Below are 52,956 nucleotides of genomic sequence, written 5' to 3'. Positions count from 1 at the left end.
ATCGGAAAGCCGTATGAGGGAAAACCTCACGTACGGTTTGATGAGGAGGGGCTGAAATATTTCAGCCCTTTACTCTAGAAAAACACGTTATTCTTAAACGTATGAAAGCGCTTCCGATGCGGTCGATACCATCAAAATAATCATGATTGCACACCTATCAAAATTATCGATATAAGTAAAATAATAAGGATTTACGGATTATGGAAGCCGATGCTACACTTCAACCGTGAGAACCAAGCAGCACGAGAAAGAGAAGGAGTGGAAGTGTCCATGAGTATGAAAACGGCAATAGGGGAACCAGGCGCATATGCGAGGGCGAGTACAGGGCACATGATTTTACGCAATTTAAAAAGAGACCGCTTTCTTTATTTACTTATTGTTCCTTTTATCGCTTGGTACCTTGTCTTTCAGTATTATCCGATGTTGGGGTTGCAAATGGCTTTCAAAAAATACAGTATATACAAGGGACTATCTGGAAGTCCTTGGGTAGGTTTTGATAATTTTGTAACTTTCTTCAAAGGTCCCTACTTCTTAAGAACGTTGAAAAACACGATCTTGATTAGCATGTACAGCTTGATATTCGCTTTTCCGGCGCCCATTATCTTGGCTTTGCTGCTGAATGAAGTGAAGAGCATGCTGTTCAAACGTACCGTACAGACGCTCACCTATTTACCGCATTTTATTTCCATAGTCATCGTAGCGGGGTTCGTTACTAATTTTTTATCTCCGACAAATGGGATTATCAACCTGCTGCTAGCGAAGCTAGGATTGGAAAAGCTGTACTTTCTGGTGGTCCCGGAATATTTTCGGACCATCTTCATCTCCATGAATATATGGCGGGAAGTCGGGTTCGGATCCATCATTTTCATTGCAGCACTCTCTGCTATTCATCCTGAACTTCATGAAGCCGCTGTCATTGACGGGGCCAATAAATGGAAGCGGGTGCTGCACGTAACCTTGCCAGGAATTATGCCTACAATAATGATTATGCTGATTCTCAAAATCGGCAATCTGTTGGATGTCGGCTATGAGGCTATCATTTTATTGTATCAACCCTCGACGTATGAGGTATCCGATGTAATCAGTACGTATGTGTATCGGACGGGATTGCAAGATGGCCGTTATGATATTGGCACAGCGGTAGGCTTGTTCAATTCGGTTGTCGGTCTTGTGTTGGTTATCTGTGCGAACAAATTAAGCAAAAAATACACCGAAAGCGGTTTATGGTAGGAGATGACCTATGAAATTCCTGACAACTGGAGAAAAGATTTTTACATGGTGCAATTATACCTTTCTAGCCTTATTGGCTGCTGCTACCTTGTATCCATTTCTGTATGTCATCTCAGCCTCCTTAAGCTCATCAGAAGCCGTTCTATCTGGAGATGTCGTGCTATTTCCCAAAGAATGGACGCTGCAGGCTTTCCGGCAAGTTTTGACAGAGTCGGGTATTTGGCGGGCATATGGGAATACGGTGTTCTATACAATTGACGCAACTTGTCTGCAGATGGTCTTTACCATTATGGGTGCATATCCGTTATCCAAGAAAAGATTCATGGGCAGGACGCCGATTAGTTTCTTTATCGCCTTTACCATGTTATTCAATGCAGGTATGATTCCCTTCTACTTGACCATCAAAGAGCTTGGTATATTGAACACTAGATGGGCATTATTAATTCCCTTTGCGGTTACGACATTTCTGGTCATCTTGCTGCGAACGCACTTCCAGTCCGTACCAGAAGAGATGGAAGAAGCTGCTAAGGTGGACGGCGCGTCAGACTTTCAAATCTTGACCCGCATCTATTTGCCGGTATCCAAGCCTGCGCTAGCCACCATTTCACTATTCTATGCAGTGGGCACCTGGAATTCTTACTTCTGGGCCATGGTGCTGATTCAAGATGAGAGCAAGATTCCGTTGCAAGTTCTTTTACGCAGGCTAGTCGTCTCTATGAATCCTACGGAAGGCATGATGGCTACGACCGATTCAACCGTGCTGTTCTCTCAGGAGACCGTTATTTACGCAACGATTGTTATCGCGATTATTCCAGTTATTGTGGTATACCCTTTTATTCAAAAATATTTCACCGCCGGCGCTATGGTGGGCTCCGTCAAGGGGTAACGCAGATACAGAAAGGGAGGTGGTGCCTCCTCGAAAGGCACTAATCGTAGAGAAGATGAATTTATCATTTTGTACATACCTAGGGAGGTTGCATGTCAATGAAACGCAAAGCATGGAAGACTGCCGCAGCTGCAGCTGCACTATCCGTCAGTGTGATCACGGGTTGCTCATCAGACAAGGAACAGACACAAGCTTCTCCTTCTGCGCAGGCATCACCGCAATCCGCTTCGGCTGCACCAGCAAGTCCGCAATCCTCGTTAGCCAGCTCTAAACCGATTACCTTAAGCATTCATATGCACTACGGGAATGGCGGTGGCGGGGATAAGGTATTTAATGACGAGTGGCCAGTCTTCAAGAAGGCGGCAGAGCTCACCAATGTGTCCTTAAAAGGTACCGCTTCCAAAACTCTGACTAACAGCGCAGAAGCCTACAATTTGATGCTGGCGTCAGGTACTTTATCCGATATTATTCATTTCGGCAAGAAAGAAGATGCCAACAAGCTTGGCGGCGAGGGAGGCCTCGTTGCACTTAACGATTTAATTGATAAAAATGCGCCTAACATTAAGAAGTTTTTGGATGGCCGACCTGACGTACGCAAATTTTTGACCTCCGCTGATGGCAAAATTTATTATGTCTCCTTTGTCCCAGACGGAGCGGCCTCCACAGGCTGGTTCATTCGCCAGGATTGGCTCGATAAACTGGGGCTCAAGAAGCCGACTACGGCGGATGAGTACTACAGTGTATTAAAGGCTTTCCGGGATAATGATCCGAATGGAAACGGCAAGAAGGATGAGATTCCTTATTTTAACCGTCAATCCTTCGGTGTGTACTCGCTGCTTAACCTATGGGATGCCGGTACGGGCTACAAAGTAGACCCCAAAACAGATACCGTTGTCTACGATCCGATTAATCCTACCTACAAAACGGGGATGACGAACTTAGCCAAGTGGTATGGGGAAGGGCTGATCGACAAAGAAATTTTCACCCGCAAAGGCGACACTAGGCTGGTTATGCTATCGGATAATCTCGGCGGCTCCACGCATGACTGGTTTGCAAGTACGTATGGCTACAATGTGAAAGCCAAAGATAAAGTGCCCAATGTGAATTTGACGCCAATTCCGCCTGTGGCCAGTATTTCCGGGGATGTCTCTTGGTTTGATTACCGTGCAACGGTGAGTCCATCTGGCTGGGGAATTGCTAGCTCCAACAAGAATCAAGTCGAAACAATCAAATACATGGATTTCTGGTTTAGCGACGAAGGACGTCGACTTGCGAACTATGGTTTGGAAGGTCAAACGTATGACATGGTGAGCGGTAAAGCGGTGTTCAAGAAGTCGCTGCTAGATACTGGCAACGTGCTGCTTAACCTGCAGAAGATGGGCGCACAGCAAGAAATCGGCTTCTATCAGAATTTTGATTATGAAAAGCAGTTTACACCAGAAGGTGTGTTGGCTTCCGTCGATGAGTATAACGCGAAATATATTAAGAAAGTCAGCGTGCCGAACTTGAACTTTACAGTGAAAGAGCAAGAGCGCCTGAAAGAGTTAGAAGGTCAGATTGAAACGTACCGTGTCGAGACTGGACAGAAGTGGCTGTTAGGGGCGGAGTCCGTTGAAGCCAAATACGACGATTTCGTCAAACAACTGAAAACATTGGGAATTGACGAAGTGTTGAAGATTAAGAATGAGGCTTATGTTCGCTATAAAAAAGGTTGATTAACATCGTGTTTCCGGGCTGGTCGTTTTTCGCCAGCTCGGCTGCATGGTGAAAGCCACTAATTAAGAGCATTGGGGGGGAAATAAGGATGAGACGGATGATTGCATTATGTCTTGTATGGGCGATGCTTCTTGGGTTGCTTTCACCAGGGGGTGGGGCCTTGGCATATGCTGCAGGCGAAGGCGATACCAATCAGAGTACCACTGCAAGTGTTAATGAAAGCGCGTACAAGGAAGTGGCGGTGAAGCCATCAGCTGATGCGTATACGCTGAACTCAAGGGCGGACACCAACTACGGGAGTTGGGATGTACTTGTTCTGAAGAGGGATAACAACAGCAATACAAACCGCAAAATCTATACGAGATTCTCGATGGCAGACCTGGGTATTCGCGATCCTCAGAAGGTTGTCAGCGTCACGCTCCAGGTGTATCGAACAGATACTACCGGAACAACCGGAGGTGTAGGTGTCTACCCGGTCAATGATAATTCCTGGCAGGAGCTGGGCATTACTTGGAATAATGCGCCTGCCAATGTATTAGATCCACTGGCCATCGTCACGATAGGACCGGCAGCCAAATTCTATGAATTCGATGTGACCGACTATGTGAAGTCCCATTGGCAGGATGAAGCCTTATCCTTTGCCCTCTTAGGACAGGTGCACGGCCAGCAGATCACTTTTGCCTCCAAGGAGCAGAATGCGGCAGGCGTGGGAAGAGAACCTCGACTCGTTCTAAGGACGACTCAAACGCCTCTGACCTCTATCGAAGTCGTTAATCCGCCAAGCAAGGCTGTCTATTACCCAGGTGATAAGCTGGATCTGACGGGTCTAATCGTCAATGGTCATTATGAGGATGGCTCGGTGACGCCATTAACCGCTTACTCAGTGAGTGGCTTTGATAGCAGCACACCAGGGGCAGCGCAGCCGATTACGGTAACTGTTGAGGATCAAACTACCGTTTTCTATGTGGACGTTCGTCCGCCTTCTGGCGTGAATCCCCCTATCTGGCCGGCCGGCAGCAGTCTGACGGCAACCGGTACGTCCAAGACGAAGACTATGCTGGCTTGGCCTCAAGCGTTGGATAATGAAGATATTACTGGCTATCGATTGTTTGACGGTGAGAACATTATTCGTACTCTAAGCAGTGATACGATGTCCCTTCAACTCACAGGATTAACACCTTCGACAATGTATCACTTCCGCATCGAAGCTGGGGATAGCGAAGGGAACTGGACACCAGGTCCAGAGTTAGCGGTATTAATGGAACTGCGTCCGTCGGCACTGCCGCAGGTAACGTCGATTGCGAGCGGCGCATTTGATCTGGCTGCTTGGACTGTTGCAGTGAATTCCGACGGCAAAAGCGTGTGGGAGACGCCAAGCGGCAATCTCGCATTAACGACCTATGCGAGCGCAGGGTCTGATCCACTTCGCAATGTGATTGTTCATCAGACGCCGTTTCTAGGCGATTTTGTCTGGACCGGTAAGGTGATGGTTGCACCGCGAAGCGATTGGGATGATCTAGCTGTCGTGTTCAACTATATCGATGAGAAGAACTACTGCTTTGTCTCCCTGAACAAAAGCAATGACGACGCGACGAATGGGATCTTCCGTGTGGTGAACAATTCGCTAGTTCAACTCAGGGATTTTGAGCTTGGCCTATTGAAGCCTGGCACAGCGCAGGATTTGCGGATTGACCGGCTAGGCTCGATCATCCGTGTGTATCTGGATGGCGACTATATCGGGGAGGCAGAAGAGACGCAGTATGTCAACGGCCAAGTAGGTTTTGCCAGTGCGAATGATCGAGTCACGCTTTCCGAAATGAACGTATACGGAACAGAAATGATCGATCTGTTGTCGCCTGTTGCACCAGGTCAATTTACAGCGGGGGCACAATCTTCGAAAGCTATTCGATTAGCTTGGACGGCTTCCATGGACGATTCCGGCATTAAGCTATATAGCGTCTATCGCGATGGCGAGCTGTTAGGCACAACCAATCTCACTGCCTATGTAGATGAGGGACTGACACGGCTGTCCGCACACAGCTATTACGTGACAGCAACGGACATGTCCAATAAAGTGTCAGCACCAAGCGCGACTGTAATTGCGACGACCCTAGCGCAGGATCTGCATCCGTTCCCGTTCAGTCACAGCCTGATCGATAGCGCGCTTCGCGAGCCCTTGCTGCAATATCAGCTAAGTCTCGAGTGGACGTCGCACAGTCTGCGAAGCGGTACTGCGCTTATGTATTTGATGACAGCCGCTTTGTATAACCCTGCGTATAAGGGCAGCGACGGTACGATGATTAAAGAACGGATTCTGGCACATATTCGCAATATGCTGGTACCAGGAAGCAAGCGGGAGCCTGGCGCATCTGGTTCACTGGATACCTCGTCAACTTCACTGGCAATTCAAGCTCTGGATCTCGCTTCGACGATTCCTGCAGTCTGGGATCTATTGACACCGGAGGAGAAAGACAAGATCACGCTCATTATGCAAGCGCATCTCGTAGCGGCACATTGGGGCCATGACGATGACAACAATTTCTCGACGGGGATCGATCAGTTGGGCAATTTCAACAAGGGTTGGAATCCCAATTATGTGGAAGGCGCTATTGCGAGTGCGCTAGCGACAGTCCGCTATTTAGGCGGAGCCGCTAAGGCAAATGAATTCCTGCTTAGTTTTGACTATGACAGCTTTATGAGCAAGCTTCAGGCAGCTGGGCTTTCCAGCATAGCTTGGACCTTCCGTCAAACAGGCAAGGCCGCGCTCGAGGCTGCTGTGAAGAATGAATTTACGTTCAGAGGCCATACGCTGGATCAGCCGTTCGAATGGATGAAAGACCGCGCGCTAATTATGTATAACAAAACAGTGAAAGCACAGTTATACAGCAACGATACGCTGCGGGCTTTTGTAAACAATCCGGAAGGATTGCCTAATGTTGGCATAATAGGAATGGCGCAGGAATTCGACTCGGTGGATGCGAATGGCATACGAAGCGACCTCGATTATGTGACAAGGGGGTGGAATAACAGCATTCTTAGTTTGCTGGAGGCCTATTATTACGGTGTTGCGACATCGGGTTCTCCGGAGGATCTTGCATCGATCCAATCCCGATATGCAATTGGCTCTACAGATCTAATTTATAAAGCGGTAAATGGGTATTCCGGATATGCGAAAGGCAAGTCCCTTGGCATTCGGGATGCATTCACTGCCGATGCTAATGTTGGTTACTATTGGCTGAAGGAACTTTGGGAGAATGTAATTAGTCAGCCGTCACTGATTCCTGCGCGGAATGTGATTCCAGTACCTGATGACCTAGCCGTTGCTAAACCTGGTACAGTCGTACTTTCAGATGACAATGGGCAGGATACGGGTCTGTTGGATGGTAATTATAAAGTTACCATGCATATGTGGTATGGCGATAATGGCACACGTTACAAGCTCTATGAGAATGATGTGTTAATTGATACACAGATTCTTATGGACCAATCGCCTAATGCGCAATCTACAGCAACTTTCATTACCAATAAACCAAATGGGACATACAAGTACTACGCTGAGCTTACGAATACATTCGGAACGAGCAGAAGCAGAGATCTAACGGTTACTGTTCAACATGCAGCGCCTGCAAAACCAGTTCTTGCTAGCGATAATTGGGATGGTGACGGAAACTTCAACGTTAACATGAACATGTGGTGGGGAACCAATGGTACGACCTATAATCTGTATGAAAATGGCACACTCATTCATTCACAAGGATTGACTGTGAATACACCAAGTGCCCAATTCGCTTCGTTCATTATAACGAACAAAGAAATAGGGACGTATGCGTATCGTGGTGAGCTTGTGAATTATGCGGGTGCCACCTCAAGTAATACGATGATTGTCAAAGTAACGAAGCACTGAAGGTAGCGAAGCGGCGGGAAGCGAGATCGACTGACTGCCGGCAGCAGAACGTTGGCAGTCACTTTGATAGAACACGCTAGTTCGAGAAGGACGGCGTACGAGGAGATGACATGATGAAGAAGAATATGTCCATGTTCGCTATGTGTCTGGTTGTTCTGTTTACGCTCGCTTGTTTACTTCCAGGGTGGGAAACACCTGCATACGCGTCTACTAATTTGGCTCTAGGCAAAACCGCTGTCGCGAGTTCGGTGAAGAATAGTGCCTTAGCTGCCAACAAAGCTACGGATGGTGATAGCACCACTACCCGCTGGGGCTCCAACTATACAAGCAGCGAGTGGATGTATGTAGATCTAGGGTCAGCGCAAAGTGTAGGCAGCGTAACGATCAAGTGGGGTGTCGCCTATGCAACGGCATACAAGATTCAGACGTCCAGCAACGCTTCCACCTGGACAGATGTGTTTTCAACGACGAGCGGTGATGGTGGCGTTGACGCTATTACTCTTGCAGCTGCAGCAACTGCCAGATATGTGCGTGTACAGGGGATTACCCCTGCGACGACGTATGGCTATTCCATCTATGAATTAGAGGTTTATGCATCTTCGGGAACGACAGATCCGGGTCCAGACCCAGGCGAGGAGCCGGAGCGCGATGCCTCTTTTGGACCGAACGGTACGCACTGGCCATCGCTGATTCCAACGCCATTTATGTACGACACCACTGTTGCTAACATTATTGACGTAAGCAGCTCCTGGACAGCGATAAGCACAGCGATCGCGGCAGTGACGCCTGAACAAGCAGCAGCAGGCGTGCTGATTCGAATTGCTCCCGGCACATTGACGGGTAACGGGGCAGGTTCAGGAAATACGCCAGTGTTGCAGAATCTAGGCTCTTCATCGTGGACGAAGCGTATTACAGTAGCTCCTCGTGATGGTTACGGTACGGTGGTTATTAGCGGAGGCGCTTTGATCAAAAATGTACGTAGTGTAGCCTTCGCTGGACTCATCGCTGATCAAATTAAGCTCGAAGGCTGCGACCGCTCAGCCTTGGCTTGGAGCAAAGTGACTCGTTGGCTGGCAGGTTACGGAATCGCAAATCAGACAACATCTATGGTAGAATTCACCGAGGTTGTCATGCCGGATTCGCAAGTCGTCGACGGTGATGCTTCTGACTTTTATTCCGTATCGTCGGGCCCGATTGACGGTTGGCGTTTTGACGGCATCTATCTTGCGCCGCATTTCTTCAATCCAGCTACCACACCGAAACCGCATACGGATACGATGCAATTCGCTGGTTCGGGCGCATATTCGAATATGACAATCCGCGATTCTGCCATCTTCTCCAGCAACAATTGTTCGATTCAAACAGGCAGTTTAAACGGATTAATCCTAGAGCATAGCTATCTTGCAGCGGGGAGCGTAGCTCGAAGCCGTTATCCATTCCTTGCCGGAGGATCTACGGAAGCTGGAACAGCGGCGTTTAATGGCAATGGCACGAACTTTGTTGCGCTAGATTCGGTCATCATCGGTGGGATGGGCTCGGCATCTTGGACATCGGTAACCAACACGAAAACCAGCTACGTTTACCAGGCTTCTCAGCAGCCGTCCAGTGGAGCATGGACAGTTGATACGACACTGTCCGCAACCAATCCGACCATGCCCCCAATGCCAACGGATACGTATTTGAACTCGATTTGGGGGAATTAAGTGAGACATGAAAGAAGACCTAGCTATTAGGTCTTCTTTTTCTATACGATGTAACGAACTCCTATGCTCCCTGCAAATAGATGGATTTTATACAGGTAAATCTCCCCATTTTCTGAGAAAACATAAGATAGATGGAAAAAGTACAGTTAATTGTAACTATATTTTCCTATTTGAACCATATGGATGGGATTAACGACATATTTTCCATCTAAATCGATTTTTTGAGGGAAATCTTAGGAAATAGATGTACATTTTCCATGTAATACAACATCCGACACAATCGATAATCGATTGTCAGCCCCTTACTCTCATAGAGAGCCTCAAGCCGCTCCATTCACCTACAGCTTCTTCATAACCTCAAAAATGCGCAAATCGTTGATCGTTTGAATCACCATCGCGGAATCGGCCATTTGAAATTTCTTGAGAATGGAGTTGATCTGCTTCTTGATCGTTTCATACTCGACGCACCGTTCCTCGGCAATTTGCTTCCGTTTCTTTCCTTCGCACAGCAGCCTTAAGACCTGTAATTCGCTTGGCGTAAGCTCCGATATGATTTGAATAATATTCAGCAGAGAGCTCTCCGCTCGCTTCACGCGTGCAAATTCTTCGCGTATCTTCTCGGCGATCATGGGGCGGATTGGCGATGCATTCATATAGGCGGAGCGCACGGCTTCCATAATTTCAACGTCAGCAGCATTTTTGAGCAAATAGTCCGTGATGCCTGTCTGGAAAGCTGCGAAGATGAAGTTCTCATCCTTGTGCACCGTGAGTACGATAACTTTCATATGAGGGTATTTCTCGTTAATGGCTTTGGCCGCTTGAATACCTGCAAATTGAGATTCCATTTCGATGTCCATGAGAATCACGTCCGGCTGGTGAAGGTCTGCTTGAATAACGGCATCATGTCCCGATGAAGCTCGCGCCACACAGGCGAAATCATCATGTTTGGCGAAAGTCCTTTCCAGCCTTCTGAGGTGGGCTTCCATGTCATCGGCGATGAGAATACGGATAGGTTGTTGTGTCATTATGAGGGATCCCCTTTCGTAAGGCTGTCCGACTATTTAAATCATGGGCAGGAACACCGTAAATGTCGTTCCAACATCTTTCTTGCTTTCTACGACAATTTTGCCATCGTGGCCTAGGATGATTTTGTGGCAGTAGGATAAGCCGATTCCCCAGTTATTTACAGAAGCTTTCGTGGTGAAAAAAGGATCGAAAATAGCCTCCAGATGCTCCTCGGGAACGCCAGGACCGTTATCGGCAATACGAATGAGCGCCCAGCCATTCTGTTGGCTCCGCTCAACAACAATTCGGCCGTCATCGCGGAATTGCAGGGATTCACTGGCATTAAGGAGCAGGTTATAGATGGCTTCGGTCAAATGACCGGAATCAATATAGCTTGTAGCGGGCAGAGCGTCTGGCGAATAGTCGATTGAGCAGCTAATAGCTTGTTCGTTTAACCGAGCAATAGCCTGTTCTACCGGAAGATCAATGGACATCGGCTGGAGATTTAGATTCATATTTTTTAATTTATCGGCGGCATCGTTAATACTGGTGAGGGCTGACTGCGACGATTGCAAGATGAGATCAAGACTGTATACCGACTCGCTATCCGCTTCATGGCGCTCTTTGAGATAGGCCGCTTCGGACTGAATGCCGATCAAATGATTTTTGAGCGCATGTGTGAAAGCGCGCGTGCCTAGCGTGGCCGTGTCGATGCTTTTATTGATTTGGATGTCGCGATTCTTGCGGTAATTCTCAATGGCATTAAATTTGTATACCAAATAAATCATCAAGATGAGTGTTAAATAAATGGCAAATGGAAACACAGGAAGTAAGATGGACTGATAGCCAAGAGGTGGCTGTAGATAGTTGAAATAGCCTTTCAAATACGTTTCCTTGACCAATACTTTCGGGGCCCATGAGAAAATAAAGATATGGATGACGACGAGCGGAATAAAGAGCAGAATATGATACAGGGTCAAATTTTTGATAAACCTAATTTTCGGATAATTCAAATAATAGTTGATGAGCACGCCAAAAGCAACAAAAAGTATGAGGTAGCGGAGGCTCGTTAAGATAATTTCGATCGCGTTCAAGAATAGCAGACTGTCGATCCAATGACTGAGTGCAATATGAAAGGCAGGATCATAATAAGCCGTCTCGATAATAAAAAAGAGCGAAATGCCACCATATACAAACCGCTGTTTTGAGGGGCTAAGACTACGGGTAAAGGCAATAGCAAAGCCAAGAAGCGAGCAGTAAAATAGCCCTACGCCGACGTTCAACATGCGAATGAGCCAATTAGGATTAAACTTGGTGAGAACCAAGTAATTCCATGTGCCAGGGCTGAAATCAAAGAAGCTGTGTATCACATTAAAATAGTAATTGAATTTACTCAGATACAAAGTAAAGGCTACAAAGGAAAGCACCCAGCCGATAATAATGCCGTACATGAAGCGGGTGGACGCATGGTTTAACTTTTTATACGTGAACAAAATGGTGAAAATTAATAGGACGAGCGTAACGAACAGCATCGGATCACTTCCTTCTCTTCCGCCAAAAAAGGGGGGAATAAAACATTCATCTGTCAGAGGCCATGGCATCTAAGTATAATTCAAATTAAGAAAACGCAAACAAATCATATCAAAAAAAGGGTGAGTGTCCAATGAAAAAAAGTTTGAAGCTGGGTGTGACCGGCACATTGTTAATGGGATTGCTGGCAGGATGCGGTTCCGCTGGGACAACGACGGGAGATAAAAGTACCACTTCCCCAGAGGCCAAAGCGACACAAGTCAATTTGAAAGCAACTGTACTGCCGGATGATTTGGAAACGTTTAAAGCGGCTTATGCCGAATTTAGCAAAGAGAACCCGAATATTGGGGTGCAATTCGAAACCATTCCTCAAGCACAGTATTACGAGAAGCTTCGCATGCAGCTGTCCTCGGGTGAGAATATGGATTTGTTCGGCGGTACGATGGACGTATTCTTGGATACTGGTATTCTAGAGCCCCTAGATGATTATGTCAAAAAGGCGAACGTGGATGTATCCGGATTTGGCCCGTTATACGATGCGTTAAAAGTCAACGACAAAGTATACGGACTTCCGTATCGGAAATCCAACTGGATGTTGTTCTATAACAAAACCTTGTTCGACCAAGCCGGTGTTGCTTATCCGAAAGCGGATATGACCTGGAACGATTTCCGTGACTTGGCGAAGAAGATAACGAAAGGCGAAGGCACGAATAAAGTGTATGGCGCATTCGTACATCCATGGGCACAAACGTGGTATATGCAAGGTGTTCAAACGGGCGCTTCCATCATTGATAAAGACTTGTCTGTGTTTAAGAAGGGACTTCAATTCCGCATGGACATGGAAAAGGATGGCTCTATCATGGGTTGGGCTGAACAAATTACAACGTCCGCTCATTACAACGCAGCTTTCCAAAAAGGGAATATCGCGATGAACCTTATCGGGGATTGGCATGTGGCACAGCTTAGACAAGCAGAAACAGAGAAGAAAATCAGCTTTGATTGGGACGTTGTGCCGGTTCCGCATCCAGATGGCGTTGCTGCTAACACAAGCTTGGCAACTCCGGTATCATTGATGGTTAATAAAAATTCCAAGCACAAAGAAGAAGCATTCAAAGTGGTGCAATTCATGACCGGCGTGAAAGGCGCGAAGCAATTCGCAGCCAAAGGGTTCCTCACAGGGTATATCAACGATGATATTCGTAAGACTTACATCGGCGACGGCAGCTTGAAGCCTAAAAACATCCATTATTTCGTGGAACAAAAAGAATATCCGGAATATCCGCTGCTGCCTGGTGTGAAAAACATTCTAGTGAACAGTGTCTACAAGCAAGAAGGCGAAATGGCATTAACAGGGGCTCAAACGGTTGATCAAGCGATTCAAAAAATCGGTCAGCGTGTTGCTTCGGAGTGGGCAGATAAATATGCCAAGGATTACAAAGCAGGCAAGAAATAAGTCATAGAACAGAAACGGTCGGGCTTCACCGCATGAAGGTGGGGCTCGATTGCTTCGATAGGAGTGGGGTATATGAAGGTGACAAGCAAAGCATTACGACGTAATCGGTTGACAGGGTATACATTTTTGCTTCCCAATATACTTGGATTTTTGATTTTCATTTGCTTGCCAGTGTGTGCCTCCTTCCTCATGAGCTTCACAGAATGGAATGGATTTGGGGAAATTAAATGGGCAGGACTATCGAATTATATTAATTTATGGAGCGATGAAACGTTCCGTATTTCCCTGCTTAACAGTCTAATTATGACAGCTGTTTCCGTACCAGTGACATTGTTCCTTGCGATTTTGGCAGCAGTCGCCCTCAATAAAGGGTTGAGAGGCGTTAAAATATTCCGAACGGCGATTTTCCTGCCGCACATTACAGCAACGATTGCTGTAGCGGTCGTATGGCAGCTGCTTTATAACCCGACCATGGGGCCCATTAACGGGATCCTTAGAAGTATTGGAATTGATAATCCACCGATGTGGCTAGCTTCGACGCAGTGGGCTCTGGTTTCCGTCATTATCGTTAGTATCTGGCATTCCATCGGTTACTACATGGTACTTTATCTAGCAGGTTTACAGGGAATTCCTAAAGATCTGTATGAAGCAGCTGAAATTGATGGTGCAGGGAAGATTGCGCAATTTCGCAAAATTACGGTGCCGATGCTCTCGCCTGTTATTTTCTTCACAGTGATTATGGGGATTATTAATTCCTTCAAAGTATTCGATCTTGTGTTCGTCTTGACCAAAGGAGGACCAGGTCGTTCAACGCATATGTTGGTTTACGACATCTATTACACAGCTTTCCAACGCTTTGAATACGGTTACGCATCAGCGATGGCCTATGTACTATTCACGATTATTCTCATTATTACTCTCATTCAATTTAGAGGACAAAAGCGTTGGGTGAACTATTCCTAACAAGCTATTTGGGATAGAGACAGGAGGAACCAGCATGAGTATGCAGTTAGAATCAAGCCAAATAACCATGAAACTGTCCAGGCGCCCGCAGCTTAGCTCATTAGTTAGAAAAACGGTGTTATATCTCGTCGTTACCGTGGTTGCCTTGTCTATGGTTGTTCCCTTTCTTTGGATGCTTTCCGCATCTGTGAAATCCGAGGCAGAAATATTCAGCTTCCCCATTCAGTGGATACCGAGCCACTTTTACTGGTCGAATTATAGCAAGGTATGGACAGAACTTCCTTTCTTCACCTATTACTTGAATACGATTAAAATCGCCGTGCTGACCACGCTGCTGCAAATTATTACATGTTCCACGGCGGCATATGCGTTTGCTAAAGTGAAATTCCCAGAACGCGATAAATTGTTCTTCTTATATGTGGCGACGATGATGGTACCTTATCAGGTCATGATGATTCCACAGTTTATGCTGATGAAAAAAATCGGACTTATTGATTCGCATTGGGCATTGATTCTATTAGGAGCTTTTAGCCCATTCGGTGTGTTCCTGTTCAGACAGTTCTTTATGGCCATTCCGGAGGAACTCTCAGAAGCAGCAAGAATTGACGGACTGAGCGAGTTCGGTATCTATTCGCGGGTCATTCTACCATTAATTCGGCCGGCTATTGCCAGTTTAACGATTTTCACCTTCATGCATGCGTGGAACGATTTCCTCGGGCCTTTAATCTACTTGAATTCGGATAGCTTGTTCACACTCCAGCTCGGCATGCAGCATTTCCAATCCGAGCATGCGACGGAGTATGGGCCGTTGATGGCAGCAGCCGTGTGCGCCATTATTCCAACGATTCTGATTTACTTTATGGCGCAGGACCATTTCGTCGAAGGGATTTCCGCAGGCGCGGTTAAAGGGTGAGTCCCAGATGAAGCCCAATATCATTTATATTTTTGCGGATCAATGGCGTAAGCAGGCTGTCGGGTTTACCGGAGAAGATTCAGTTCTCACACCGAATATCGACAAGTTTGCAGAGGAGAGTCTGGTATTTAACCATGCGCTCTCTTGCACGCCTCTATGCTCGCCGCACCGGGCAGCGCTTATGACAGGTAAATATCCGCAATCAACCGGTGTCTATACGAACTGTAAAATCGGTGCAAATATTATGCTGAGTCCGGAAGAGGTAGGTATCGGAGATGCGTTGAAGGCATCGGGGTATCACACGGGGTATATCGGCAAATGGCATTTGGACTTGCCGGAGCAGAATACGTGTCCAGAGCCTGAATCTGGCGCCCGAGAATGGGATGCGTATACACCGCCAGGACCGAAACGGCACGGCTTTGATTTCTGGTATTCCTACGGTGCGTATGATCATCACCTGGAGCCGCATTATTGGAAAGACACGCCGGAGATGATTCAGGTTGACCAATGGTCATTGGAACATGAGACGGATGTGGCACTGGACTTTATTCGGACACGAGGGAAAGAACAGAAAGATCCATTTGCGTTATTTGTCTCATGGAATCCGCCGCACAGCCCCTTCGAGCTGGTACCCGAACGCTACAAGGAACTCTATCGTGGTCGGGAGTTGAGCTTGCGACCTAATGTGAGGTCGGAGCAGCTGGCTGCGCATACAGGGGAGCCCTTTGAGAGCGGGGATGAAGCGCTGCTTCGATATACCCGTGATTATTTCGCTGCTGTGTCTGGCATGGATGAGCAGTTCGGCCGGATTTGGCGTGAAGTACAAGAACTCGGTCTTGCAGAAAATACACTGATCGTACTCACATCGGATCATGGTGAGCTAATGGGTTCCCATGGCCTCATGGCGAAGCATTCTTGGCATGAGGAATCCATTGCGATTCCTTGCTTGATGAACTGGCAAGGTACGATGGAAGCGGGCAGCACGGATCTGCTTTTTAATAGTGTTGATATTATGCCTACACTGCTTGGCCTTATCGGAGTCCCCGTTCCTACGACAGTAGAAGGACTTGATCTTTCTGGCGATCTTCTAGGAACAAGCCATACGGACGTTACTTCTGCTTTTATTTGTGCCTTCCCAGGAAGGAAGGATGCGATGGAGCTTTTCGCTGCTGCTGGTTTTGACAATCGGATGTTTGGTTGGCGGGGAATTCGCACACGTCAGTACACCTATGTCGTGCATAAAGGGTATGCACCTGGCACTGAAGTGCAGCGTTTATGTTATGAACATGAGAAGGATCCGTACCAGCTTAATCCAGTTGTCTTTAGTGACCCGCCGCAGACCGAGCTACTGATGTCATTGGAAGAAGAATTGCAGAGCTGGTTAGATCGTACGAATGATAAGTTTGAATTGGCCTGAGGGTTGACATAACGAAGATGAAACGGGCAAATAGAGAGGGTGACAGCGATGTGGCGTGGGGCAATTGAAGATGCAATTGGCAAAATTCGCAAAAACTTGGAGGTGCATCCAGGTACTTTTCCACATATCACCAATGAGAAGCGCTATGAATGGTCAGCGAATGAGGATTGGATCGAAGGGTTTCATACAGGGCTTGCTTGGCTTAGCTATGAGTACAGTCGAGATTCATTTTTTCGAGAACAAGCAGAGGGGCACATAGCAGATTTCAAAAAGCGGCTGGAAGCGAAAATATGCTTAGAGCACCATGATATCGGCTTCCTGTATGGACTATCCGCATTAGCGGGATGGATTGTAGAGAAGGATGAGAGTGCTCGTGAGCTTGCGCTGCAAGCGGCGGATCATTTGGTAGGCAGATGGCGGGAACAAGGTGGCTACCTGCAAGCGTGGGGTCCAGAAAACGATGAGAAGAATGGCGGACGTATCATTATAGACTGCTTGCTGAATTTGCCTTTACTGTATTGGGCTTCAGAAATAACAGGTCTACCGAAATATGCCGAAGTCGCCTACAAGCAAGCTGAATTGTCCCGAAGGTATCTGGTACGTGGAGATGATTCTTCGTATCATACGTTCTATTTCAATACGGAGACAGGTGAGCCGCTCGGTGGTGGTACTCACCAAGGCTATACGGTGGGCTCGACGTGGACACGTGGTCAAGCGTGGGGCATCTACGGCTTCTCCCTATCTTTCCGGTACACGAATGATCCGGTATTCCTACAAACGGCTAAGCGTTTGTTGCGTTATTTCCTTGATCATCTGCCAGAAGATCATGTTGCCTATTGGGATTTCAACGTGCCGATTGAAGCGAATACAAGTCGCGATAGCTCGGCATCGGCTATCACCGCCTGCGGAATGCTGGAGCTGCTGGATCTCCTGCCGGAAGAAGATGGCGATCGAGGCTGGATCCAGCAGGGAGTGGTTCGCACGATGCATTCCCTTGTAAACAAGTATGCTACGATTGGCGAAGAGGCGGAAGGCTTGCTGAAACACGGCTCCTATCATGTGAGAGGTAATAACGGCTTGGATGACTATATGATTTGGGGCGATTATTACTATCTGGAAGCCTTAATGCGGTTGGAACGTGGTATCCCAGGGTACTGGTATGAACGGAAAGCAGAGTAAGGTCGTTAAATGTGTGAAGTCCTGGCTGGTTGAAGTGTTGGTGGAGTAGAAGTAGAAGTAGAAGCAGAAGTAGTGCTCAATTGAGTAGCTAGCTTTCAAATAGATGTAAAAAGTACAGCTAATCTAGCCGTTTAGACAGAAATTTAGCAATTAAATGGAAAAAGTACATCTAATTTGAGTTAAAATGGCGAATTGGTGGTTTGTAGAGGGAATTAACTGTAGAAAATCCATCTAATGTTCCAAAAGGGCTGAATCCAGCAGAAATAACAACATAAAATCCATTTAATTTGTTTGTAGTGGTGGAGGAAGGTTTGTTTGTTGAAGTAAGAGGTAGAAGTAAAAGTAAAAGTAGAAGTAGAAGTAGAAGTAGAAGTAGAAGTAGAAGTAGAAGTAGAAGTAGAAAGCAATGGGATCTACCATCTCCCACACTAAACAGTTAGCATCCGCTTAAGCGGATACTAACTGTTTTTTCATCACTATAGCGCGGCTGTCCATGGCTGTATAAAGGATATCGCTCATCATGTACAGGGGTATAAAACATTCACCTATTGGAATTTCGTGAAACTAGGCATAATGAGAAGCATAAGTTCATGTCACAGCCCAAAGGATGAACATAAACAATGATACTGAAGTTACCGAGATATAGACGCAGGGTGATGACGGTGTTTAACCGTTATTTGTTTTCTTTTGCATTGCTGCTGTTGCTGCCTATGCTTTTTCTAGGAATGACAGGGTACTTTCAATTATCTACGATTGTAGGGGACGAAGTAGAGCGAAACAACCAATCACTTCTGAACAGCCTCCAACGGGAAGTAGATAACAAACTTATTTTGATGAATAAAATCGCTAATCAAATAACGGAAGCCCCAGAGCTGTCACCGTATCTACTTGCACAAGCGGATATGTTTAGCAGCTATCAAGGGAAAAAGATACTGGAAAGTAAAGTTCTCGATGACAGTATTCGTGAGATTATCCTGCATATCCGCGGATCTGAGACGCTATATACGTCGTTAAGCACTTATCGGGTCAATGATTTTGCCAGCCAATTTTACCACTTTGCTCAGTGGAACGCAGAACAATTTAAGGATGATTTAAACCATGTGAACACAACCACGCTTCGACCGGCAGAGGACGTTAAGATGGAAGGGTTACCCACACAACGTTTGATTTCATACATCGTGCCAATTCCGATAAGGAACCAACAACCGTATGGTACGGTGTTATTTGAGTTAAAAGAAGATACGTTGCTCAAAGGACTCAATCCAGATCAAGTACTGCCGAGTGGAAACGCAATCGTTTTCGATTCGTCAGGCAGGGTAATATCGGCTTATAAACAGGAGGATTACTTGAAATCCGCCGACCTTTATAAGCAAATTGTAGACGGGGTCGACAAACGGTATATGCAAGAATTTCACGATGGGAAGTACGTGATTTCCACTCAGAAATCAACGCAAAGTGGCTTGACCTATGCGATTATGCTGCCTTATGCTTCTGTCGTTGCCCCTGTCAATCAAGCCATTGTCAAATGGATGAGTTATTTGCTATTTATTTTCGTTATTGGAAGCGTATTCGTTTACATCGTAATGGTATTCAATTACAACCCGATAAAAAAGTTAGCTGCTTTGGTAGAAACATTTCGAGGTCACTCCATTCACAAATCAAACGTATTCGAAGCAATTGGTTCTATGATCAACGATATTGCCGACTCAAACCGATCCTTAGGGCGCAAGTTGGAGGAGAATCGTTCTGCTGTAAGAGACCATTTTCTCGGACATGTATTGAGGGGAGAATTTCAAACACTAGACGACGTGAACGAACGGGGGGAAGAGGTTGGAGTTATGTTTCCTTTTCCAGACATTATGGTGATGATCTTAGAGCTCCCCGTTTCCCAATTGTTCTATAGAGAGCCGTTGATTGCAGAAGTAGAGCGGCAGTTCGGTGGAGAAGCGGTCGGTCATGTAAAGAGCAGCTTAGAAGAACGAAGAGCGATTTTTATTGTGTCTTGGGGAGGCAATCCCTTGGAACGCAAGCTGTGGTTGAATGAGTTGCATGAACATCTGAGTAAAATGTTTGATATCCCGATTACGTTGGGGATTGGCAATGGCTATCGGGAACTGACGCAAGTGGGGCGTTCCTACTTGGAAGCATCAACGGCGATTGATTATAAAATGATCAAAGGCAATCAGCGAGTGATCTTCTTCGATGACCTCATGGCACATGATCATGCTGATTTGTTGAATCCTAGACGTGTACTAGATGAATTAGAAATCGTACTGCAGCGTGGGGAAGTCACTCAGATTACTAGTTGCGTCGAACACATCGCTATGACAATGAAACAAAGCGGGATGACACTATTTATTGCCAAAGAGCTGTGTTATGACATGATTCATAAGTTCAGTACATGCTTAGAGAAGAGAAGAGCAGGAAGCGCAATCGATAGTTTACCAGACATTTTAACATTGAGCGATTATACAACATTAGATGAAATTGCGGATGTACTCACGACCGCTTGCACCACATTATGTCTTTCCCTTGATGAGCCCAAATCGGCATCCCCTGCCGTAATGATCGACCAAATCAACCAGTACATGCTCCAACACTATAGTGATAATGATTTTTCTGTGCAAAAAATTGCCGAGCACTTCACGCTCTCCCTGTCCTATTTGAGCCGCTATTATAAAGAACAGACAGGTAGAACGGCCTTGGAATATTTGAAAGAGATAAGAATCGAACAGGCCAAACGATTGCTCGGAAACCCTAACCTATCTGTCAAGGAGATTGTCCAACAGATTGGCTATTATGATGTGTCTAGCTTTATTCGTACGTTCAAAGGGCAAGTGGGTCTAACACCTGGCGAATATCGAAAGCAAGTGAAATAGGTTGCATAAGCTGAAAACGGCATATAGGTGGTTCAAATTTGGCATATCGGGCTGTCAATTGTGCGCTCTATAAATTTAGCATACGTGGATTGGCGATTTCACTTATTTACCAATGGCCGTGGGGATGGTTAGATACAACCATGAAGATCCAGCGGAGGTGATAACAACATGTCATTCACGATCAAACGAATCATTCGTAACTATGATTTATACTTGCTACTGCTGCCCACGCTTGCTTACTTTATTATTTTTCATTATGTCCCCATGTATGGTGTGCAAATCGCATTTAAAAATTTCAATCCGATTAAAGGAATCATGGGTAGTCCTTGGGTGGGGTTCGATAATTTTGAGCGCTTCTTTCAGTCGTATCAACTGGGAACAATTATCAAAAACACGCTGGGCATCAGTATCTTTGAGCTGCTCGTCGCATTCCCTGCTCCAGTCCTCTTGGCGCTAATGATTAATCAACTGACTAATGAGCGATTCAAACGTCTTGTGCAAACGGTTACATATGCGCCGCATTTTATCTCAACCGTTGTTGTCGTCGGGATTGTGTATTTGCTTCTATCTCCCAAAACAGGTGCAGTAAACAGCCTGTTAGGTGTATTCAACATCGAACCTATCTTTTTTATGGGCAGCGCAGACTGGTTCAAGACGGTGTTCGTCTTCTCCGGCATTTGGCAAAATATAGGCTGGGGAACGATCATTTATCTGGCAGCACTGACGTCTGTGAATCCAGAGTATCATGAGGCAGCGGTTGTCGACGGGGCAACGAAACTACAGCGTGTCTTCCACATCGATATCCCGGCGATTCTACCGACCGTGATCATTATGCTGATCATGAATATGGGTCATATGATGAGCGTAGGCTTCGAGAAAGTGTATTTGATGCAAAATCAACTCAACATTGATTCATCCGAGACAATTCAAACTTACGTGTATAAAGCAGGACTAGTACAAGCCCAGTACAGCTATTCTTCTGCGATTGGGTTGTTCAATACCGTTATTAACTTCATTTTATTAATTAGCGTGAACCAAATTGCCAAATCGTTAAAACAAACGAGCTTATGGTAAAAGGGTGGAGGGAAATGTATGAAGCTGGCTAAAAATAGGACGGACATGACCTTCGATGTTATCAATTATTCGTTGATTGTCATGCTGCTCCTACTTGTTCTCTATCCGCTTTATTTTGTTGTTACGGCTTCTGTAACAAATCCAGATGTGGTTTACTCGGGAAAGCTATTATTTTTTCCTCAAGAACTGACATGGGATGGGTATAAAAGGTTGTTTGCCGATGCGACCATTTGGATTGGTTTTAAAAATTCATTATGGTACACCGTTACCGGCACGACACTAAATGTTGTGCTGACCGTTATGGCCGGTTACGCCCTTTCCAGAACAGATCTCGTCGGAAGAAATGTCTTCATGTTCCTGCTTGTATTTACGATGTTCTTCGGTGGTGGGCTGATTCCAACGTATCTGCTAGTGAAAGATCTCGGTATTCTAAATACAACCTGGGCCATGATTCTTCCCAATGCGGTATCGGTCTTTAATGTCATCATTGTTCGCACATTTTTTCAATCTAACGTACCAACGGAGGTGCTCGAATCGGCCATGATTGATGGCTGCTCGAACATTAAGTTTTTTGTGAAAATTGCCATTCCGTTGGCAATGCCGATTGTCGCTGTGATGGTGCTCTTCTATGCCGTAGGGCATTGGAATTCCTATTTCCAAGCGTTGATTTATTTGAAAAGCAACGGCTTGCAGCCGCTGCAAATTATTTTGCGGAACATCCTCATTATGAACGAAGGTTCAGACCTTCAGAATTTAATGGACGGATCCCAAGAGCAGCAAAAAAAGCTAGAGTTGATGAAATACGCAATTATTATCGTTTCCAGTCTACCTATGATGATCTTGTACCCGTTTCTTCAGAGATATTTCGTGAAAGGCGCGTTAGTGGGTTCATTAAAAGGATAGTCACAGAACTCAGATTTGATCAAGTAAACTATTATCTAATTGGAAGGTATGGTGCGAAATATGAATCATAAATGGGGATTAAGTACAGTTGCTCTCACAGTAAGTATGGCTGTTGGGCTTGCAGGATGCGGAGAGAAGGAGGCAGGAACGGTTGACGGTCAGCAAGCTACGACAGCGCAAGTACCGAGCAATCTTAACGTAACCGACTTTCCAATTGCCAAAGAGAAGTTAACCTTAAACATTGCTGCTTTCAAACCACCATCAGGCAAAGACTTGAATGATTATAAGTTCTTCCAGGATATCGAAGCCAAAACGAACATCCACATCAATTGGAATCTGACACCGGGAAGCAGTTGGCAAGAGAAGAAAAACCTGCTGTTTGCCGGCGGCGAGCTGCCGGACGCCTTCTATGCACATGGTATTTTGAGCGAAGATACGGATGTAGTTAAATATGGTTCTCAGGGTATTCTCATTCCATTGGAAGGCTATATCGATACGTACGCGCCGAATGTAAAGAAGCTGCTGCAAGATAATCCCGTGTACAAAAAGCAGTTAACGGCACCGGATGGACATATCTATTCACTGCCGACCATTGATGAAACATATTCAAGAACGAAATCAACGATGTTCATTAACAAGAAATGGTTAGATGAGTTGAAGTTGCCTATGCCGACGACAACGGACGAATTGTATCAAACTTTGAAAGCTTTCAAAGAGAACGATGTTGGAGGCAACAACAAGAAGGATCAGATTCCGATGTCCTTTCTGCAAAATTGGAATAATGATGTGAACTCCTTGTTCGGGGCTTTCGGTCGCATCGATCGTGATGTTCACAAAGCGGGTAACAATCATTTGTCCGTAGAGAATAACAAAGTGATCTATACGGCAGTTCAACCGGAGTATAAGGCAGCCATCCAATATGTTAACAAATTGATTTCCGAGGGCTTGGTTGATCAGGAAAGCTTTACGCAGGATGCCAAAGTGTTCAATGCCAAAACTGCTAAAGGGATCGTAGGCGTCGCATTCGACTGGAATCCGGCAAACCAAGATTACGTTTCTCTACCACCACTGAAAGGGCCAGCGGGACAGAAACCCGTGTGGGCGGAGTACCCTGCAGGAATACTGCTAAGAGGTTCATTCGCGATTACGAATGTGAATAAGAATCCCGAAGCCACCATTCGTTGGATCGATAACATGTATGATCCGAAAAATTCTATGCAGCTTAGCAGAGGTGTGATCGGCGGCCAGAGCTTGAAAGAACGATCGGATGGCAAGTACGAAGTTGTTAATCTTCCAACAGGGGCGAATGAAGATGATTTCAAACAAGTACCTCCAACGGCATATTCCGTATGGGCTACTACGAAAGCAGCAAGTGACATGGCTGTAGCTGCTGCTTCAGGCAAACGGACTAAAATCGATATTGACAACGTTTATGCGCCATTTCTTGTCAACGATTCATTCCCGAAAGCCTATTTCACTGCTGAAGAAAATGATCAAATCTCACGTTATTTGACGGATGTGGATGCTTACGTTAGCAAGATGTATGCCAAATGGATGATGTCAGGCGGCATTGACAAAGAATGGGACGACTACGTGAAGAAGTTGAACGATATGGGTCTGGATAAAATGATGAAAATTTACCAAACGGTATATGACCGCTATCAGGCTGCCAAATAACGACAGTTAGGTGGAGTGAGCATGAAGATATTAGTATTCGACAATGAAATCCCACCGCATTTGGTCTGTGATAGGAGTTCACACTTAGCTATAAGTGAGCGCTATTACAAATACGGTAAGCATAGTCTGCAATGGGCATACAGCTCGAATTCCTATTTGCAAGTGAATGAACCACTTCTTTACCGTCCGTATCAAGAGGGATCAATCAGTCAGGAACGAGATTCGTTCGTTGTGTGGATTTATAACGGGGAGCCAATTGCAGATGTCGTTACTTTTCAATTTGGACGGAAGGATGGGGTGGATTGTCAGTTTGACTTCCACCTTAATTTCCGCGGGTGGCGTACGGCTTGGGTAGCGTATGAGCGAGACATGCAAGGGGATCCTCATCTCGAAATGGACAAGTTGACGATTCGCGCACCGAAGTCAATCGGCGAGGGGACGCTGTACATCAATCAGCTCGTACTGAACACGCGCATCGATCCTCGTTTTCATACGCGGGATAAGCAAGTTCCGTTAGTTAATCTAGAGGGGGATCAGAAAGCGAATGCCCATTGGCTCAGTTTGCTTGCATTTGAGGAATTGGCGCCTAGGTATGCGATGCCTGAATCGGTATCCACTGAGCAGCAAAGGGCGCATGAGGTCACTCATGAACGATTCGAAAAGTTGATCCTAGAGGATCGAATAGTCACCCATGCTGACATGTTGAGAATCAAGATGATGTTCGCAAACTTCGAAATTTCTCGTAATGGGAATGTAATATCAGGAAGGCCGATAGACCTTCCGTTCTTCGACCATGTGCCGAAGGAAGACAGGGAACGATGGAAAGAACTCGTGAACGGTGTACAGCTATCCGCGTACACGGATTTCATGATGGACATTGCCGTCTGTTATCGTTCTACCGATCAAGCGAGTTGGAAACGAGAGCTGCAAGTCATGTTTATGGATATGCTCGATCATCTGGATGAGCAAGGCTGGACGTACGGCAGTGCCCAAGGGACTGTTCATCATTTCGGTTACAATTATCGGAATTACTACCCAGCTGTATACTTGATGCGAAATGAGCTAGCGCAAGCGGGTCGGCTTGAGCGAACGCAGCAAACGATGTATTGGTATAGTGGGGCAGGGCGCATTCACGCACCGCTGGAAGAGATAGAAGGGAATATTGATATTTTCAACACGACCCTTCATGGCATATTGGCAAGTCTGTTAATTTTGCCTGATTCCCCAGCGAAAGTCCGTGAGCTGACTTCGTTCAGTACGTGGCTCAGCCAATCTTTATTACCCGCGCCAGGTTTAAGGTCCGCCTACAAATCAGATGGTTCAGCCTACCATCATGTTAATCATTATCCCGCATATGCGATAGGTGGTTTCCTCGGCGTTACGCCTGTCATTTATCTGCTAAGTGGTACTGCATACCGAGTAGATGAACTTGCTCACGGCTCTGTTCGCAAAGCACTGCTCGCCATGCGATTGTACTCGAATAAATACGAATGGCTGGTCAGTCTCTCTGCTCGCCATCCTACAGGAAAAGGGGAATTGGAAGTCGTGCCATTCCAATATATGGCGTTAGCTGGAACTCCTGATGGACTACAGCCCATTGATGAAGAGGTGGCAGCGGCATATATGCGGCTGCACCATGACGAGGAGAAATCTGAAGTCTATGAACGGTTTCTAGAGATGGGAATTACACCAGAAGATGATCCGAATGGACATTGGACGATGAATTTCGCAGCGTTGGCGATTCATCGCAGAGGCTCGTGGCTTGTAGGTGCAAGGGGTCATAGTCGTTATTTGTGGGCAAACGAGTCGTATGTCAGCGCTAACCTCTATGGCAGGTACATTTCGCATGGACATGTGCAGATTATGAGCCAAGGCCAGCCCATTAATAATGAGGCCAGCGGCTATCATCATGATGGCTGGGATTGGAATCGCTGGCCAGGGACAACGACAGTGCATAAGCCAATACCAGAACTGCGCTCCAACGTGCGAAACGTGGATGCCTTTAGTGGATTTGAAGAAATGCTGCTCTCCGATGAAACGTATGCGGGCGGATTAAACTTGGAAGGGCGCAACGGCATGTTCGCGATGAAGCTGCATGAGCATCCCAAATATGAAGGAAGCCTCCGTGCTCGCAAATCCGTCTTCTTCTTCGATAATCGGATTATTTGTCTGGGTTCCGATATTGAGAACACGAATACGGTCTATCCAACGGAAACAACGCTGTTTCAGAGTCATCTCGCTGATCAGAAGTGCCCAATTTGGGTGAATGATCACAGCCCGATTCGTGAGTTCCCCTATAGCCATGAGCATGTTTTGGACGAATCCATCTGGCTTCTAGATCATTTGGAGAATGGTTATTATATTCCCGCAGGACAGAGGTTGTCGGTATCGAGAAGCGTTCAGCATTCCAAGCATCAAGCTACCGATGCGTATACACAAGGGAGTTTTGCTGCCGCATGGTTGGGGCATGGCTGTGCACCGCAACAAGGGAGCTACGAATATACGATACTAGTGAAAACGGATCAAGACGGTATCGAAACATTCTGCGCGGACATGCAACATGCGGAATCAGCACCCTATACCGTGCTGCGCAAAGATCGCAGCGCACACATTGTGAAAGACCATGCGAACCAAACAACGGCTTATGCCTTGTTCGAAGCAAATACAGGAATTAACGAGGGATGGCTTCGCGATGTCGACACACCTGCGATGGTTATGATTCGAGAAGCAGAAGATGAACTCATCATAAGCGCTGTCGATCCTGATTTACATTTATATGAAGGCAAGGAATGGGATCAATACGATGAAGATGGAAACCAAGTAGAAGTTAGCGTTTATTCTCGCAAGTGGGTTCATGCGCCAAGTATTCCGTCTACCATAAGGCTCATCCTGAGAGGGAATTGGGTCATGAGGGATGATTATTTGGGTTGTCGACTCGCCATAGACCATGGAGATGATGATACGACAATCATTGAAATTACTTGTAAGGACGCAATGCCACGGGAGTTTGTTGTGGGGATGAACATGTAAAAAAGGGGGCGTAGCATGAGATTTTTGAGCAAAAAATGGGTGGCCTGTACACTGGTTCTTGTAATCTTCTTCTCATTGTGGATAAGTCCGGGTCTAGGCGGGTTACCACCCGCCGAAGCGGCAACAACGGTTCATGTTAGCGTGAATTATGATGAAAGTGCAATAGCCAAAAACACGAAGATTTACAATGGAACAACCTACACCGGTACAATTGGAGGCGCTTGGGGTACCTATAATTCAGCCGCAAATACAGATTATGTGATGATGACACAGGCCCCCTCGCGTATGGATTACAGTCTCAAAATGATTTCCAACACGGCCAACCTAAACACCGGTAGAAACAATTTGGGCGGAACTGTAGCAGGAAACAGTGGGATTGCAGGTCATCTTGTGTTTGAAGCCTCTGTCTATATGACTAGTACTCAGCACCGCAGAGATATCCAATTCAGGAGCTTAAATGCACCTGTTCCTGCTACGGCAACTACGAATGTCTCAGTCCTTTCATTTGATAACACCGGGAAAATAAGGGATGGGAATAATGTCGCGTTAGCTAATTATGAAGCAAATACGTGGTATCGTTTGAAACTATTCGTGGATAACACAGCGAGGAAAGTAACCTATTTTGCCAATGATCAATTTCTGGGAGAAGCCTCCCTTCCTGGGGCATGGTTGAATATCAGGCACATCTATTTGTATCAATATTTTAAAAGCGGAGTACAAGGTGAGTTCTATGTAGATGACCTTAAACTTGCGGATTATGTTCCGGTGTCAGGTCTCAACACTTCACTCAATTCGCTTGAGCTATCGGAGACGACCAGTTCCAGCATTACGGCAACTACTCTACCCGCAGATGCGTCAGATCAACGCTTTATATGGGAGGTAGATGATCCAACGGTTGCTTCTGTCACGTATGGTTTGATTACCGCACGGAAGGAAGGTAACACTACGGTTACGGTAAGTACTTACGAAGGCGCATTCACGAAAACAATTCCGATAACCGTCGTCAAACCTGTGGTTTTAGAATCTATAACCTTACCTAGTCAAGCTACCCTAGTTGCAGGAAAAACGATGTCAATACAAGCCGTATTCCAACCTGATAATGCGACGAACAAGAAGCTGATCTGGCAGTCATCCGATTCGAATGTTGCCACAGTTGATACGAATGGGGGAGTCACGGGAATTGCTCCAGGCAATGCAACAATTACAGCTGCATCGGAGTTAGATGGTGTCCTCACAAGTCATACTTCGGTTACCGTAACACCTTTTATTCCCCTTGTACGTGTAAGTTTTACGAATGCGCCGGCACAAATGACCAATTATACGACTTTTCAGTTGGAGGCTGCTGCTGAGCCAGCTAACGCGACCGAAAGACAGCTGACATGGCAATCCAATGATCCCAGTCGTATTCGTGTTGATGAGAATGGGCATATCAGGGCATTGAAAGTAGGTACGGCAATCATAACGGCCACTTCCTCCAATGGGAAGCAAGCCTCTGCGACGATTGAAGTAAAGGCTCCTGTGCTGGAGGATCCACAAGAATACGATACCCTTAGAATTCGCTGGAAGGAAACAATAACAGGCAAGGACACGTTAGACGTTACGAACAGCGAAATTAAGAGCAGAATTGATGACAATGCCGCGAAAGCCCAATTATATTGGGATAGCTTGCAATTAACCGGGGGAAGTCCAACACTTTGGACGGATTTAGTGACTTCCCCGTCGGATTCAACTTTCGTCATTGATCACTATACACGCTTGAAAACGATGGCACAGGCATATGCAACGAGAGGAACGCTTCTCTCTAACAATCCTGCGTTAAAAGCCGACATTCTTCAAGCTATGGATTGGATGTTAGACCATTTATATACGAACACAGGGGTTGAATTCGGGAATTGGTGGAACTGGGATATCGGGATACCCACACGATTAGCAGATATCCTCGTCCTCATGTACGACGATTTGACGCCGGAACAAATTGCTCGAAATACAGCGAGTATCGATCATTACATTGGCGATGTTAGTTCACCTACATTTACACAGGTAGGGGCGAATCGTTCGGATATTATGCTAATTGAAACGAGAATGGGGCTAGTTGAGAAGAATTATGATCGTCTTATTCAGGCGCGTGATGGATTGACACCTCTCTTTGATTATGTGACTACTGGCGATGGTTTCTATGAGGATGGTTCGTTTATTCAGCATAGTAAGGTCGCTTATACGGGTAGTTATGGAGAGGTGCTCATTAGTGGCATGGGGAATTTGCTGCTGTTATTGAATGGGAGCACGTGGCAGCCTGTTGTTCCTGAATTAGAGCATGTGTATCGATGGATTCAAGAAGGATATGCGCCAGTCATGTACCAAGGACAGATCTTGGATATGACGCGAGGGCGTGCGATCGTACGGGAAGGCTTAGATGCGTATGGATCGGCCAAAAACATACTAATCGGTATGTCCCGTATCGCGCAAACGGCTTCAGTGGAGAGAGCTGCTTATTTAAAAAGTTTCATTAAATATCACTTCCAGTTTCTATTGGCTCGTGGGCTGACGTATAGTCAACTTCCTCTGGATTTGGCAGACGGGATTAAAGCATGGATGGAAGACGCAACGATTCAACCCCTAGCCCAGCTTCCAGGACACTTCGAGATGAATGCGATGGCTCGGAGCATACATGTCGGTGATGACTATTTATTTGGGGTAAGCAAGAGTTCTAAACGAATCGTAACCTATGAGTTGACGAATGGTGAAAATGCAAAAGGCTGGTATACCGGTGATGGTATGACCTATCTGTACAATCATGATTTATCGCAATACACAGATAACTATTGGGTAACCCTCAATTGGTATCGCTTGCCAGGTACAACTGTCGTTGTAAGACCTAGAACATCCGATCAGTACCAATATGGCGATGGGGAATCCGCTCCTGCCAATGCTTGGGCCGGTGGCGCAGTGCTAGGGAAATATGGGGTGACTGGCATGAATTTAATCCAGAATGGCACACAGTTGAAAGCGAATAAGTCGTGGTTTACTTTTGACAATGAAATTATTGCCTTGGGTTCAGATATTACTAGTACAGATAATAAAACCGTAGAGACGATTGTAGACCAACGCAAGCTGTCTGCGACGAATACGAATGAACTCTTGGTAAATGGGGTGCTCAAGAGTGGTTTCTTCGGAGAAGAAACGCTGGAACATCCCGAATGGGTTCATTTGCAAGGCAATGTGGATGGGGCAGATATCGGTTATGTCTTTCCGGGTACACAATCACTTAAACTGATGCGTGCGGAACAAGAAGGGAGATATTCGGATACGAACCTCAGTAATCCACCCTCTTCAACGGTACCTACGGAGCTATTCGCAAATAATTATCTAACGATGTGGTTTGATCATGGTTCGAATCCAAGCCAAGAAAGCTATCAGTATGCTATCCTGCCGAATGCGAGTCAGACCGAAACTTCTGCGTATGCGTCTTCTCCGGATTATACGGTTCTGGCTAATTCACAGGACGTTCAAGCGGTTCGCGAGAATAAGCTGGGGGTGACTGGTTTCAATTTTTGGAAGGATAAAGTTACTACGGTTGACGGTTTGACCTCGAATAGTCAAGCATCCGTCATGTTGAAAGGGAACAAAGCTACTGGTGTATATGAGATCGCAGTTGCTGATCCAACGCTGGAGAACAATGGTTTCATCGAAATAGCGTTAGATAAGCCTGTTCAGAACGTGATTAGCAAGGATAATCGGATCGAGATTCTATCGCTCAACCCTACATTGAAATTCAAAGTAAATGTTCAGGATACGATGGGCAAATCGCAGCATATCTCCTTGCAACTAGTTCCTGAAGAGGGAACGAGATCAGGCACAACAGATCCTGATTCAACGAATCCTGAGCCAACAGTTTCAGAACCAACATTACCTGAACCATCGGAAAAACCAACTATCGTCACTGTCAAAGAGGATAAAGCTACTGTCGAAATGGAACATGACAAGGATATCGTCTCCGTGCCATTGGAGCAGATTCCGGGTGTTCCGCTAGAAGTTAACGGCGTGACAGCTCAGCTTACAATTCAGCCTGAACTCGTGAAAGCCATCAAGGAGAAAGTAGTTGGCGATGGCAGCCAAACTACCCTCGATATTATGGCGCGGCCCATTTCAGAGCCATCTATCATGCATGCAGGGGCATCAGATCCCGCTGTTCGTGTGCATGTGGCAAGTCAGGCTATTGAATTTGCACTCCGTATTCGTTCTGAGGATGGTGAAACGTGGTCAGCAAATGACTTCCATTCTGGCGTAGACGTCGTTCTGCCGTTCGATTCTACCGGCACAGATCCGGAGCTGCTTGGCGTGTATAAGTATGATAAAGTCGGCGGAAACTGGGAGTATGTTGGTGGTACGCTAGATCTATCTGCTTACAAAGCCACATTCTCGCCAGATCAAGCAGGCATTTACGCTGTACTGATGTATGATAAGAAGTTTGATGATCTGCCTGACGCACACTGGGCTTCACGAGCTGTGCAGGTATTGTCTGCGAAACATATCGTTGAAGGCATGAGCACGGGTGAATTTAACCCCAATGGGATAACGACGAGAGCACAATTTACTGCGTTATTAGTTCGTTCGTTAGATTTGAAGAAGCAGGCAGCAGGGGCGCCACAATTTGAAGATGTCGAGGAAAGTGCTTGGTATGCCCAAGATGTTGCGGCAGCAAGTCATGCTGGTCTCATCTCAGGTGTTACGGAACAGACCTTCGACCCCAATGGAGAATTGACGCGTGAACAGATGGCAATCTTACTAGTCAGAGCTTACGAATACATCAATGGCAGTTACAAGGCAAGCAATCGTAAACTGGATGACTATAGGGATTATAGTGACATTTCTATCTGGGCCGTAGAAGATGTGAATAAGGCAATTGAGCTAGGTATCCTTTCAGGAGTCTCGAACGAGCGCTTCTCTCCTTCTTCTGCAGCTTTGCGAATGGAAACGGCGGAAGCATTATACAAATTTCTTGTGAAGAAATAGAAACCAAGTAAAAGGTAGCCGTGAGTGCGGCTGCCTTTTACCGTTGGCAGAATGAAAGACTACAATTGGAAGGCAGCGAATCCAAGAGGATTGACTGTCTTCTTTAGCATATAGGGAAATTCATCTATAAACCCTAAAAAAAAGTGTAGGCATAATAGAGGATTTTACCAGTAGGGGAAGAATTCAAAGCTACAACACTCATTTAAATTAGGGGACGTTTACTCATGAGACTAAAAGAATATTTGATAGATTCCTTAATGAACTTAACCTCGGATGGTATCGTAATCGTTGATGTAAATGGAACGGTGCTAGAGGTTAATGCGAAATTCGAAGAGTTACATGGGTGGACGAGGGAAGAGGCTATTGGGCAAGTATTGCCGATGACGCCTGATGAGTTCAAAGAAGATGCGTTCAGACTATATCAATCTTTAATAAACGGCGAGCAAATTAAGAATTTCGAAGCGCTAAAACTTAGAAAAGACGGATCTACATTTTATGCCAATGTCACCGTTTCGCCTGTGAAAAATGCAGAAGGTGTAGTGATTGGATTTGTGGGTGTTGAAAGGGATATTAGCGAAAAGAAAAAAGCGGAAGCGGAGCTTTTAGAAAGAGAATACCAGTTTAGAAAATTGCTCAAACTCAACCCTGAACCTATCTCGCTGCATATGGATGGCATTATTCAGTTTGTTAATGATGCTTGTTGCAAACTTTTTGGCGGTGCTTCTCCGGACGAATTCAAAGGAAAATCCATTTATGACTTTTTTTTCCCTAAGGACAAGGATATCGTTGGAATGCGACTTCAGCAGGTCATGCATTCGGATATGGATAGCTATAGTGAATTCTTTGAGCGAAAGATGCGAAAGTTAGATGGAACTCTCCTGGATGTAGAAATTTCTTCGATTTATGTGTATAAAAATTTGGGATTTCCTGTTGTACAGAGCGTGATTCGTGATCTCACCGAACGTAAAAAGTCCGAAGAAACGATGATTCGGTCTGAAAAATTGGCGCTTATCGGTCAATTGGCTGCGGGAATTGCACACGATATACGTAATCCATTGACTTCCTTAAAAGGGTTTGTACAATTGCTTAAATATAAAAATACAGACTATGTTGACATTATGATGGAAGAACTTGAACATATCAATTATGTTGTCAATGAATTCATGACACTTGCTAAGCCACATCTAAGCTACTACATAGCATGCAGAGCCAAAGAACTTGTTCAGAGTGTCATTAGTTTCTTGCAACCGCATGCCCTTCTTCATAATGTTCAAATACAAGTGGAGATGGACCAAGAGATCCCTGTCATTACTTGCATACCCGACCAAATCAAACAAGTATTAATCAATGTGTTGAAGAATGCGATAGAGTCTATGGACGGTGGAGGTTTAATACAAATATCGTGCCGAAATCAATTCAATCGAAACTTGATTATTTCTGTTAAAGATCAAGGTGTAGGTATTTCTGAAGAAAGGTTAGCTCAGTTAGGTGAGCCATTCTATACAACAAAGGCGAATGGAACCGGTTTGGGAATTATGGTTTGCAAGCGAATTGTGGAAGGGCATGGCGGTACATTTTCTATTCAGAGTGAACTTCATCAGGGGACTACCGTTGAAATAGCATTGCCTATAGGTAAAACAAGAGAGTATGTAACTAATAAGGACCATCAGGATGAAGGTTCCTGATGGTTTTTCTCATAGAATTTTCACGTCCATAGTTTCATTAGGGATGAGACTGCGATTGTGATTCGGTTTCCTGTTGACAAGACTGATCAACAATGATAGATTAAAACTTATAAAACACATTGAATTAATCGGAATTAAGAAGCTGACTGGTCACCCGTAAGCATGGATATTGAATCCATGCTTTTTTTTATTTTACAAAAGGAGTGGATAGGAATGGGCGTATGGGTTGTGCGCGCCATTCTGGGGGTTCCTTAGCTGATAAGTTTGGGAAGAAACCTATGATAATTCGTTCAGGTATTGGTTTAGCATTGGCTCATTTTGCCAATTATTTTGTAGTGGACCTCTTCTCTTTCATACTTGTTCGGGTATTTCAAGGAGTAATGGCAGGGTTTGGTCCTGCTTCCATCGTGTTGGTTGGCACGAATACACCGGAGAAACATGTCGGATATGCGCTGGATGTAATCTCTACATCAACGGCAGCCGGAGGAATTATCGGACCTCTAGTTGGAGGCGTGCTAAGTCACTGGATGTGTTTACGGGCATGCTTCGTTGCATCGGGACTTACAATGCGAAGCGTACCAACCAGCAGTTGCTTGGATGATGAGCCTGACATTACCACAAAAAGATGGAAATATATCAAGTCGACCGTTGACAAATGGTTGTCTGACTTACTATAATCTAAATACAAGTAAATTAATCGGAATTATCGGAATCAACCAGATAACTGGAGATGCTTCATCCTAAGGAGGATGATTGTGTCTCTTTTTTTTGATGATAAGTTTAGAGGAGGAGTTCTTATGAGAATAGATTGGACATATACCTTGGATCAACCATGGACGCTGGACCGTGTATTGAGTTTTGTGGCCATAGCGAATCAATATTCGAGTCAGATTTATTTGGGTGCACATGGAGAAAAGGTCAATGCGAAAGGCCTCTTAGGAATTGTATCCTGGAGTATGTCGCTTCGCGAACATGCAACCATTGCGCTGCAACTTGACGGCATTGATGCACAGGAAGCGTTCGAAGGTGTATCTGCCTATCTGCACAATCAGGACGATGCTTTACATACAACATACTCTCGTAGTTCTTGATGATGGGTAAGTGGGAGAGGAAGTCATGATCACATGAATATTGAAAATATCGAAGCATTCGTCTATGTCATTCATTATAACAGTTTCAACAAGGCAGCGGATGCGTTGTTCTTATCACAGCCTTCCGTAACAGCCCGAATTCAATCATTGGAACGTGATTTGAACACCCTGCTTTTCGAGAGAGAAGGTAGAAATTTCACCCTGACGGATAAAGGAAAGCAGTTTCTTCCCTATGCCCAGCAAATTCTCCAATCCTATAAGAAGGGGAAGCAGCAGCTCCAACATGTGAATAAAGATTATAACGAGCTGAGAGTCGGTTGTACCGTTTCTGTTTCCAATTATATGATCCCCGAAATTCTTCCAAGAATTAAAAGCCAACATGCTCATCTTCAGATTAAAGTAACGACAGCCCCGACAGAGGTTATTCTGGAGATGCTTCTTAATAAAGAGATCGATATCGGTTTTGTTCGAAATGTAACGCATCCCCACGTTGACATTCTAGGTTTTTACGAGGATCCTATTCGTCTATTTGTTCACCCTAGTCATCCTTTTGTGAACAAGAGACCTATGACAATTAAAGATGTGGGCCGCGAATCGCTAGTCTTCTTTGAATGTGGATCACTCGATTGGGTGAAGATCCATCGGCTTTTTGCAACCTTAGATCATCCTCCGCAGATTGAGTACCAAATCGATAACCTGGAAACAGCCAAGAAGCTTGTTACCAAAGGTTTGGGTATTTCCTTTCTGCCTGAACTGTGTGTGCGTCAAGAAGTAAAAGAAGGGCTCCTTGTCCCTATCGATATTCAAGCATTAGGAAGCCTTTCTTTACGTACAATTTTCATTACATTGAAAGAATCCAGCCTTGATTTCTCACACTTAGTACTGGATGCATTGCAAGCATTCGATTGGAAAAAAACAGCTATATAGAACAATTCTATTCAACAATAGAACATCTTTATCTTCGATTGACCGATACATTTGGCGGTGATACAGTAAGTACAAAGTTAAATACCAATTAAACCAATAGGAATTATTGTTTATTGAAAAGGGAGGAATTCGAATGTCGAAACGAAAACAACTAAAACTTGGGGCCATTATTCATGGGGTAGGTGGCAATATGTCATCTTGGAAACATCCAGATGCGATTGTGGATGCCAGCGTCAATTTCAAGTACTACAAAGAACAGGCACAGAAAGCAGAAGCGGGTAAATTCGACTTGCTGTTTATCGCTGACGGATTGTTCATTAATGAGAAGTCGATTCCCCATTTCTTGAATCGGTTTGAACCGATTACGATTTTATCCGCGCTCGCATCCGTCACTTCCAAGATCGGTCTTGTTGGCACGTTATCGACGTCCTACAGTGAACCCTTCACGGTGTCGAGACAATTCTCCTCACTCGATCATATCAGCGCTGGCAGAGCAGGTTGGAATGTAGTCACATCCCCGCTGGAGGGCTCGGCGCTGAACTACAATAAGAAGCTGGAAGAACATCCAGACCACCCTAAGCGCTACCGAATTGCTTCGGAATACCTGCAGGTCTCCAAGGGGTTATGGGATTCATGGGAAGATGATGCATTCACAAGAGATAAACAATCTGGAGAATTTTTCAATCCGGAGAAATTACATCGTTTAGACCACAAGGGTGAATTCTTCTCTGTACAGGGGCCGCTTAATATCGGTAGATCGAAGCAAGGCCGTCCGGTTATTTTTCAAGCAGGATCTTCTGAGGATGGCAAAAATTTAGCCGCCAAAGAGGCGGATGCTATCTTTACGGGTCAACCGACTGTGGAGGATGCGCAACGCTTTTATCAGGATGTGAAAAACAGAGCTGCTGGGTTTGGTAGAAATCCAGACGAGATCGTTGTTATGCCAGGTATAGGTCCAATCATCGGCATTACAGAAGAAGAGGCAGAGCGTAAATACCAAGAAGTAGCCAGCTTGGTGACAATTGAGGAAGCACTTGCGTATCTAGGCCGTTTCTTCGAACATCATGATTTTACACAATATGACCTTGATGCCCCTTTCCCGGAGCTAGGAGAGTTGGGGAAAAACAGCTTCCAAAGTACAACGGATCGCATCAAACAAAACGCGCAAGAAGAAGGGCTGACTCTTAGACAAGTGGCGTTGCAATCTGCAACACCAAGACCTTTATTTATCGGTACCCCGATTCAAGTTGCAGATCGTATACAAGAATGGTACGAGAGCGGCGCAGCAGACGGCTTTATAGTTGGATCAGGGGTTCCGAATGGTCTGAGCGATTTTGTGGATGGAGTCATTCCAATTCTACAGGAACGTGGCATTTATCGAACAGACTATGAGTCGGATACGCTCAGAGGCAATTTGGGGCTGCCTTTTCCAACAAATCGCTATGTGAAAGAGACTGTAAGTAACTAATGGGATGAACCAATAAGGGGGAGCATTAGATATGAAAAGATCACAAGGTTGGATCAAATGGAGTGCGTTATCGTTAGTTATTGCACTTGTTCTAACAGGTTGTGCTTCCAATAATGGAAGTTCGGATGCCTCGCAATCAGCGAGTCCTAAGCAAGAAGGCAAACAAGCGGCGGTGGTGGGGGGAGAACTTACTTATGCGCTGGCTACTTCCCCGGATACGCTAGATCCGCATCGCAGCGGGCTTGCCGTAGCTGTGCGAGTGCTTCGCACGATCTACGATAGTCTGGTTGTACAATTACCGGATGGTTCGATTAAACCGTGGCTGGCCACAGAGTGGACAGTTGCTCCTGATGGTCTTAGTTACACATTTAAATTACGCAAAGATGTTAAGTTCCAAGATGGCACACCCTTTAACGCCGAAGCGGTGAAATTCAATTACGATCGGATTCTCGATCCAGCAACCAAAGCGGCCAATTCAGTAGCGTTACTTAAACCCTACAAATCTGCGGAAGTTATCGACGAGTTCACGGTCAAAATCAATCTCGAAACACCATCCAGAGCATTTCTGGGTAACCTGAGTCAAGCTTTGCTCGGCATTATATCACCAACAGCTGCCAAGAAATATGGCGATCAGTTTGGCAAAAATCCAGTAGGATCAGGTCCGTTCTCCTTCGTGAAATGGGAAGAGAATGCTTCCATTCAAGTGAAGCGCAGCCCTGATTACAATTGGGCGCCAGAGATTGTTGAAAACAAAGGGAAATCATATCTAGATCAAATTACCTTTAGCATTGTTCCGGAAGAAGCGACTCGGATTGGTTCTGTCCAAAGTAAGCAAGTTCTAGCTGGTGAGACGATTCCCCCGCAAAATATTGTTTCGCTTAAATCTGATTCCAGCGTTCAAGTTCATCAAGTCAATACCAATGGATTGCCTTACACGTTATTCATTAATCAACGCAAAGCGCCTTGGGGTGAGGTAAAAGCTAGGCAAGCGCTTCAATCAGCCCTTGATGTAGACGCGATTGTCAAAACACTTTATCTGGGGACATACCCACGTGCTTGGTCGCCGTTATCTCCTGGTGTGTTCGGTTATGATGCATCGCTTGAGAATGGGGTTAAGCCTGACCTTGCCAAAGCCAACAAACTATTGGATGAACTCGGTTGGCTGAAAGGCGCAGATGGCATTCGTGTGAAAGATGGCAAGAAACTGACGCTGCACTATGTCGATGGCTCACCTAATCGCGAGAAACGAAACGACATAGCTGTCATTATTCAACAACAGTTAAAACAAGTGGGTATTGTAGTTGAAGTAGAAATTACGAAGGATATCGCCAATGTTGTGTATACCAAAGGTGAGTATGATATCTATGGGAATAGCCAAGTAAACTCGGATCCCAATGCGCTCTATGCCTTCTATCATACAAGTGATCCGAAAGCACGACCAAGTCTTCCGGGGCTTGCAGATCCACAAGTCGATAAGTGGCTGGAACAAGGGGCTATCGAGCCCGACGATAAGAAACGCGCGGAACTCTATAAACAAGTGCAGAAATCGATAATCGATAATGCGGTCATCATTCCTATTTATGTGTTCCCTTATACGGTAGCAGCTTCGAAGACCGTGAAAGGGTTGAAATTTGACCCGTTAGGTTACCCGCTCTTTAATGATACGTTTATTCAAAAATAAAGCTATAGGGAGCTAATTGATATGAGCAGGATATTAACGGAACGGCTGCTAGTTTCATTGCTGGTCATTCTTGGTTCCTTAATCCTGGTATTTTGTATTCTGTATGTACTGCCAGGGGATCCAGTGCTTTCCATGATTGATCCTTCCTCTATGTCACCAGAGGCGATTGCCAATTTAAGGAGTCAGCTTGGGCTAAATGAACCTTTCTATGTTCAGTTTGGGCACTATTTCATGGCAATGATCCATGGCGATTTTGGTAAATCGTTACTAAACAGTGAACCTGTGTTGCCCAAAATTCTTAAACATCTCCCAGCCACTTTAGCGCTCACGTTAGCTAGTACGCTTATATCCACGATTATTGGTGTAGGGCTGGGCGTTCTTTCAGCCGTACACCGCAATCGGTGGATCGATGTAGTAGCTCGCATTGTCGGGTTGTTCGGAATATCAATGCCGACGTTCTGGTCTGGCATTCTGCTCATCCTCATTTTTTCCGTATCATTAGGCTGGTTTCCGGCAATGGGGTCCAAGGGGGTCATTACACTTGTTCTCCCATCACTAACATTAGGATTCGTAGGAGCGGGCTTTATCGTTCGGATGGTACGTAACTCGATGCTCGAAGTCATCAATGAGCATTTCATCGTGACACTGCGTGCCAAAGGATTATCGGAACGATTGGTCATGTATCGACATGCACTACGCAATGCCTTAATTCCTACGATTACGATTATTGGCATTCATATCGGAGATTTAATGGCAGGTACAGTAGTAATCGAAACTGTCTTCTCCAGGCAAGGGATTGGCCGAATCCTCGCAGATGCCATCATGTCCAAAGACTTGCCAGTCGTGCAAGGTGTCGTATTCTTCTCAGCCATCATCTACGTCATTGTCAATTTGTTAGTCGATAGTTCTTATGTATTCATTGATCCACGAGTGCGCCGAACACAATAATTCGGATAGAAAAGCAAATGCGGAGAGGAGAAGGGTGACGATGAAAGATGTTCTTTCTACAAGAACGATTTGGCCGAGACCTAAGTGGCATCTTCGATTCATAAAGCTACCCAGAACTTGGAATGCGTCAGAGATTCTGGTGTATCTCGCAGCGATCATGGCATTGTTTATTATCGGATGTGCGCTTTTCCCGCAATGGATTGCTCCTTATGCACCTACAGCGATGCTTTCGGATCAAATCATGCATACGCCAAGCAAGACACATTTGTTTGGCACGGATTACTTTGGTAGAGATGTGTTCAGTCTTGTCGTGTATGGCAGTCGTGATTCACTCATTATTGGTTTCTCCTCTGTACTCGCTGGAGGCATCATTGGAGGTAGCATTGGTGCGTTATCTGGATATATTGGGGGCGTTATTGACACGATCTTCATGCGGATTATCGACGTGCTAATGACGATTCCAGGCATTCTATTAGCACTAGCCATTGCTGCTGCTCTTGGCCCTCATTTATTTAATCTGATTTTTGCGGTTGCAGCAGCCTCCATTCCACAATATGCAAGGGTCATGCGAGGTCAGATTCTGAGCATAAAGAATCGCTCATTCATTACCGCCTCTCGATCAATAGGCGCTTCTTCTTTACGCATATTTGTTCGCCATGTGTTAACGAATGCTTGGTCTCCGCTCTTGGTCATGTCCACGATCGGTTTAGGTTCATCTATTCTGGTTAGTGCAGGGCTAAGTTTTCTAGGATTAGGTGTACTCAAAGAGATTCCGGACTGGGGATCGCTTCTCTCCCAAGGACGTGGTTACCTAACAGTGGCTTGGTGGATATGTACGTTTCCAGGTCTCGCAATCACGTTATTCGTCATATCTGTTAATTTAATCGGAGATAGGCTACGTGACTCCCTGGATCCAAAGCAGAGAAGGGCATAGCTAGGAGGCGGCGCAAGTTGAAGCAACTGCTTGAAATTGACAACTTAAGTGTACAATTCAGAACGAACAAAGGGTCGATTACGGCCATTCAAGACGTTTCTTTGACAATTGGCGTAGGCGAAACGATCTGTCTTGTCGGAGAATCAGGCAGTGGTAAATCGGTGACTTCCAAATCTGTCATGCGTTTAATTGATTATGAGAATGGTCATATATCCGGAGGTCACATTGTTCTTGATGGTGAAGATCTTACGACGTTGTCACAGAAAGATCTTCGGGCATTACGAGGGAAGAAGATGGCTATGGTGTTCCAAGAACCCATGGCCGCTTTCGATCCGGTATTTACCATAGGCAGTCAAATTACCGAGGTCATTACTCAGCATAAACAAGGGAATCGGGAACAAGCTTGGGAACGAGCCGTATATTTATTAAAGCGTGTAGGCATTCCAGAGCCAGAAATCCGAATGAATCAGTACCCTGGCGAGCTTTCTGGCGGGATGCTCCAGCGTGCGATGATTGCGATGGCGCTCACATGCAGCCCTCAACTGCTCATTGCGGATGAACCAACAACTGCGCTTGATGTCACGATTCAGGCGCAGATTCTTCACCTCTTGCAGGAGTTGAAAGAAGAATTCAATATGTCGATCCTTCTCATCACACATGATTTGGGGATTGCGGCAGAGATGGCTGACAAAGTCATCGTGATGTATGCTGGACAAATTGTTGAACAAGCAAGCGTGAGCCAATTGTTCGCAAGGCCGCATCATCCGTATACAAGAGGATTACTTCGATCCATAACAACGATGGATAGCGATCGGTCGTCCCGATTATTCTCCATCGACGGGACGATTCCCCATCTATCGGATTTGCCTACGGGTTGCCGTTTTCATCCAAGATGCCCTTTTGCGACGGAACGCTGTGTGAAAGATAGTCCTCCCTTACGCTTCGTTAATGAACGTCTTACGGCATGTTGGTACGCGGAAGAATTAGTTGAGCGTGCAGATTGGCAGCAATATGCAGGAGTTGTAGATACGTTAGAAAATACAAAGATAGACACGAAAATTGATGTAAAGACAAATCAACGACTCTACGATGTTGCAGAGGGGCAGATTTCTACGAGCGAGACACTCTTCGAGGTGAAAGGGTTAAGTAAATTTTACCCTATAGGAAAAGGGACATTCAGTCGTTCGAAATCCTATATTCGCGCGGTGGAGGATGTATCCTTTTCAATCAAGAAGGGAGAGACCTTTGGTTTAGTCGGTGAATCGGGGAGCGGTAAGTCTACCTTAGGTCGGGTCTTGCTGCAATTGGAGAAGGCAACCGAGGGAGAGGTTCTGTTTGAAGGAGAGGATTTATCTAAACTTTCAAGCAAAGGACTGCAGGATGTACGCCGAGAAATGCAGGTCATTTTCCAAGATCCGTACGGTTCTGTGAACCCGCGTTGGAGAGTCGGCGATATTATTGGAGAACCTTTTGATATCCATGAATCGTTAAGCAAGACAGAGAAACGGGCCAAAGTTGAAGACCTATTGGAGTTAGTTGGTTTGAATCGCTCCGTGTATGATAAGTTTCCACATGAGTTCTCGGGAGGTCAACGACAGCGCATCGGTATTGCGCGAGCCATCGCGCTCAACCCCAAATTTATCCTTGCAGATGAGGCCGTATCGGCGTTGGATGTATCGGTACAGGCTCAAATCGTCAATCTAATGCAGGATCTGCAGAAAAAACTGGGGTTAACCTATTTATTTATCGCCCATGGCTTAAACATTGTTCGTCATCTGTCGGATCGCATCGGTGTTATGTACTTGGGGAAACTGGTTGAAATCGCACCTAGTGAGGAACTGTTTCTCCATCCTGCCCATCCTTATACGAAAGGCTTACTTTCTTCGATACCATCAACGAATCCCTTGCATAAAAGAGCGTGGATTGAGATCGAAGGGGAAATCCCTTCTCCTGCGAATCCACCGTCTGGCTGCAGATTCCACACGCGGTGCCCAGCAGCAACCGCAAAGTGTAAAGAAGAGCAGCCTGAGTTAGTGCCAATTAGGGAAGGTCACTGGACGGCGTGTCATTACCCTTTGTAAATTCTAGTAGTAAATCTTATGAGAAGGAGACATGATGACAGAGAAACTAGATAGGATAGATGCGGGATGGAACTTAGACAACAGCTACTCGCGGTTGCCTTCTATCTTCTATACTAAGATTCATCCAACGCCAGTGAGCTCTCCGAAGTTAATTATTTTGAATGCGCCATTGGCATTATCCTTGGGTTTGAATGATGGCGAGATGCGAAGTAAGGATAGCTTAGCTATATTTGCTGGAAATGTGATCCCTGATGGGGGGCTGCCGATTGCGCAAGCCTATGCTGGGCATCAATTCGGACAGCTGAATAAACTAGGGGATGGAAGGGTGCATCTCCTTGGTGAGCAGTTAACACCTCATGGAGGACGCGTGGATATTCAGTTGAAGGGATCAGGTAAGACGCCTTACTCTCGTTATTTGGATGGGAGAGCGGGACTTGGACCGATGTTGCGCGAGTATATCATTAGTGAAGCCATGTTTGCCCTAGGCATTCCAACGACCCGAAGTTTAGCTGTGGTTTCAACAGGTGAGACATTCATTCGTGAGACGGAACAATCTGGTGCCATCTTAACACGTGTCGCCGCCAGTCATATTCGCTTTGCAACGTTTCAATATGCATCGGAATTTGGCACGGTGGATGAGCTCCGATCACTAGCTGATTACACCATACTAAGGCATTTTCCTGAGGCTATGGGTGCTGAGAACCGTTACTTAGCGATGCTTCAAGAAGTGATGAAGCGCCAAGCGCACCTAATTGCCCAATGGCAGCTGGTTGGCTTTGTTCACGGCGTGATGAACACGGATAATATAGCGGTCTCTGGAGAAACGATTGATTATGGTCCTTGTGCTTTTTTGGATGTGTATGACCAGGGGACTGTATTCAGTTCCAGGGACACAGAAGGCCGTTATGCCTTTGGCAAACAGCCGGCAATTGCAGCTTGGAATCTCACCAAATTTGCTGAATCGCTCTTACCCTTGCTGCATGACAATGAGAAACAGGGGGCGCTACTGATCGCGGATGAGATTGCACATTTCTCCGAACAGTATCAGGCTAATTGGCTTGCGGGGATGAGGGGCAAACTGGGGTTGTTTAATGAAGAATCTCAGGATGAATCTCTCATTAAAGGATTGCTCGATTTGATGCAAGAGAATCGCGCAGATTACACGAATACATTTCGTGCGTTAACATTGGATCAACCAGAAGATACGTCCATGTATGACAAAGTTGATTTCAGGCAGTGGTATGAGCGATGGCAGAGTAGATTAAATAGCGAGCAAGGAACCAAAGTGGACTCGCAACAATTGATGAGGAAGCATAACCCAGCGATTATTCCACGTAACCATCGGGTAGAAGAAGCTTTAACATCCGCGGTCAACCAAGCAGATTACTCTGTGATGGAACGGTTGCTGGCTGTTCTTTCAACCCCCTTCGCCTATACTCCTGAACAAGTTGATTATGTCAATCCAGATGATCCAACAGCTTGTTCATACCGTACCTTCTGCGGAACATAATAGTAGAATTGAGGCTGTATCAGAAGTCAGCATTGACTTGTTGAAACGGCCACTTTCATTTCGTAAATGAGCGATGAAAAGTGAGTTGCCCTTAAAAATAATAACCCTAACCTATTACCCGCAATCTAACTGGATTATCTCCATCTATTTGAAACGGATTTAGTGAATTTGGATGATTAACTGTATTTTCTGCTTATGTTTTCCATCTAATAACGATAATATCTCAAATTCGAGCACATTAGCTTTAGTTTTTACATCTATATCTAATTCCTCTGCGGAACAACACCTTTCTAACATAATGAAAACCGAGAAGTAAGGAACTCTAACAAGTAAATTAAACGATTTTCCCCCTCAAATGGTCCACACCATTCTCTATTATTTTGCATCTCCTAGAGTAGTAAGTGCTACTAGAATTATAGGAGGAGATAGCAAATGGCAACGGTATCCGTAGTTAGTATTTTTACTAGAGGAGCAAGATCTAGCGATACGCCTGAAATGCGTCGAGCTAGAGTGCAAGGAGATATCGATCGTGCTACTGAAGCTTGGGGAAGTGGTTTTTTTCCTGGTGTTCGCGCGAATATTAACTTTGTTTCTTTCAGAGAGTATTACATTTCAGATGTGACGATTGTTGCGAATACGGTTTCAAGTGTGAATGATGCAAGGGTTCAATCACTGATCATGCAAGCTCGGACCGTCAACAATAATGCGACGGCGATGTATGTCGTCTATTTAAGTGGACCATCCCTAAGCTCTGGTGCTGTTGGAAATGGTGGACCACAGACGACGTTTTTTAATAGCGCGACTAATTATGGCTTATATGGACAAGTTGTCTTGACGGACAATGCCTCTGATTCTTATTTGTTAGCGCATGAAGCTGGACATGTGCTATTCGGTCGTTTTACAAGCAACAGCTCTAATAGTTTTACGATTAACGATCCTTCGAACCCAGGGAATGATCATAATGACAATCCGCAGAATCTCATGAACGGTTTCGTTCCTTCAAGCAACCCCTTTATTAATGAAGCGCAGGGTAACGTAGCTATACAGAGTAAATTAATTCTGGAGAACAATTTCAGTGGAATGGCACCAGTAAGTATTAGCGCATCTGCATCGGGGTCATTGGCTAGCGGTCAATATCCTATTAAGTGCGAGAAAGTACCTGCTTGCCCATGCTGTGACAGACCAAAACCTATACATGAATCCGAAAAAGTTAAGAAGATTAATAAAGAAATAACGAAACTTATTAAGGAAATTGGTCCGGATAATTTAAATCTTAAATTTAAACCTAGAACAGATCCCTATCGCAAGTGCAAATGCAAATGTAAAGATCATGACTAAACGAGAAGGTGCGCCGAAATGGCGCACCTATTTTCTTACTATAATGGAAGATAGAATAGGGGTATGACTGGAAGGAACGATGGAACGATTCCTAATTTGCACGTTCATTCTAGATAATGATCAGTGCAATTCCAGATTTTGATGATGAGTTTGGGTTTTGACGATTTCCTAATTGTAAGGGTTTCCATATGATGAGTGTAATGGCTTGTACGCTCTTCAGCACCATGCCGAAGAGCGCAATCATAACGAAGAGGTGATGTTGAATTGAAGAAAGGTTCAAGCGAATATGCGAAACGGATCATCAGCTTGCTGCTTGCAAGCGCTTTAACTCTAGCAGGTTTACCTGCAGGTTTCTCTAAAGCGCATGCCGATAGTGCTGTGGCAGGAACGCCGGGCGGCGTAGATGAGAGCTTGCTGAAATTATGGCTTAAAGCCGATCCGGCTAGTATGACCGTGAATGGAAGCGGAGAAGTTACCTCTTGGAAGGATAGCGGTCCGCAAGAGAATAACTTTATTAATGATGGGACAGTGGGCGCTTCTAGTCCCCGGACGAAGCCCAAATATGTGGCATCCAATCCGTCACTGAATTTCCAACCTGCCGTGCAATTTATCCGCGCAGGCACCGGCAGTATCTTAGTCGACGTGGACGGGTTGTTCGCCCAAGATGAGGCCGTAGATCGTGCAAGCGTTTATGTGACGGCGGGTGGATTGACGGAAACGAATAAGTCTTCGCAAATATTTTATGAAACGTTACAGGGGAAAGGGAAATTGGGGGCGTATCTTCCTTTCTACTCTAACCCGAATACGCAAATTTTGTGGGATTCAGGCGATCTCGCCTCAGGTAGCAATCCACGTCTTACAACGGGATATAACGTACCCCTTCGTCAATATAACAGTTGGGGATTCCAATTTGACTCGCAGCCCGTGACAGGAAACGTCTACCAATCCATTACGCTCGACGGGCAGTCATATGCGACTTCAACTGCTTCACGCCTTCCGATGAAAGGTGTCGGGAGCAATCCGATGACGATTGGCTCTGCACTTAGCGGCGGTTCCGGTTACGACGGACAATTAGGCGAGTTGATTGTGTTTAACGGTGCGCTTACTGCGATGCAGCACAATCAAGTGCAGACGTATATGGCTCTCAAATTCGGAACGCCACTGAAAGGGAAGGATTACGTCTCAGCTGGGGTGACTCCGCAAGTCGTATGGCCGTACACGCTTAACGCGGCATTCAACAATAATGTCGCAGGTATTGCTAGGGATGAAGAAGGTGCGTTGGCGATGGATACAAGCCGAAGCGGTGAAGATCCGGTAGCATCTCAGATCATTATTAGCGCCAAACAAGCGCTCACCGATAAACAGTATTTGCTATGGGGAGATAATGAAAGCACTGCGGCTTCTGTTCCTTATGGATCGGGCTTCAAGCGGTCGACACGTACGTGGAAGGTGCAGAACACCGGTCATGTTGGCGCTGTGCAGGTTGCATTTCCGCAAGGGCTGCTTCCGTCTGGTGGTCTGCTGTTAACAAGTAACAGCGGAGATTTCAGCGATGCCGTGTCTCTCCCTTTAACTCAGGTTACTCTACACGGGGAAACTTACTATGCAGCGGATGCGACGCTTGTTGATGGTTTGTATTTTACCTTTGCAGAGAAATTACCGGATATTCAGTTATCCGCTTTGGACGCTTGGACGGGTAGTCAGCATCTAAGCATGACGCCAACGTTCTCACCGGCTAAGTTAGACGGCTATGAAGTAACAGTTCCTGAAAATGCCAGCTCAATTGGCTTGGATTGGCAGGCAGAAGCAGGGATTGCAGTGAATGCGACGCTGACGAACAACACAGTGACGAATCAGCCGGTGAGCGATACCAATCAGATTGCCATGACGGCTGGGATTAACAAAATGAAGGTGAACGCTTCCAGCGGCAGCTCGATCAATACATATGCCTTGCAAGCGTATCGGTTGTCGGCCAAAGGAACGAACGGCCGCATTCCGATGAACGCGACCACGGTGACCGCGAGTTCTTACCAACCCAACACAACCAATATCCCGGCCAATGTGGTAGACGGCATCTGGGATAACGATGTGCGGTGGTCGGCTTCGGGACAAGGGGAGTGGCTGCAATTTGATCTCGGGCAGCCTGAGACAGTAACGTATCTGAACATCGCTTTTCTGAATGCAATCGACAGGGTATCTAGTTTTGAAATATTAGGCTCGAATCAAGCGGATTTCCAACAATCGACGGTTCTGTTGACCAAACGAAGCTCCCGAGCACTTCGTGTAGGCGACAGTATTTTGCAGCCGTATGTACTGGGTCAGCCTGGGTCCTACCGTTATTTACGGTTGGTTGGCTATGGGAATAGTGCATCAGGAAGTTCAAGCAGTTGGAATAGTATTACGGAAGTTGAGCTTTACACGGGAATACCACCAGAAGTGACTGAACCGACAGGACCAACGGGCCCGCCGCAAGCGGGGGATAAACCGGTAGAGCCGCTGCCTCCAATTCAAGTTGTCCGCGTCCATTCAGCTAGCGAGTTGCAGACAGCGCTCGATCAAGCTACGCCAGGCACGACAATTGAGTTGCAGAATGGCACGTATGAGCAGCAAGGGCCCTTCATCATTAAGGATAAGCAAGGAACGGCTGCGCAACCGATTCGGGTAATAGCAGCAGAGCAAGGGAAGGCGATTATCGCCGGGGATAGCTATATGTATATTCAGAATGCCAGCTACGTCAGCGTGGAAGGACTCACGTTCCATTCCAGCGGCGGATCGGAAGATAGCGAGAATTCGCTGCGAAGCCGAGGTGTTCCCGAAGAGTTGTTAAGTTCATTGAAAGGGCTGCACCCTGGCGTAGAACTTTATGACACTACCAATATCTCCATCCTGCGAAACACATTTGCCTTAGATGAAACGGGGCAGAAATACAGGTTTACCAAAGGCGGGCAGATCATCTGGTGCGTCATTGGCGTAGATAACAGCTGCCGTTATGGCAGCGAATATAACGCTAACAACGCTGTCTATACAGGGGAAACGTCACATACACCTGGATCAACGCTGCTCACGGATGGCGGAACGGATCGGCACTATATCCGGGTAGAGGGCAACGGCAGTCATAACCGGATTGCCTACAACGATATTGGACCGAAAACCGGCTTTGGCGCTGCAATTACGTACGATGGTCGAGATATGGTTTCGCAATACGACGTGATTGAGTACAATTATTTCCACGATATGGGTCCACGGGTCACCAATGGGATGGAAGCGATTCGGCTTGGACTCTCTGGCTTGTCTCTAGTGCCCGGTCATGTAACTGTTCAGTACAACTTGTTCGATTCCTTAAATGGCGAAGATGAGATCGTGTCGGTGAAAAGCAGCGACAATACGATTCGGTACAACACGATTCTGAATTCCTTCGGAGGCATGGTGGCTCGACATGGTCATCGTAACAGCTTCTATGGTAACTTTATACTTGCAGATGGGAAAAAAGAAGGTACCAGTGGCTTTCGTATTTATGGAAATGATCATCAAATCTATAACAATTACATGGAAGGCTTGACCGACGATGCCGTTACAATTGATGGCGGCACGGAGGATGCAGGGCCAGATGGCAGCGCGAATCCGATGATCCGCTGGGGGATCGGCGTGAATGATGTTGCACCGCTCCGGAGCTTGGAACCGGCAAGACAGACGGAGCTGCTTCGTGGACATTGGCGGCAATATAATGTCCAAATTTTTAACAATACGATTGTTAATCCAGCTGGTAAAGCTTCGGCACTCAAAATGGCTAAACGGACGTTTGAGCCAACCGGTACACAGGTATATAACAATGTGATTTTTAGTAATGCAGGAACGATATTTAATGAAAAGGATATAACCGATGGCAGACCTAATTATGTCGGCAACATGACCGACGGTCTTGCTGCTGTGTCAGCAACAGCGACGGTTGTCAATGCGACGTACAAAGGTGATCTGAAATTGGTTCGCAGCATGGACGGACTCATTCGGTTATCTCCTTTAAGCCCAGCGGTCGATGCAGCACAAGGCCCGTATCTGCCGGGGGATGATATGGACGGCCAAAGACGGACACATACAGTCGACGTCGGAGCGGATGAATATGCACCTGCGAGTGTGCTGACGCAACGTCCTCTTACATTGTCAGATGTAGGACCAAATGCAGGACAGAACATACCGGTTAAAGAGGAGAAGCCTGCGTTAAACAGTCTTCAAATTAGTTCCAATTTGACGATTACACCAGCATTCAGTTCAGAGATCACTTACTATACAGTGACAGTTCCGACAAGTATCAGCAGTTTGACCGTGACGCCAGCTTCCGTCACTAAGGGTGCTGCCATTCAAGTGAGCGTAGACGGTAGTACTCAACAATATGTTCTCAGCGGCAGCGAGAGTAGAACGCTCGCCATTGCGGCTAGCGGCAGTGTTATTCTGCTGGATGTGACGATGCCTTCTGGTGTACACAAAACGTACACGATACGAGCACAGCGTCCTGCTGCGAGTGGTTCGTCTTCATCGGGTTCTTCTTCAGGTCCTTCATCGGATTCCTCATCGGGTTCTACGCCGGTGCCTGCACCAACGCCAACGCCGATACCGGAACCGAGTAAACCGTCTGTAGAACCCAAAGATCCGTCCACAACCGTACCCACGCAGGAATCTTTTGCCGATATCCCGAATCATTGGGCATCCGATGTTATCTCTCGTGCTGCTGCCAAAGGTATCGTGAACGGTTACGGGGATGGCAGTTTTAAACCTGATGAGCCAATGACAAGAATACAATTTGCCGCTATGTTGGTTCGGGCTCTTGGTTTAAAGGCTGAAGCATCAACGACACCATTTGCCGATGGGGCAGATATTCCCCCTTGGGCAGTTGGCGAGTTGGGGGCCGCGTTGAAAGCAGGCATTCTTCAAGGGTATGAAGACGACTCCTTGCGACCTAATAAAGCGATCAACCGAACAGAAATGGTTGCTATGCTGATAAGAGCCTATGCGCAACAAGGAAGCACGTCATCTCCCGTCACGTTTAGCGACAGCTCGCAAATTCCAGCTTGGGCTCTACCGTTCATTTCGCAAGCCGCTTCCTTGGGGCTTGTAACCGGACGCGAGCAAAATTCGTTCGAGCCGTTAGCTGAGGCAACAAGAGCGGAAGCGGTAACGATAATTATGAGGTTATTAGAGCGCTAACGTCATCGTAAATTCATCTTTAATACACAACTACACAAATGCAAGATGATATGCAGTAGGCCTGGCATCCCGTTTTTTGAGGATCTGGCCTGCTGCATTTAGTGCTTTGTTAACATATTTGAAGGGAGAATAGACAAATGGAACATTTAGCACATTTAAATAGAGAAAATTGGAGCACTTATTTCGATCTAACTGCGATCATCCAAGCTGGGGATGTCTACTTAGAGACTCTTTCTGTACAGATTACAGATGAAATAGCCCCAAATAGCCCCGGAACCCCGCATGACTACTATTCAAATGGGGATTACTGGTGGCCAAATCCCAATACGCCGAATGGATTGCCCTATGTACGCCGTGATGGCGAGAGTAATCCAGACAACTTCCATGCACATCGGATTCTGCTTCGCCGAATGAGATCGCGGGTAGCTTGTCTGACTGCCGCCTACCGAATAACGGGAGAGCAGCGGTACGCTGCCCATGCGATTCGGTTGCTTGACGCGTTTTTCGTCAATGAGCGCACACGAATGAACCCGCACCTGCTGTATGCACAAGCTGTACCTGGCATATGCGATGGGCGAGGGATCGGTGTGATCGATACCCTGCATTTGATTGATGTAGCGGCAGCCGTTCCATTGCTGCAAAGCAGTCACTTGTCACAAGCAGATTCTCGCGTTCTGGAGCAGGTTTCCGCATGGTTCGGGGATTACTTGCAATGGATGAACGAGCATCCACAAGGGGTGGAAGAGAGAAACGAACCGAATAATCATGGATTATGCTGGTATGTGCAAGCAGCTGCATTCGCGCGGTTGACAGGTCAACATACCATGCTGGATTGGTGCAGAGAACAATACAAAACCAAACTACTAGTAGAACAGATGGACATAGATGGGAGTTTCCCGCGGGAGCTGTCCCGTACGAAGCCCTATGCATACTCTCTTTTTACACTGGATAATTTCATCACCCTTACGCACCTTCTTACTACGGATGAGGATAATTTGTGGGAGTTTCAACTGTCGGATGGCAGAGGCATAGAGAAGGGGATCGCTTTCTTACTTCCTTATATTGAAAATAAGCCATCCTGGCCCTATGGCCGAGATGTCGAATATGATGCACAGTGGCCAGTAGCTATGTCATTCTTACTGTTTGCAGGGTTGGCTTATGATTCTGAAAGGCTTCTTGGCTTATGGCGCAAATTAGATCACCAGCCAAAAGAAGCAGAATTGCGGAGGAATATGGCCATAAGGCAGCCGCTGCTTTGGGTATGAGGGACTTAAATCAGAGACGGTTACCTCAATTTTGGATATAATATAGGCAAGCAGTTACAAACAGCGATAAGGGGTTAGTGCTAATGAAGTTTAATCGGATCCGGTTTAATAAGCGCAGCGTCATGTTTACTTGGTTTACTTCTTATATTTCCGTGCTGCTCGTCCCGATCATCATTAGTGGCATTCTATATGCGGCTTCTTGGCATGTGGTTGAATCGGAAGTCAATCGTGCGAATACGAATGCATTGAAACAGATGGAATTGGCGATAGATAACAGTTTGGGAGGCATAGAGCGGTTAAGTTTGGAAATTTCCCTCAATAAAGAGGTGAATGCGTTTATTAATACCGCCCAGC

Annotated in this window: 32 protein-coding genes (1 of these 32 running past the window's edge); 30 read left to right on the top strand and 2 right to left on the bottom strand. The window is 45.9% G+C overall.

Annotated elements, in window-relative coordinates; all coding sequences use genetic code 11:
• The first annotated feature begins 270 nt into the window (after nucleotides 1-270).
• From A8708_RS26720 to A8708_RS26700, 5 genes are all read left to right on the top strand, one after another.
• The gene (locus A8708_RS26720) at nucleotides 271-1,230 is read left to right on the top strand and encodes an ABC transporter permease (RefSeq protein ID WP_082927829.1); all 960 of its coding nucleotides are present in this window, start codon (nucleotides 271-273) and stop codon (nucleotides 1,228-1,230) included.
• Between the two features lie 10 nt (nucleotides 1,231-1,240).
• A complete protein-coding gene (locus A8708_RS26715) occupies nucleotides 1,241-2,116 on the top strand; it encodes a carbohydrate ABC transporter permease (protein ID WP_068668691.1) in 876 nt (291 codons plus the stop codon).
• Nucleotides 2,117-2,214: 98 nt separating this feature from the next.
• Complete coding sequence (locus A8708_RS26710) at nucleotides 2,215-3,831, top strand: type 2 periplasmic-binding domain-containing protein (protein WP_068668690.1); 1,617 nt, start codon at nucleotides 2,215-2,217, stop codon at nucleotides 3,829-3,831.
• Nucleotides 3,832-3,920: 89 nt separating this feature from the next.
• Nucleotides 3,921-7,736 carry a CBM96 family carbohydrate-binding protein gene (locus A8708_RS26705; RefSeq protein ID WP_068668689.1) on the top strand — a complete coding sequence of 1,272 codons (3,816 nt, stop codon included), beginning with the start codon at nucleotides 3,921-3,923 and terminating at the stop codon, nucleotides 7,734-7,736.
• A gap of 113 nt (nucleotides 7,737-7,849) precedes the next feature.
• Nucleotides 7,850-9,439 carry a discoidin domain-containing protein gene (locus A8708_RS26700; RefSeq protein ID WP_068668688.1) on the top strand — a complete coding sequence of 530 codons (1,590 nt, stop codon included), beginning with the start codon at nucleotides 7,850-7,852 and terminating at the stop codon, nucleotides 9,437-9,439.
• A gap of 338 nt (nucleotides 9,440-9,777) precedes the next feature.
• Here A8708_RS26700 and A8708_RS26695 read toward each other — a convergent pair whose 3' ends face one another.
• On the bottom strand, nucleotides 9,778-10,464 hold the full coding sequence (locus A8708_RS26695) for a response regulator transcription factor (RefSeq protein ID WP_068668687.1): 687 nt from the start codon (nucleotides 10,462-10,464) through the stop codon (nucleotides 9,778-9,780).
• 36 nt (nucleotides 10,465-10,500) lie between these two features.
• Nucleotides 10,501-11,976 carry a sensor histidine kinase gene (locus A8708_RS26690; RefSeq protein WP_068668686.1) on the bottom strand — a complete coding sequence of 492 codons (1,476 nt, stop codon included), beginning with the start codon at nucleotides 11,974-11,976 and terminating at the stop codon, nucleotides 10,501-10,503.
• A 131-nt stretch (nucleotides 11,977-12,107) separates the two neighbouring features.
• Between A8708_RS26690 and A8708_RS26685 the strand changes: the two genes are divergently transcribed.
• The 25 genes from A8708_RS26685 to A8708_RS26565 all read left to right on the top strand — a co-directional run.
• Nucleotides 12,108-13,427, top strand: a complete 1,320-nt coding sequence (locus A8708_RS26685) for an ABC transporter substrate-binding protein (RefSeq protein WP_239696862.1) — start codon at nucleotides 12,108-12,110, stop codon at nucleotides 13,425-13,427.
• 72 nt (nucleotides 13,428-13,499) lie between these two features.
• Complete coding sequence (locus A8708_RS26680; RefSeq protein ID WP_068668685.1) at nucleotides 13,500-14,390, top strand: carbohydrate ABC transporter permease; 891 nt, start codon at nucleotides 13,500-13,502, stop codon at nucleotides 14,388-14,390.
• 34 nt (nucleotides 14,391-14,424) lie between these two features.
• Nucleotides 14,425-15,303 (top strand): carbohydrate ABC transporter permease, encoded by an 879-nt coding sequence (locus A8708_RS26675; RefSeq protein ID WP_082927826.1) that lies wholly within the window; start codon nucleotides 14,425-14,427, stop codon nucleotides 15,301-15,303.
• Between the two features lie 7 nt (nucleotides 15,304-15,310).
• Nucleotides 15,311-16,720, top strand: a complete 1,410-nt coding sequence (locus tag A8708_RS26670) for a sulfatase family protein (RefSeq protein WP_068668683.1) — start codon at nucleotides 15,311-15,313, stop codon at nucleotides 16,718-16,720.
• Nucleotides 16,721-16,768: 48 nt separating this feature from the next.
• Nucleotides 16,769-17,899 carry a glycoside hydrolase family 88 protein gene (locus A8708_RS26665; protein WP_068668682.1) on the top strand — a complete coding sequence of 377 codons (1,131 nt, stop codon included), beginning with the start codon at nucleotides 16,769-16,771 and terminating at the stop codon, nucleotides 17,897-17,899.
• A gap of 620 nt (nucleotides 17,900-18,519) precedes the next feature.
• Nucleotides 18,520-20,778 carry a helix-turn-helix domain-containing protein gene (locus A8708_RS26660; protein ID WP_068668681.1) on the top strand — a complete coding sequence of 753 codons (2,259 nt, stop codon included), beginning with the start codon at nucleotides 18,520-18,522 and terminating at the stop codon, nucleotides 20,776-20,778.
• Nucleotides 20,779-20,946: 168 nt separating this feature from the next.
• On the top strand, nucleotides 20,947-21,852 hold the full coding sequence (locus A8708_RS26655) for an ABC transporter permease (RefSeq protein ID WP_068668680.1): 906 nt from the start codon (nucleotides 20,947-20,949) through the stop codon (nucleotides 21,850-21,852).
• An 18-nt stretch (nucleotides 21,853-21,870) separates the two neighbouring features.
• A complete protein-coding gene (locus A8708_RS26650; protein ID WP_068668679.1) occupies nucleotides 21,871-22,755 on the top strand; it encodes a carbohydrate ABC transporter permease in 885 nt (294 codons plus the stop codon).
• Between the two features lie 60 nt (nucleotides 22,756-22,815).
• Nucleotides 22,816-24,432, top strand: coding sequence for a type 2 periplasmic-binding domain-containing protein (locus tag A8708_RS26645; protein WP_068668678.1), 1,617 nt, complete (start codon nucleotides 22,816-22,818; stop codon nucleotides 24,430-24,432).
• A 21-nt stretch (nucleotides 24,433-24,453) separates the two neighbouring features.
• A complete protein-coding gene (locus tag A8708_RS26640; RefSeq protein WP_068668676.1) occupies nucleotides 24,454-27,462 on the top strand; it encodes a chondroitinase family polysaccharide lyase in 3,009 nt (1,002 codons plus the stop codon).
• A gap of 15 nt (nucleotides 27,463-27,477) precedes the next feature.
• A complete protein-coding gene (locus A8708_RS26635; protein ID WP_068668675.1) occupies nucleotides 27,478-32,475 on the top strand; it encodes a polysaccharide lyase family 8 super-sandwich domain-containing protein in 4,998 nt (1,665 codons plus the stop codon).
• 224 nt (nucleotides 32,476-32,699) lie between these two features.
• Nucleotides 32,700-34,160, top strand: coding sequence for a PAS domain-containing sensor histidine kinase (locus A8708_RS26630; RefSeq protein ID WP_068668674.1), 1,461 nt, complete (start codon nucleotides 32,700-32,702; stop codon nucleotides 34,158-34,160).
• 221 nt (nucleotides 34,161-34,381) lie between these two features.
• Nucleotides 34,382-34,837 carry an MFS transporter gene (locus A8708_RS26625; protein ID WP_068668673.1) on the top strand — a complete coding sequence of 152 codons (456 nt, stop codon included), beginning with the start codon at nucleotides 34,382-34,384 and terminating at the stop codon, nucleotides 34,835-34,837.
• Nucleotides 34,838-34,957: 120 nt separating this feature from the next.
• Nucleotides 34,958-35,251 (top strand): HPr family phosphocarrier protein, encoded by a 294-nt coding sequence (locus tag A8708_RS26620; protein WP_068668672.1) that lies wholly within the window; start codon nucleotides 34,958-34,960, stop codon nucleotides 35,249-35,251.
• A gap of 33 nt (nucleotides 35,252-35,284) precedes the next feature.
• On the top strand, nucleotides 35,285-36,178 hold the full coding sequence (locus tag A8708_RS26615) for a LysR family transcriptional regulator (protein ID WP_068668671.1): 894 nt from the start codon (nucleotides 35,285-35,287) through the stop codon (nucleotides 36,176-36,178).
• Between the two features lie 133 nt (nucleotides 36,179-36,311).
• Nucleotides 36,312-37,646 carry an LLM class flavin-dependent oxidoreductase gene (locus tag A8708_RS26610; RefSeq protein ID WP_068668670.1) on the top strand — a complete coding sequence of 445 codons (1,335 nt, stop codon included), beginning with the start codon at nucleotides 36,312-36,314 and terminating at the stop codon, nucleotides 37,644-37,646.
• Nucleotides 37,647-37,677: 31 nt separating this feature from the next.
• Nucleotides 37,678-39,327: an ABC transporter substrate-binding protein gene (locus A8708_RS26605; protein WP_068668669.1), complete on the top strand. Its 1,650-nt coding sequence runs from the start codon at nucleotides 37,678-37,680 to the stop codon at nucleotides 39,325-39,327.
• Nucleotides 39,328-39,348: 21 nt separating this feature from the next.
• The gene (locus tag A8708_RS26600) at nucleotides 39,349-40,275 is read left to right on the top strand and encodes an ABC transporter permease (RefSeq protein ID WP_068668668.1); all 927 of its coding nucleotides are present in this window, start codon (nucleotides 39,349-39,351) and stop codon (nucleotides 40,273-40,275) included.
• Between the two features lie 40 nt (nucleotides 40,276-40,315).
• The gene (locus A8708_RS26595; protein ID WP_068668666.1) at nucleotides 40,316-41,209 is read left to right on the top strand and encodes an ABC transporter permease; all 894 of its coding nucleotides are present in this window, start codon (nucleotides 40,316-40,318) and stop codon (nucleotides 41,207-41,209) included.
• A gap of 17 nt (nucleotides 41,210-41,226) precedes the next feature.
• Entirely contained in the window at nucleotides 41,227-43,290 is a 2,064-nt protein-coding gene (locus A8708_RS26590) for a dipeptide ABC transporter ATP-binding protein (RefSeq protein ID WP_068668664.1), read from the top strand.
• 34 nt (nucleotides 43,291-43,324) lie between these two features.
• Complete coding sequence (locus tag A8708_RS26585; RefSeq protein WP_068668662.1) at nucleotides 43,325-44,800, top strand: protein adenylyltransferase SelO; 1,476 nt, start codon at nucleotides 43,325-43,327, stop codon at nucleotides 44,798-44,800.
• A gap of 432 nt (nucleotides 44,801-45,232) precedes the next feature.
• Nucleotides 45,233-46,138 (top strand): zinc metalloprotease, encoded by a 906-nt coding sequence (locus A8708_RS26580; protein WP_068668660.1) that lies wholly within the window; start codon nucleotides 45,233-45,235, stop codon nucleotides 46,136-46,138.
• 264 nt (nucleotides 46,139-46,402) lie between these two features.
• A complete protein-coding gene (locus A8708_RS26575; protein ID WP_068668658.1) occupies nucleotides 46,403-51,337 on the top strand; it encodes a chondroitinase-B domain-containing protein in 4,935 nt (1,644 codons plus the stop codon).
• A 137-nt stretch (nucleotides 51,338-51,474) separates the two neighbouring features.
• On the top strand, nucleotides 51,475-52,602 hold the full coding sequence (locus tag A8708_RS26570; protein ID WP_068668656.1) for an alginate lyase family protein: 1,128 nt from the start codon (nucleotides 51,475-51,477) through the stop codon (nucleotides 52,600-52,602).
• An 83-nt stretch (nucleotides 52,603-52,685) separates the two neighbouring features.
• On the top strand, nucleotides 52,686-52,956 hold the 5' end (the start) of the coding sequence (locus tag A8708_RS26565; protein WP_068668654.1) for a helix-turn-helix domain-containing protein. The gene runs 2,045 nt beyond the window's last position; 271 of the gene's 2,316 nt are visible here — the first part of the coding sequence; its start codon is at nucleotides 52,686-52,688; the stop codon falls past the right edge of the window.

Origin of the sequence: Paenibacillus oryzisoli (assembly GCF_001653565.1) — a bacterium.
GTDB lineage: Bacteria > Bacillota > Bacilli > Paenibacillales > NBRC-103111 > Paenibacillus_E > Paenibacillus_E oryzisoli.
The sequence above is the reverse complement of the archived record's forward strand: the minus strand, read 5'-3'. Positions and strand labels throughout refer to the sequence as shown.

Excerpts from the sequence above, each read along its gene's own strand:
- A8708_RS26615 (WP_068668671.1), top strand. The coding sequence starts at position 35,285 with ATGAATATTGAAAATATCGAAGCATTCGTCTATGTCATTCATTATAAC.
- A8708_RS26720 (WP_082927829.1), top strand. The coding sequence starts at position 271 with ATGAGTATGAAAACGGCAATAGGGGAACCAGGCGCATATGCGAGGGCG.
- A8708_RS26570 (WP_068668656.1), top strand. The coding sequence starts at position 51,475 with ATGGAACATTTAGCACATTTAAATAGAGAAAATTGGAGCACTTATTTC.
- A8708_RS26665 (WP_068668682.1), top strand. The coding sequence starts at position 16,769 with ATGTGGCGTGGGGCAATTGAAGATGCAATTGGCAAAATTCGCAAAAAC.
- A8708_RS26680 (WP_068668685.1), top strand. The coding sequence starts at position 13,500 with ATGAAGGTGACAAGCAAAGCATTACGACGTAATCGGTTGACAGGGTAT.
- A8708_RS26595 (WP_068668666.1), top strand. The coding sequence starts at position 40,316 with ATGAAAGATGTTCTTTCTACAAGAACGATTTGGCCGAGACCTAAGTGG.
- A8708_RS26585 (WP_068668662.1), top strand. The coding sequence starts at position 43,325 with ATGACAGAGAAACTAGATAGGATAGATGCGGGATGGAACTTAGACAAC.
- A8708_RS26675 (WP_082927826.1), top strand. The coding sequence starts at position 14,425 with ATGAGTATGCAGTTAGAATCAAGCCAAATAACCATGAAACTGTCCAGG.
- A8708_RS26705 (WP_068668689.1), top strand. The coding sequence starts at position 3,921 with ATGAGACGGATGATTGCATTATGTCTTGTATGGGCGATGCTTCTTGGG.
- A8708_RS26670 (WP_068668683.1), top strand. The coding sequence starts at position 15,311 with ATGAAGCCCAATATCATTTATATTTTTGCGGATCAATGGCGTAAGCAG.
- A8708_RS26650 (WP_068668679.1), top strand. The coding sequence starts at position 21,871 with ATGAAGCTGGCTAAAAATAGGACGGACATGACCTTCGATGTTATCAAT.
- A8708_RS26645 (WP_068668678.1), top strand. The coding sequence starts at position 22,816 with ATGAATCATAAATGGGGATTAAGTACAGTTGCTCTCACAGTAAGTATG.
- A8708_RS26620 (WP_068668672.1), top strand. The coding sequence starts at position 34,958 with ATGAGAATAGATTGGACATATACCTTGGATCAACCATGGACGCTGGAC.
- A8708_RS26630 (WP_068668674.1), top strand. The coding sequence starts at position 32,700 with ATGAGACTAAAAGAATATTTGATAGATTCCTTAATGAACTTAACCTCG.
- A8708_RS26580 (WP_068668660.1), top strand. The coding sequence starts at position 45,233 with ATGGCAACGGTATCCGTAGTTAGTATTTTTACTAGAGGAGCAAGATCT.
- A8708_RS26605 (WP_068668669.1), top strand. The coding sequence starts at position 37,678 with ATGAAAAGATCACAAGGTTGGATCAAATGGAGTGCGTTATCGTTAGTT.
- A8708_RS26690 (WP_068668686.1), bottom strand. The coding sequence starts at position 11,976 with ATGCTGTTCGTTACGCTCGTCCTATTAATTTTCACCATTTTGTTCACG.
- A8708_RS26710 (WP_068668690.1), top strand. The coding sequence starts at position 2,215 with ATGAAACGCAAAGCATGGAAGACTGCCGCAGCTGCAGCTGCACTATCC.
- A8708_RS26695 (WP_068668687.1), bottom strand. The coding sequence starts at position 10,464 with ATGACACAACAACCTATCCGTATTCTCATCGCCGATGACATGGAAGCC.
- A8708_RS26715 (WP_068668691.1), top strand. The coding sequence starts at position 1,241 with ATGAAATTCCTGACAACTGGAGAAAAGATTTTTACATGGTGCAATTAT.
- A8708_RS26600 (WP_068668668.1), top strand. The coding sequence starts at position 39,349 with ATGAGCAGGATATTAACGGAACGGCTGCTAGTTTCATTGCTGGTCATT.
- A8708_RS26655 (WP_068668680.1), top strand. The coding sequence starts at position 20,947 with ATGTCATTCACGATCAAACGAATCATTCGTAACTATGATTTATACTTG.
- A8708_RS26635 (WP_068668675.1), top strand. The coding sequence starts at position 27,478 with ATGAGATTTTTGAGCAAAAAATGGGTGGCCTGTACACTGGTTCTTGTA.
- A8708_RS26700 (WP_068668688.1), top strand. The coding sequence starts at position 7,850 with ATGAAGAAGAATATGTCCATGTTCGCTATGTGTCTGGTTGTTCTGTTT.
- A8708_RS26640 (WP_068668676.1), top strand. The coding sequence starts at position 24,454 with ATGAAGATATTAGTATTCGACAATGAAATCCCACCGCATTTGGTCTGT.
- A8708_RS26625 (WP_068668673.1), top strand. The coding sequence starts at position 34,382 with ATGGGTTGTGCGCGCCATTCTGGGGGTTCCTTAGCTGATAAGTTTGGG.
- A8708_RS26685 (WP_239696862.1), top strand. The coding sequence starts at position 12,108 with ATGAAAAAAAGTTTGAAGCTGGGTGTGACCGGCACATTGTTAATGGGA.
- A8708_RS26610 (WP_068668670.1), top strand. The coding sequence starts at position 36,312 with ATGTCGAAACGAAAACAACTAAAACTTGGGGCCATTATTCATGGGGTA.
- A8708_RS26660 (WP_068668681.1), top strand. The coding sequence starts at position 18,520 with ATGATACTGAAGTTACCGAGATATAGACGCAGGGTGATGACGGTGTTT.